Source organism: Methylobacterium bullatum, assembly GCF_014845095.1.
GTDB lineage: Bacteria > Pseudomonadota > Alphaproteobacteria > Rhizobiales > Beijerinckiaceae > Methylobacterium > Methylobacterium bullatum.
Map to the genome: position 1 here is coordinate 1 of NZ_NKUG01000111.1, position 51,777 is coordinate 51,777.

Annotated in this window: 46 protein-coding genes; 22 read left to right on the forward strand and 24 right to left on the reverse strand. The window is 67.7% G+C overall.

Translation table 11 applies throughout. The features are described from left to right. Positions 1 to 490 (forward strand): Smr/MutS family protein (locus tag MBTS_RS15975; protein ID WP_244973577.1); only part of this gene is annotated, 490 nt, incomplete at its 5' end. A gap of 267 nt (positions 491 to 757) precedes the next feature. After that, positions 758 to 2,101, forward strand: a complete 1,344-nt coding sequence (gene rho / locus MBTS_RS15980; protein WP_056148583.1) for a transcription termination factor Rho — start codon at positions 758 to 760, stop codon at positions 2,099 to 2,101. 135 nt (positions 2,102 to 2,236) lie between these two features. Here rho and MBTS_RS15985 read toward each other — a convergent pair whose 3' ends face one another. Beyond that, positions 2,237 to 2,419: a hypothetical protein gene (locus MBTS_RS15985; RefSeq protein WP_187273316.1), complete on the reverse strand. Its 183-nt coding sequence runs from the start codon at positions 2,417 to 2,419 to the stop codon at positions 2,237 to 2,239. Between MBTS_RS15985 and mnmE the strand changes: the two genes are divergently transcribed. Continuing rightward, positions 2,349 to 3,656 (forward strand): tRNA uridine-5-carboxymethylaminomethyl(34) synthesis GTPase MnmE, encoded by a 1,308-nt coding sequence (gene mnmE, locus MBTS_RS15990; RefSeq protein WP_187273315.1) that lies wholly within the window; start codon positions 2,349 to 2,351, stop codon positions 3,654 to 3,656. The genes MBTS_RS15985 and mnmE overlap by 71 nt on opposite strands. Positions 3,657 to 3,759: 103 nt before the next feature. On the opposite strand, the gene MBTS_RS15995 is transcribed toward mnmE, so the two are convergent. The 7 genes from MBTS_RS15995 to leuS all read right to left on the reverse strand — a co-directional run bounded on the left by MBTS_RS15995 (position 3,760) and on the right by leuS (position 12,605). Further along, the gene (locus MBTS_RS15995; protein ID WP_018045844.1) at positions 3,760 to 4,653 is read right to left on the reverse strand and encodes a ParB/RepB/Spo0J family partition protein; all 894 of its coding nucleotides are present in this window, start codon (positions 4,651 to 4,653) and stop codon (positions 3,760 to 3,762) included. 55 nt (positions 4,654 to 4,708) lie between these two features. Continuing rightward, a complete protein-coding gene (locus MBTS_RS16000) occupies positions 4,709 to 5,551 on the reverse strand; it encodes a ParA family protein (protein ID WP_018045845.1) in 843 nt (280 codons plus the stop codon). Beyond that, the gene (rsmG, locus tag MBTS_RS16005; RefSeq protein ID WP_147829631.1) at positions 5,548 to 6,189 is read right to left on the reverse strand and encodes a 16S rRNA (guanine(527)-N(7))-methyltransferase RsmG; all 642 of its coding nucleotides are present in this window, start codon (positions 6,187 to 6,189) and stop codon (positions 5,548 to 5,550) included. The genes MBTS_RS16000 and rsmG overlap by 4 nt, the downstream gene beginning before the upstream one ends. Beyond that, complete coding sequence (gene mnmG / locus MBTS_RS16010) at positions 6,179 to 8,068, reverse strand: tRNA uridine-5-carboxymethylaminomethyl(34) synthesis enzyme MnmG (protein WP_147829633.1); 1,890 nt, start codon at positions 8,066 to 8,068, stop codon at positions 6,179 to 6,181. The genes rsmG and mnmG overlap by 11 nt, the downstream gene beginning before the upstream one ends. Positions 8,069 to 8,228: 160 nt before the next feature. Beyond that, positions 8,229 to 9,260 carry a DNA polymerase III subunit delta gene (holA, locus tag MBTS_RS16015; protein WP_056148595.1) on the reverse strand — a complete coding sequence of 344 codons (1,032 nt, stop codon included), beginning with the start codon at positions 9,258 to 9,260 and terminating at the stop codon, positions 8,229 to 8,231. Beyond that, positions 9,257 to 9,808 (reverse strand): LPS assembly lipoprotein LptE, encoded by a 552-nt coding sequence (gene lptE / locus MBTS_RS16020; RefSeq protein ID WP_056148598.1) that lies wholly within the window; start codon positions 9,806 to 9,808, stop codon positions 9,257 to 9,259. Before lptE ends, holA begins: the two co-directional genes overlap by 4 nt. A 205-nt stretch (positions 9,809 to 10,013) precedes the next feature. After that, on the reverse strand, positions 10,014 to 12,605 hold the full coding sequence (gene leuS / locus MBTS_RS16025; protein WP_147829634.1) for a leucine--tRNA ligase: 2,592 nt from the start codon (positions 12,603 to 12,605) through the stop codon (positions 10,014 to 10,016). Positions 12,606 to 12,797: 192 nt separating this feature from the next. Between leuS and MBTS_RS16030 the strand changes: the two genes are divergently transcribed. Further along, complete coding sequence (locus MBTS_RS16030) at positions 12,798 to 13,517, forward strand: YggS family pyridoxal phosphate-dependent enzyme (RefSeq protein WP_056148602.1); 720 nt, start codon at positions 12,798 to 12,800, stop codon at positions 13,515 to 13,517. A 52-nt stretch (positions 13,518 to 13,569) separates the two neighbouring features. Here MBTS_RS16030 and MBTS_RS16035 read toward each other — a convergent pair whose 3' ends face one another. Then, positions 13,570 to 16,461, reverse strand: coding sequence for a phosphoenolpyruvate carboxylase (locus MBTS_RS16035; RefSeq protein ID WP_192216008.1), 2,892 nt, complete (start codon positions 16,459 to 16,461; stop codon positions 13,570 to 13,572). A 502-nt stretch (positions 16,462 to 16,963) separates the two neighbouring features. On the opposite strand from MBTS_RS16035, the gene MBTS_RS16040 reads away from it, so the two are divergent. Together MBTS_RS16040 and MBTS_RS16045 are read left to right on the forward strand one after the other, a co-directional pair. Further along, positions 16,964 to 17,632 carry a hypothetical protein gene (locus MBTS_RS16040; RefSeq protein WP_147829636.1) on the forward strand — a complete coding sequence of 223 codons (669 nt, stop codon included), beginning with the start codon at positions 16,964 to 16,966 and terminating at the stop codon, positions 17,630 to 17,632. A gap of 25 nt (positions 17,633 to 17,657) precedes the next feature. Further along, positions 17,658 to 18,086 (forward strand): cupin domain-containing protein, encoded by a 429-nt coding sequence (locus tag MBTS_RS16045; RefSeq protein WP_018045854.1) that lies wholly within the window; start codon positions 17,658 to 17,660, stop codon positions 18,084 to 18,086. A 137-nt stretch (positions 18,087 to 18,223) separates the two neighbouring features. Here MBTS_RS16045 and MBTS_RS16050 read toward each other — a convergent pair whose 3' ends face one another. The 3 genes from MBTS_RS16050 to MBTS_RS23830 form a co-directional block, all read right to left on the reverse strand. Then, complete coding sequence (locus MBTS_RS16050) at positions 18,224 to 19,528, reverse strand: HlyC/CorC family transporter (protein WP_056160451.1); 1,305 nt, start codon at positions 19,526 to 19,528, stop codon at positions 18,224 to 18,226. Between the two features lie 199 nt (positions 19,529 to 19,727). After that, a complete protein-coding gene (aroB, locus tag MBTS_RS23825; protein ID WP_147829637.1) occupies positions 19,728 to 20,846 on the reverse strand; it encodes a 3-dehydroquinate synthase in 1,119 nt (372 codons plus the stop codon). After that, complete coding sequence (locus MBTS_RS23830) at positions 20,843 to 21,466, reverse strand: shikimate kinase (RefSeq protein ID WP_018045857.1); 624 nt, start codon at positions 21,464 to 21,466, stop codon at positions 20,843 to 20,845. The genes aroB and MBTS_RS23830 overlap by 4 nt, the downstream gene beginning before the upstream one ends. Positions 21,467 to 21,787: 321 nt before the next feature. Between MBTS_RS23830 and MBTS_RS16065 the strand changes: the two genes are divergently transcribed. After that, positions 21,788 to 21,940 (forward strand): hypothetical protein, encoded by a 153-nt coding sequence (locus MBTS_RS16065; protein WP_018045858.1) that lies wholly within the window; start codon positions 21,788 to 21,790, stop codon positions 21,938 to 21,940. Positions 21,941 to 21,963: 23 nt separating this feature from the next. Further along, a complete protein-coding gene (locus tag MBTS_RS16070) occupies positions 21,964 to 22,932 on the forward strand; it encodes a site-specific tyrosine recombinase XerD (RefSeq protein WP_373321267.1) in 969 nt (322 codons plus the stop codon). A 29-nt stretch (positions 22,933 to 22,961) separates the two neighbouring features. On the opposite strand, the gene MBTS_RS16075 is transcribed toward MBTS_RS16070, so the two are convergent. The 3 genes from MBTS_RS16075 to MBTS_RS16085 all read right to left on the reverse strand — a co-directional run bounded on the left by MBTS_RS16075 (position 22,962) and on the right by MBTS_RS16085 (position 26,156). Further along, positions 22,962 to 23,993: a helix-turn-helix domain-containing protein gene (locus MBTS_RS16075; protein WP_056148622.1), complete on the reverse strand. Its 1,032-nt coding sequence runs from the start codon at positions 23,991 to 23,993 to the stop codon at positions 22,962 to 22,964. 368 nt (positions 23,994 to 24,361) lie between these two features. After that, positions 24,362 to 25,528: an AI-2E family transporter gene (locus MBTS_RS16080; protein WP_147829638.1), complete on the reverse strand. Its 1,167-nt coding sequence runs from the start codon at positions 25,526 to 25,528 to the stop codon at positions 24,362 to 24,364. 136 nt (positions 25,529 to 25,664) lie between these two features. After that, positions 25,665 to 26,156 carry a molybdenum cofactor biosynthesis protein MoaE gene (locus MBTS_RS16085; protein WP_018045862.1) on the reverse strand — a complete coding sequence of 164 codons (492 nt, stop codon included), beginning with the start codon at positions 26,154 to 26,156 and terminating at the stop codon, positions 25,665 to 25,667. Between the two features lie 225 nt (positions 26,157 to 26,381). Between MBTS_RS16085 and MBTS_RS16090 the strand changes: the two genes are divergently transcribed. Continuing rightward, complete coding sequence (locus tag MBTS_RS16090) at positions 26,382 to 27,401, forward strand: gamma carbonic anhydrase family protein (RefSeq protein WP_192216009.1); 1,020 nt, start codon at positions 26,382 to 26,384, stop codon at positions 27,399 to 27,401. A 124-nt stretch (positions 27,402 to 27,525) separates the two neighbouring features. After that, positions 27,526 to 28,398, forward strand: a complete 873-nt coding sequence (locus MBTS_RS16095; RefSeq protein ID WP_192216010.1) for a DUF3108 domain-containing protein — start codon at positions 27,526 to 27,528, stop codon at positions 28,396 to 28,398. Between the two features lie 10 nt (positions 28,399 to 28,408). On the opposite strand, the gene MBTS_RS16100 is transcribed toward MBTS_RS16095, so the two are convergent. Both MBTS_RS16100 and MBTS_RS16105 read right to left on the reverse strand, forming a co-directional pair. Then, a complete protein-coding gene (locus MBTS_RS16100; RefSeq protein ID WP_147829640.1) occupies positions 28,409 to 28,966 on the reverse strand; it encodes a pyridoxamine 5'-phosphate oxidase family protein in 558 nt (185 codons plus the stop codon). A gap of 102 nt (positions 28,967 to 29,068) precedes the next feature. Next, positions 29,069 to 29,683 (reverse strand): TetR/AcrR family transcriptional regulator, encoded by a 615-nt coding sequence (locus MBTS_RS16105; protein WP_056423157.1) that lies wholly within the window; start codon positions 29,681 to 29,683, stop codon positions 29,069 to 29,071. 184 nt (positions 29,684 to 29,867) lie between these two features. On the opposite strand from MBTS_RS16105, the gene MBTS_RS16110 reads away from it, so the two are divergent. Beyond that, positions 29,868 to 33,293 (forward strand): acyl-[ACP]--phospholipid O-acyltransferase, encoded by a 3,426-nt coding sequence (locus MBTS_RS16110; protein WP_147829641.1) that lies wholly within the window; start codon positions 29,868 to 29,870, stop codon positions 33,291 to 33,293. Here MBTS_RS16110 and MBTS_RS16115 read toward each other — a convergent pair. Together MBTS_RS16115 and MBTS_RS16120 are read right to left on the reverse strand one after the other, a co-directional pair. Beyond that, positions 33,230 to 34,465, reverse strand: coding sequence for an aminotransferase class I/II-fold pyridoxal phosphate-dependent enzyme (locus MBTS_RS16115; RefSeq protein ID WP_147829642.1), 1,236 nt, complete (start codon positions 34,463 to 34,465; stop codon positions 33,230 to 33,232). The two genes, MBTS_RS16110 and MBTS_RS16115, sit on opposite strands and share 64 nt — an antisense overlap. A 50-nt stretch (positions 34,466 to 34,515) precedes the next feature. Beyond that, positions 34,516 to 36,081 carry a hypothetical protein gene (locus MBTS_RS16120; RefSeq protein ID WP_238253837.1) on the reverse strand — a complete coding sequence of 522 codons (1,566 nt, stop codon included), beginning with the start codon at positions 36,079 to 36,081 and terminating at the stop codon, positions 34,516 to 34,518. A 145-nt stretch (positions 36,082 to 36,226) separates the two neighbouring features. Between MBTS_RS16120 and MBTS_RS16125 the strand changes: the two genes are divergently transcribed. The 3 genes from MBTS_RS16125 to MBTS_RS16135 all read left to right on the forward strand — a co-directional run bounded on the left by MBTS_RS16125 (position 36,227) and on the right by MBTS_RS16135 (position 38,878). After that, positions 36,227 to 37,495 (forward strand): adenosylmethionine--8-amino-7-oxononanoate transaminase, encoded by a 1,269-nt coding sequence (locus MBTS_RS16125; protein ID WP_192216011.1) that lies wholly within the window; start codon positions 36,227 to 36,229, stop codon positions 37,493 to 37,495. 81 nt (positions 37,496 to 37,576) lie between these two features. Then, positions 37,577 to 37,966, forward strand: a complete 390-nt coding sequence (locus tag MBTS_RS16130; RefSeq protein ID WP_026176290.1) for a response regulator — start codon at positions 37,577 to 37,579, stop codon at positions 37,964 to 37,966. 357 nt (positions 37,967 to 38,323) lie between these two features. Then, complete coding sequence (locus tag MBTS_RS16135) at positions 38,324 to 38,878, forward strand: MarR family winged helix-turn-helix transcriptional regulator (RefSeq protein WP_056148855.1); 555 nt, start codon at positions 38,324 to 38,326, stop codon at positions 38,876 to 38,878. Positions 38,879 to 38,944: 66 nt separating this feature from the next. On the opposite strand, the gene MBTS_RS16140 is transcribed toward MBTS_RS16135, so the two are convergent. Next, positions 38,945 to 39,193, reverse strand: coding sequence for a hypothetical protein (locus tag MBTS_RS16140; RefSeq protein WP_018045875.1), 249 nt, complete (start codon positions 39,191 to 39,193; stop codon positions 38,945 to 38,947). A gap of 133 nt (positions 39,194 to 39,326) precedes the next feature. Then, the gene (locus tag MBTS_RS16145; protein WP_018045876.1) at positions 39,327 to 39,593 is read right to left on the reverse strand and encodes a hypothetical protein; all 267 of its coding nucleotides are present in this window, start codon (positions 39,591 to 39,593) and stop codon (positions 39,327 to 39,329) included. 436 nt (positions 39,594 to 40,029) lie between these two features. Between MBTS_RS16145 and ileS the strand changes: the two genes are divergently transcribed. From ileS to MBTS_RS16170, 5 genes are all read left to right on the forward strand, one after another. After that, a complete protein-coding gene (gene ileS / locus MBTS_RS16150) occupies positions 40,030 to 43,014 on the forward strand; it encodes an isoleucine--tRNA ligase (RefSeq protein WP_192216013.1) in 2,985 nt (994 codons plus the stop codon). Positions 43,015 to 43,076: 62 nt separating this feature from the next. Next, positions 43,077 to 43,577: a signal peptidase II gene (gene lspA / locus MBTS_RS16155; RefSeq protein WP_056148673.1), complete on the forward strand. Its 501-nt coding sequence runs from the start codon at positions 43,077 to 43,079 to the stop codon at positions 43,575 to 43,577. Between the two features lie 215 nt (positions 43,578 to 43,792). Next, positions 43,793 to 44,422, forward strand: a complete 630-nt coding sequence (locus tag MBTS_RS16160; protein WP_018045879.1) for a hypothetical protein — start codon at positions 43,793 to 43,795, stop codon at positions 44,420 to 44,422. Between the two features lie 216 nt (positions 44,423 to 44,638). Then, positions 44,639 to 46,024 carry a M16 family metallopeptidase gene (locus tag MBTS_RS16165; RefSeq protein ID WP_018045880.1) on the forward strand — a complete coding sequence of 462 codons (1,386 nt, stop codon included), beginning with the start codon at positions 44,639 to 44,641 and terminating at the stop codon, positions 46,022 to 46,024. A gap of 64 nt (positions 46,025 to 46,088) precedes the next feature. Next, positions 46,089 to 47,390 carry a M16 family metallopeptidase gene (locus MBTS_RS16170; protein WP_056249858.1) on the forward strand — a complete coding sequence of 434 codons (1,302 nt, stop codon included), beginning with the start codon at positions 46,089 to 46,091 and terminating at the stop codon, positions 47,388 to 47,390. A gap of 36 nt (positions 47,391 to 47,426) precedes the next feature. On the opposite strand, the gene MBTS_RS16175 is transcribed toward MBTS_RS16170, so the two are convergent. Continuing rightward, positions 47,427 to 47,852: a MarR family winged helix-turn-helix transcriptional regulator gene (locus MBTS_RS16175; protein WP_192216014.1), complete on the reverse strand. Its 426-nt coding sequence runs from the start codon at positions 47,850 to 47,852 to the stop codon at positions 47,427 to 47,429. A gap of 157 nt (positions 47,853 to 48,009) precedes the next feature. On the opposite strand from MBTS_RS16175, the gene MBTS_RS16180 reads away from it, so the two are divergent. Next, positions 48,010 to 49,332 carry an MFS transporter gene (locus MBTS_RS16180; RefSeq protein ID WP_056148679.1) on the forward strand — a complete coding sequence of 441 codons (1,323 nt, stop codon included), beginning with the start codon at positions 48,010 to 48,012 and terminating at the stop codon, positions 49,330 to 49,332. Positions 49,333 to 49,343: 11 nt separating this feature from the next. On the opposite strand, the gene MBTS_RS16185 is transcribed toward MBTS_RS16180, so the two are convergent. Continuing rightward, on the reverse strand, positions 49,344 to 49,880 hold the full coding sequence (locus MBTS_RS16185; RefSeq protein ID WP_056148859.1) for a L,D-transpeptidase family protein: 537 nt from the start codon (positions 49,878 to 49,880) through the stop codon (positions 49,344 to 49,346). Between the two features lie 271 nt (positions 49,881 to 50,151). On the opposite strand from MBTS_RS16185, the gene MBTS_RS16190 reads away from it, so the two are divergent. After that, complete coding sequence (locus MBTS_RS16190; RefSeq protein ID WP_018045885.1) at positions 50,152 to 50,838, forward strand: response regulator transcription factor; 687 nt, start codon at positions 50,152 to 50,154, stop codon at positions 50,836 to 50,838. A 3-nt stretch (positions 50,839 to 50,841) separates the two neighbouring features. Here MBTS_RS16190 and MBTS_RS16195 read toward each other — a convergent pair whose 3' ends face one another. Next, on the reverse strand, positions 50,842 to 51,063 hold the full coding sequence (locus MBTS_RS16195; RefSeq protein WP_018045886.1) for a hypothetical protein: 222 nt from the start codon (positions 51,061 to 51,063) through the stop codon (positions 50,842 to 50,844). Between the two features lie 176 nt (positions 51,064 to 51,239). On the opposite strand from MBTS_RS16195, the gene MBTS_RS16200 reads away from it, so the two are divergent. Continuing rightward, on the forward strand, positions 51,240 to 51,692 hold the full coding sequence (locus MBTS_RS16200; protein ID WP_056148680.1) for a cyclic nucleotide-binding domain-containing protein: 453 nt from the start codon (positions 51,240 to 51,242) through the stop codon (positions 51,690 to 51,692). The last annotated feature ends 85 nt before the right edge of the window (positions 51,693 to 51,777 follow it).

Here is a 51,777-nt window from a genome sequence, read left to right on the forward strand (position 1 = left end):
GTTCGCCGCCAAACCCGTGACGAAGCCGGTCACGGAGAGGCCAGCCTTGCCCGGCGGCGTGAAGGCCCCGGTGAAACGCATCGTGAAGCCGATCCCCGCGCCCTCCCCCGTCGCGGCCCCGGCGACCGTCGTCACGGCGCCGCCTCTGCCCGGTCTCGAACGCAAGGCGCGCCTCGCCCTGCGGCGCGGATCGCTCAAGGTCGAGGCGCGGATCGACCTTCACGGAATGTATCAGGCCGAGGCTCACGGCGCCCTGGTCGGCTTCCTCATGCGCTGCCGCTCGGCGGGCCACGCCCATGTCCTCGTCGTCACCGGCAAGGGGGGCGGATCGGGCTTTGACGAGGCGTTCTCGGAGCGCGGCGTCCTGCGCCGTCAGGTTCCCCACTGGCTGCGCTCGCCGGAACTGCGCAGCATCGTCATCGGCTTCGAGGAGGCGGCACGCCACCACGGCGGCGCGGGCGCGCTCTATGTGCGTCTGAGGCGTCGCTGAGGCGTCTGTCCCCACCGCGTCCCGCCAAGGCCACGGCCGGCTCGCCCTGCGCTCGCGCGAGTGGGACTTGAGCCGGATGCGAAAACGCGATATGCGGAAAGTCCCTCCTTTTACGCCGTGTTGCATCCGAGAGCTACAGGCTCCCTCAAGACGATGCGCGGAGCCGGTCTTTACCGACGCTTCGACATAGGTGCCGACAAGGCATCCGGCGCTTTTCCGACTGTCCCGCCCGATCAACCCTCGTCCATCGTCGGTTCTCATTCTCCCATGACGTCACAGAACGACTCCCTCATTCCCGTTGATCCGCCGGCCGAAGTCGGGTTGGTCGCGGCCGATCTCAGTCAGCATCGCGAGGTCAAGCTTCAGGATCTGAAGTCGAAGACCCCCACCGACCTGATCGCCTTCGCGGAGGAGGTCGAGGTCGAGAACGCCTCCACCATGCGCAAGCAGGAGTTGATGTTCTCCATCCTGAAGCAGCTCGCTGCCAAGGAGGTCGAGATCATCGGCGCCGGCACGGTGGAAGTGCTGCAGGATGGGTTCGGCTTCCTTCGCTCTTCGGAATCGAACTACCTGCCGGGCCCCGACGACATCTATATTTCACCCACTCAGATCCGCCGTTTCGGCCTGCGGACCGGCGATACCGTCGAGGGACCGATCCGCGGTCCCAAGGACGGTGAACGCTACTTCGCCCTGCTCAAGGTGAACACGATCAACTTCGAGAACCCGGAGAAGATCAAGCACAAGGTCCATTTCGACAATCTGACGCCGCTGTTTCCGACCCAGCGCTTCAAGCTCGAACTCGATGCGCCGCCGAAGAAGGACTTCAGCCCGCGCATCATCGACATCGTGGCCCCCATCGGTAAGGGCCAGCGCGCCCTGATCGTGGCGCCGCCGCGCACCGGCAAGACCGTGCTGATGCAGAACATCGCGCAGTCCATCACCATCAACCATCCGGAATGCTACCTCATCGTGCTGCTCATCGACGAGCGCCCCGAGGAAGTCACCGACATGATTCGCTCGGTGAAGGGCGAGGTCATCGCCTCTACCTTCGACGAGCCCGCCACCCGCCACGTTCAGGTCGCCGAAATGGTGATCGAGAAGGCCAAGCGCCTCGTGGAGCATGGCCGCGACGTGGTCATCCTGCTCGATTCGATCACCCGCCTCGGCCGCGCCTACAACACCGTGGTGCCGTCTTCCGGCAAGGTGCTCACCGGCGGTGTCGACGCCAACGCGCTCCAGCGCCCCAAGCGCTTCTTCGGCGCGGCGCGCAACATCGAGGAAGGCGGTTCGCTCTCGATCATCGCCACCGCCCTCATCGACACCGGCTCGCGCATGGACGAGGTGATCTTCGAGGAGTTCAAGGGCACCGGCAACTCCGAGATCATTCTCGACCGCAAGGTCTCGGACAAGCGGATCTTCCCGGCCATCGACATCACCCGCTCGGGCACCCGCAAGGAAGAGCTTCTGGTCCCGCCGGATTCGCTCAAGAAGACCTACGTGCTGCGCCGCATCCTCAACCCGATGGGCGTCACCGACGCCATCGAGTTCCTCATGGACAAGCTGCGCCAGACCAAGAGCAACAACGACTTCTTCGATTCCATGAACACCTGAGAACGGTCTTCCCTCCAGCTCGAACGCCCGTCGATAGACGACGGGTGTTTCCTGGCGAGGGAGGATGCTTGTTCTAGACCTCGTGTCATCTCCTGCCGGGAGCGTGGAGAGAGGTCCATCGCGGAAAATACAACATCACGGGCGGCGAATGATGCTTTCCGCCGGAAAGCACTCGATTTGCCGGCTAATGTAGTCGTCGAGTGGGGACATTCGCCCCGCTTCATCGAGACTTGGCAGCATGTCGGCCATGAGCGACGGCACCACTATCTTCGCGCCGGCAAGCGGCTTCGGCAGGGCTGCTGTTGCCGTGATCCGCATCAGTGGTCCGGCTTCCCCGTTTCTCCTTGGGGCGATGGCCGGGCGCCTGCCGCCGCCCCGACGGTTGTCGCTCCGCACGCTGCGCGACCCTGCAAGCGGTGACGTACTCGACTCCGCCCTCATCGTTTGGATGCCAGGACCCGCCACGTTCACCGGCGAGGACATGGCCGAACTCCACCTCCATGGCGGACTCGCCGTTCGGTCCGCCGTCATGGCCGTCCTCGCCGCACAGGCCGGATGCCGTCTCGCCGAACCGGGGGCCTTCAGCCGCCGTGCAGTGGAGAACGGGCGGATGGATCTCACCGCCGCCGAGGGCGCAGCAGACCTGATCGACGCGGAAACCGATTCCCAACGGCGCCAGGCCCTGCGCCAACTCGACGGCGTCCTTGGTCGCAAGGTCGCCGATTGGCGGGACCGACTGATCGATCTCCTGGCCGGAGCCGAGGCCGCTCTCGATTTCTCCGATGAAGGCGATGTCGATGAAGCGGCGCTCGACGCTGCGCTGCATGTGAAGGCCCGCGCGATCCGCGACGAGATCGACGTGACTCTTGCCGATGCCCGGCGGGGAGAGCGCCTGAGGGAAGGTTTTGTGGTGGTGCTGTCCGGCCCGCCGAATGCCGGCAAATCGACCCTGCTCAACGCCCTGAGCCGACGCGATGCCGCGATCGTCTCGGCGATTCCCGGCACGACGCGCGATCTCATCGAAATCCGCTGCGATCTCGGCGGATTGCCGGTCATCATCGTCGATACGGCGGGACTGCGTGACACCGCCGATCCCGTGGAATCCGAAGGCATTCGCCGCACCCGCAAGCGGATGGAGCAGGCCGACCTCGTCCTCGCTCTCCGCGCCGGCGACTATTCGACCGATGAAGCGCTCCCCCTACCCGATCGCTGCATTCTCGTGAGCACGAAAGCGGATCTCGGAAGCGATGGGGGCGGCGACATAGCAGTCTCGGCGCTGACCGGCCAGGGTATCGAGCGCCTGCTCGACTTCATCGAGGCACGGGCGGAGGCTGCCCTCGGCGGTGGCGATGCCCTCGTCACCCGCGAACGCCACCGCGACGGGCTGACCCGCTGCCGCGATCACCTAGACAGGGTATTGTCGGGCCCTGCCCTTCCGGAACTTCTGGCCGAGGATCTACGCCTCGCCGTTCGCGCCCTGGGCGAGGTTACCGGCCGGGTTGGCGTCGAGGACATGCTCGACCGTCTGTTCTCAGGATTCTGTATCGGCAAATAAGGATGCAGACAGACCGAGCCGGGATTCCTTTCCCGTCCGAAATCGCCTTGCGCCGATGCGTCAAGCGTTCCGCGAAGGTGTGGATGACGGTGCCGAACGAGCTTCACGCTCCATCGGATACCTCGAACCGCTTGCATAGAGCATCGAGTTCCTCCGCCGTCTCATAGCGGATTCGGATCTCGCCACTGGCCTGACCCTTGGCCTTCAGGGAGACCGAGACGCCGAGCGCGCGAGCCATGGCCTGTTCGAGGCTGCGCACCTGAATATCGCGCTCGGGCTTGCGAGGGCGTCCTGGGCGGGGTGCGTCGCCCTCCGGCACTTCCGCCGAGGCGAGGGCCTCGACCTCACGCACGGACAGGCCCTCTGTGACGATGCGCCGGGCGACCCCTTCCGGGTCCCTCACCGCGAGCAAGGCGCGGGCATGACCGGCCGTGATCTCGCCCGCGACGACCCGGTCCTGGATCGCGCTGGATAATTGCAATAGCCGCAGGGTGTTGGCGAGATGGCTGCGGCTCTTGCCGATGATCTCGGCGAGCTCCGTCTGGCTATAGCGGAATTCGCTCATCAGCCGCTCGTAACCGGCCGCCTCTTCGATGGCGTTGAGGTCGCTGCGCTGGACGTTCTCGAGAATGGCGTATTCGAGGGACGTCCGGTCGTCGATTTCGACGACGACGATGGGGGCTTCGTGCAAACCGGCGCGCTGCGCCGCGCGCCAGCGGCGCTCACCAGCGACGATCTCGAAAGTATCCGGAACGCCCGCAAGCGCCCGCACGACGATGGGTTGGATGATGCCGCGCAGCTTGATGGACGCGGCGAGTTCGTCCAGTTCGGCGTCATGGAAGCGTCGGCGCGGGTTGCGTGGGTTGGGACGGAGAAACTCGACGGCGACCTTACGCTGTGCCTGCGGCTTACCCGCATCGCCGTTGTCGTCGCCGAAGTCACCGATCAGGGCCGCCAGCCCACGCCCGAGCCGGGGCCGCGCCACATCATCCGCCATCGCCACCTGCTTCCAACTCCGACACGCTACGCATTTACAGGAAAGAACGAGAGACCTAGGCCGCGACCGGCAGCCGGCCTTCGCGCTGGATCACCTCCGAAGCCAGGCGCAGATAGGCCTGCGAGCCGGCGCATTTCAGGTCGTAGAGCAATACCGGCTTGCCATGCGACGGGGCCTCCGACACACGCACGTTCCGGGGAATCGTGGTCTCGTAGACCTTATCGCCAAGAAAGCTCCGCACGTCGGCGGCGACCTGGTTCGAAAGGTTGTTGCGCGGATCCACCATGGTCAGCACCACACCCTGGATCGTCAGCCGGGGGTTCAACGCCGTACGTACCTGCTCCACGGTACGCAGAAGCTGGCTCAACCCTTCGAGGGCGAAGAACTCGCATTGCATCGGCACGAGCACCGCATCGGCGGCCGCGAGGGCATTGATCGTCAGCAAGTTCAGCGACGGCGGGCAATCGATCAGGACATAGGTGACGCCCTCCGTCGCACCGGCCTTGCCGATATCGCTCATGGCGTTGCGGAGGCGATGGGCGCGGTCCGATGAGCTCGCCATCTCGAGTTCGAGGCCTAGCAGATCCATCGTGGAGGGGGCGAGCAGCAGGCGAGGCACGGCGGTGGGCACCACGGCCTGAGCCAGGGACGAGTCCCCTGCGAGCACATGATAGGTCGAAACCTTGCGCGAGCGACGATCGATGCCGAGTCCTGTGGAGGCGTTGCCCTGCGGATCGAGGTCGATCACCAGCACGCGTTCGCCAATGGCAGCGAGGGCGGTACCAAGGTTGATGGCCGTCGTCGTCTTGCCGACGCCGCCCTTCTGGTTGGCCAAGGCTAGGATGCGTAGCGGCCGCTCGGGCACTGCCCTGGAGGCGGAAGAGGGTTCGATGGTCATGAATCCACGCGGGAGAGGGCGGTGACGCGGACGATCCGCGCTTCCGACTCAGTACGGCTCGTCACCAGATCGTAAACGAATCTCCACCGTTGCGCTGCAGCGGTCAATTCCGCTTGTGCATCACGGCCCTTCGGAAACAGGGCGGTGGTGCCGGTTGTCAACAGCGGTTCGGTCCAGTCGAGCAGCTGGTGAAGCGGGGCCAGGGCGCGGGCGCAGACGACATCGATTCCGACGTGGTCGGCAACCGCGTCTTCGATGCGAAGGTTGCGTACCCGCGCCGGGGCTTTCGTGAGGCGCGCAGCCTCAGTGAGGAAGGCACATTTGCGCGCATTGCTCTCGATCAGATCCACCTGAAAGCCAGGCCGTTCGCGCCCCGCGATGGCGAGGATGAGGCCGGGAATGCCCGCCCCCGAACCGAGATCGAGCCATGTGGTGGCGGTCGGAGCCAGATCGAGGAGTTGTAGTGCATCGGCGATATGTCGTGTCCAGACCTCCGCGAGAGTAGCCGGTCCGACGAGATTCTTGACGTTCTGCCACCGGCGCAATTGCTCGACATAGATGTCCAACGCCGCGGCTGTTTCACGTGAAACATTTGCCTGGGCGAGCACCCGAGCCCGGTCGTCCTGCTTAACGGCCATGGACGACGGCCAGGCCGGAGCGGTCGGCACGGCGAGCATGCGCCGCGAGGAGAGTGAGGGCAGCGGGGGTCACGCCCTCGATCCGCGCCGCCTGACCGAGCGTGCCGGGACGGACCGCTTCGAGCTTGGCCTGCATCTCATTGGACAGACCGGGAATCGCCCCATAGTCGAGCTTGATCGGCAAGGCCACGGCCTCGTCCCGTCGAAAGGCAGCGATATCGGCACTCTGCCGGTCGAGATAGACGGCATAGGTCGCGTCCGTTCGCAGGCGGTCCGCCACTCGGGGGGACACGCTCAGAAGTTCGGGCCAGACCTCGGTGAGACGGTCCCAACCGATCTCGGGATAGGACAGCAATTGGTAGGCACTGCGGCGGATGCCGTCCTGATTGAGGGCGATGCCGTGCCGAGCCGCTGCCGCCGGTGTCAGACTGAGGCCGTCGAGCCGTGCTCTCGCCGCTTCGAGTTCGCCCTGGGAGCGGGCAAAATGCTCGGCCCTCACCGAGCCGACACAGCCGAGGGCAGCGCCGCGTGGGGTCAGGCGCTCGTCGGCATTGTCCACGCGGAGAGACAACCGATATTCCGAGCGCGACGTGAACATGCGGTAGGGCTCACTGACCCCATGGGTCACGAGATCGTCGATCATCACGCCGAGATACGATTCCGCCCGGTCGAAACTGGCGAGAGGCGATCCACCCGCCAGACGGGCCGCATTGATCCCGGCCACCAGCCCCTGCCCTGCCGCTTCTTCGTAACCGGTGGTGCCGTTGATCTGCCCCGCGAGAAAAAGGCCGGGCAGGCGCTTGGCTTGAAGGCCGGTGTCGAGTTCGCGCGGGTCGACGTAATCGTATTCGATGGCGTAGCCCGGACGCACGATCGTTGCATGTTCGAGGCCGGGAATCAGGGCGATCAAATCGCGCTGCACGCTCTCCGGCAAGGCGGTCGAAATCCCGTTGGGATACACCGTCGGGTCGTCGAGCCCCTCCGGCTCCAGGAAGATCTGGTGCCCCTCACGATCTCCGAAACGCACCACCTTGTCCTCGATGGAGGGACAATAGCGCGGGCCACGGCTGCTGATCCCACCGGAATACATCGGGGAGCGGTGGAGATTGGCGCGGATGAGATCGTGCACGGCACGGGTGGTGCGGGTGATTCCGCATTGGATCTGGGGCGTGGTGATCCGGTCCGTAAGTGTCGAGAACGGCACAGGATCATCATCCGCCGACTGCATCTCGAGCCCGGACCAGTCGATGGTGCGGCCATCGAGGCGGGCAGGTGTACCGGTCTTGAGCCGCCCGAGGGCAAAACCCAGGCGGTCCAGGGTCTGAGCAAGCCCGACGGACGGCCCCTCCCCTACACGCCCGGCGGGGATCTGCACCTCGCCCATATGGATCAGTCCGCGCAAGAACGTGCCGGTGGTCAATACGACCGCCGGGCAGGCCAGGATTCCGCCGTCTGCCAGGATCACGCCTGCCACTCGTGTGGCGTCGACGAGGATATCCGCGACCTCCCCCTCCACCACCACGAGATTGGCGGTCTCGGCCACCGCCTCCTGCATCGCCCGAGCGTAGAGCTTACGGTCGGCCTGTGTGCGGGGGCCTCGCACGGCGGGACCCTTGCGCCGGTTGAGCAGACGAAACTGGATACCGGCCGCATCGGCGACCCGGCCCATCAATCCGTCGAGGGCGTCGACCTCACGGACGAGATGTCCCTTACCAAGACCGCCGATGGCCGGATTGCACGACATCGCGCCGATCGTGGAGGCCGAGTGAGTGACCAGGGCGGTGCGGGCTCCGGTGCGGGCGGCGGCGGCGGCCGCTTCCACGCCGGCATGGCCGCCGCCGACCACGACCACGTCGAAAGAAGAGCTCGTCTGGGACATAGGGTGATTAGGCGCGACCGGAGCGAGTCGTCAACGAGGAGAGCGACGACCATCGACGTTCCATCGCATCCGATTTTCGCGATGGACCTCCCGAAACTCGGATCCGCCTCTGACGAGCGATGGGACATGGGCGGGCAAGCGCGCGCAGGATGGCAGATTATCAGCCGCGCCGACGGGCGGCCTCCGTGGCGATGCGCAGAAGCGTCGCCGAAGCATGAGCATGGGCGAGGTCGGGCTGGGCGCGGCGGCAGGCGAGCACGGCCTCCTGGAGCAGCTGAACCGCATGGCGGAGGGCGACGGGAGACCAGCGCCCTAGCTGGGCCTCGACGATGGCCTTGCGGCGGAAGTGCAGGCCGCGCCAATTGCCCACCATCATGCTCGGACTTTGCCCCTCCCCCGTGATCCGCGTGGAGAGGAGTGTCAGGGCGTGGCGCAGGGCCGAGCCGAGCATCATCGACGGGTCCATACCCTCGTGGCGGAAGCGGCGATAATCCCGCTCGACCTCTTCACCGCGGCCGACGAAGGCGGCATCGATCAGCGTATTGAGGACGCTGCCAGCGACGTCGCTGATCACGGCCTCCACATCGTCCAGGGTGATTTCGGTCTGGCCCCTGGCATAGAGCGCCAGTTTCTCGATCTCGGACAGGCTCGCTCGCCGGTCGCCGCCCAGACTCATCGCCAGGATATCGCGCGCCTCACGGGCGATGCGCTGGCCATTCTCCTGGAGGGTGCGGTCGATGAGCTCGGCCAAGGCCCGTTCGTCATCGGCGTAGCAGGGCAGGGCAAGCGCCCGAGTCGACTTTTCGCAGAGCGTCCGTAGGGGCGCGCTCTTGGCGAGGTCTCCCGCCTCCACCACGATGCGTGCACCGGCGATCTCGGCCTTAAGCGCCGCGTCCACGGCCGGAGCGTAGTTGCGGCTTCCTGGCCTTACCCAAATGCTGCGCTGGCCGCCGAACAGGCCAACCGTGCCGGCTTCGTCCACGAGGCGTCCCGCATCGGACGCGAGGACATCGCCGTCGATCTTGACCAGGGCGAAGGGGTCGGACGGGTCAGTGACGAAACTCTCGGCCAGACGCTTGGCTCGTTCGAAAACGAGGCCGGTATCCGGCCCGTAGACGAGGATGACCGCGATCTGCGACGCCGGTCCGCGCCGCAGCAGCGCCTCGATATCGCCAGCCTTGACGGCGGTCAGGGCTTGGTCACCAGAACGGAAGCGATCCGCGTCTTGATCTGATCGGCCAGGGTCTTGGCCAGACGGATCTCCGCATCGCGGGCCGCACGCAGGGAGGCGAAGCGCTGGATCGAGCGATCGTAGGTGGTCGTGGCCACCGCCACACCCTCGGTGATGATCTTCGCTCCGTCCAGGGATTCGAGGGAGAAGCGGATGGTCCCCACCAGGGTGCCTGCTTCGGCACGTCCGGTCTGAGATGACACGATGGGGGTCTTCACCGACTCGCTGCCCTGCATCTTCAGGCGGTAGCGTTTCGGAGACGGCTGGCCCGAACCGTCGAGATCGAAGATGAGTTCACTGCGCAGGTAATGGCCGAGCCGCTCCTGGCCCGCGGCCGTGGAGACGTCGTCCACCTGTACCGAGGCAAGGAGGGCGGCCATGGGCTCGCCGGACGCGGTCGGTCCGTAGAGCGGACGAAAGCAGGCCGACAGGTTGACGGCCATGAGGGAGACCAACGCGACCTTCACCGCGCGGGACCGTACCGCCTGTCTCAGCCCATGCATCATCATCGCAGCAATGCTCTCCGTCCGGTCTCGCTCTTTACGGCGATCCCGCCCCTTGCGTCACCTGTATAAGCAGCAAGCTTTACGATTCCTCTGCGGCGGGACGATGGTCGTCGCTCCTCCTCCTACCATTCCCCCGCATCCTGAAATGCGGGGGCCGATGGGCCTCCTGACGATGGAACGCGGGGCCGGCAAGAGAGGCTCGATGCTCTCACACCACGAGATTCACGATTCGCCCGGGCACCACGATGACCTTGCGGGGGAGACGGCCTTCGAGTGCCTTCTGCACCGCCTCATCGGCGAGGACGAGAGCTTCCACTGTCGCGGTATCGGCCGTGCGCGGCACCGTGACATCCGCACGCTTCTTGCCGTTGAGCTGAACGGGGAGGGTGATCTCGTCCTCCACCAGTAGCGCACGATCGACCACCGGCCACGCGGCCTGAGCGACCAATCCCTGCCGTCCGAGGGCCGACCAGCATTCTTCGGCCAGATGCGGCATCATCGGCGCAACGAGCTGCGTGAGGATGCCCGCCGCTTCCGTCGCCGCGTCGCGCGATACGGTGGCCGTGCGGATCGCCTCATCGAGAGCGTTCGACAGCGTGTAGATATGGGCGACGCAACGGTTGAAGCGGAGGCGCTCCACATCCTCTTCCACCGCGGCGAGAGCCTTGTGGGCGGCCTTGCGAAGCGCAGCGTCCGACGCTCCGCTCGCTGCCGGCACGCCCACAGCGAGAGAGACCAGGCGCCAGACCCGCTGAACGAAGCGGGCCGCGCCCTGGACGCCATCCTCCGTCCAGATCACGTCACGCTCGGGCGGCGAATCGGACAGCATGAACCAGCGAGCCGTATCGGCGCCGTAGCTCGCGATGATGTCGTCCGGGTCCACCACGTTCTTCTTGGACTTCGACATCTTTTCGATGGAGCCGATCGAGATCGGTGCATCTGTTTTCACGTGAAACGCCTGACGCCCGCCGCCCTCGGCGGCGATGCGGATATCGGCGGGCTGAACCCATGCACCCGCTGCGTCCTTGTAGGTCTCGTGGACCACCATCCCCTGCGTGAAGAGCCCGGCAAAAGGCTCGGAAACCCCGGACCAGCCCGTCGCCTGCATCGCTCGCGTGAAGAAGCGGGCATAGAGCAGGTGCAGGATCGCGTGTTCGATACCGCCGATATACTGGTCCACGGCCAGCCAGTGATCCACCGCCGAACGGTCGGTCGGCGCGTCCTGCAGCCAGGGAGCGGTGAAGCGGGCGTAGTACCAGGACGAATCCACGAAGGTGTCCATCGTGTCGGTCTCACGCCGGGCCGCAGCGCCGCAACGCGGGCAGGGCACGTTGCGCCAGGCATGATCACGCTCCAGCGGATTGCCGGGGGTATCGAAGGAGACCTCGTCGGGCAGCTTCACCGGAAGGTCGGCGACCGGGACGGAGACCGGCCCGCAGGCATCGCAATGGATGATCGGGATCGGACAACCCCAGTAGCGCTGGCGCGAGACGCCCCAGTCTCGCAGGCGGAACTGGACCTTGCGCGCCGCCACCGCCTCCCCGTCCAGGATCTCGGCCTCGAGCCGGTTCGCCACGGCGTGGAAGGCCTCGTCCGTCGTCATGTCGTCGAGGAAGCGCGAATTGATCATGCGGCCATCGCCGTCATAGGCGGTGTCGGTGACGACGAAGCTCGCCGCGTCCTGCCCTTCCGGACAGACGACGGGCGTATTGCCGAGGCCGTACTTGTTGGAGAAGTCGAGGTCGCGCTGGTCGTGGGCGGGGCAGCCGAACACGGCGCCCGTGCCGTAATCCATCAGGACGAAATTCGCCACGTAGACGGGCAGCAGCCAGGACGGGTCGAGGGGGTGGCGCACCCGCAACCCCGTGTCGAAGCCGAGCTTCTCCGCCGTGTCGATCGCGGCCTGCGCCGTGCCGGTGCGACGGCATTCCTCGATGAAGGTCTGGAGTTCGGGACGCGTGACGGCCACGGACGCCGCGACCGGGTGGTCGGCCGCAATGGCCAGGAACTTCGCGCCGAACAGGGTGTCGGGACGGGTCGTGTAGACCTTGATCTCGCCGTCACGCGAATCGAAGGCGAAGCGGACCTCAAGCCCTTCCGAGCGGCCGATCCAGTTCTTCTGCATGACCCTGACCTTCTCCGGCCAACGCTCCAGGCCGTCGAGTGCGTCGTAGAGATCCTGCGCGAAATCGGTGATCTTGAAGAACCACTGGGTCAGCTCGCGCTGCTCCACCAGCGCGCCCGAGCGCCAGCCGCGCCCGTCGATGACCTGCTCGTTGGCCAGCACGGTATGGTCCACCGGGTCCCAGTTCACCTTGGCCGTGCGGCGGGTGACGAGTCCCTTGTCGAGGAAGTCGAGGAACATACGCTGCTGGTGCTTGTAGTAGTCGGGATCGCAGGTTGCGATCTCCCGGCTCCAGTCCAGTGACAGGCCCATGCTCTGCAACTGGCCGCGCATGGTGGCGATGTTGGCGTAGGTCCAGTCGCGCGGGTTGACCTTGCGCTCCATCGCCGCGTTCTCGGCCGGCAGGCCGAAGGCGTCCCAGCCCATAGGGTGCAGCACCGCGAAGCCCTTGGCGCGCTTGTAGCGGGCCACCACGTCGCCCATGGCGTAGTTGCGGACGTGGCCCATATGAATGCGCCCCGACGGGTAGGGGAACATCTCGAGCACGTAGTATTTCGGGCGCGGGTCGTCGTTCTTCGTGGCGTAGATACCCTGGGCGGCCCAGGCCTCCTGCCAGCGCGGCTCGGCATCCTTGGCGTTGTAGCGCTCTGGAACGGGCATGGGGGAGGAAGTCATGGTGCGGGCTCTGACTACGGCCAGGACGGCCTGGCGAGGCGCCTCACGCGGCGCCGGAACGGTTGGATGCCGGACTAACACGGCTTGTTTGCCGGTCAACAGAGCCGTCACCGGTGGAGCCCGGCGCTTGCGGCCGGCGTTGCGGATGATAGGTCAGGCGTAACCCGCCCCCTCCTTCGCCCGCGAGACATCATGCCCGACTCCACCACGCCGAGATACGCCCATCCTGACGCCGCCGCCGTCGTCGCCGGGCTTGAAGCCGTGCGCGATAAGATCGTCCAGGCGGCTCAGGATTCCGAGCGGGACCCGGCCACGATCTCGCTGGTGGCGGTCTCGAAGCTCATCGATGCGGACGGCATCGTCCCGGCTCTTGAGGCAGGGCATAGGGTTTTCGGCGAGAACTACGTTCAGGAATCGAAGGCGAAGTGGCCGGCTTTGCGCGAGCGCTTTCCCGATGTCGAGCTTCATCTCGTCGGGCCGCTCCAATCGAACAAGGCCCGCGAGGCGGTGGAATTGTTCGATGTGATCCATGCCCTCGACCGGCTGTCACTGGCGGCGGCCCTGGCCAAGGAGATCGAGCGCACGGGGCGCACGCCGAAGCTGCTCGTCCAGGTCAATACCGGTGACGAGCCGCAGAAGGCCGGGGTCTCGCCCTCGCAGGTGGACGTCCTCCTCAGCGAGTGTCGTGAGACCCATGGTCTGGCGATCAACGGGCTCATGTGCATCCCGCCGGCCGAAGCCCCGCCATCGGCGCATTTCGCCCTCCTGGCCCGCATCGCCGAGCGCCACAACCTGCCCATCCTTTCCATGGGCATGAGCGCGGATTACCCGGCGGCGATCCAGATGGGCGCCACCCATATCCGCGTCGGCACAGCGATCTTCGGGGAGCGCCCCCGCGCCGCAGGGGCCTGAGCGGCACCGCTCGTCCCGGGGCCGCGCAGCGGAACCCGGGATCCACGGTGCCCTACCCGAACGCTCCCACCTCGTGCTGGATCATGCCCGACAGCTCGCGGACGCGGGCGAAGGACTGGCGGATCGGGCCGAAGATCGTCTTGTGCTCCGATTCGTAGGTGCCGACATCGCGCGGTCCGGCGGGCTCGCCGAAATTGAGGCCGAGGGTCGGGTCCGGCGTGATCGGGAAGATCTCGTCGAGCATGGCGAGGCAGCCGTCGATGTCGAGGCGGAGGAAGCGCTCGATCAGCTGCTCGCGGGTGATGCCCGATTGCGGGCGGAAGCCGGGAATGTGCACGGCCAGGAACCAGATCCGGTGGATCAGGGCGAGGCGCAGGGCGTGGAGCATCGTCAGCCTCACCGACATCTTGCCGAGGTCCGGGGCGGCGGATTGCAAACTCAGCCAGTCGCTGGTGAGGCGACCGAACAGGCGGCGCAGGTCGGGGGCGAGGCGCAGACGGTCGAGGGCGGTGGCGATGACGAGAAGTTCGTCGCGCCGGTCGTCGCGCTGCGTGCGCCGTGCCCGTTCCAGCCACATGGCCGGGTCGAGCGTATCGATATAGGCGCGCAGCACATCGAGGTCGCCCACCGCCGAGGCATGCTGGGCGAGGCGGAACGCGCGGGAGAACCGGACCGAATCGCGGCGCATGTCGCGGAACAGATCCGGTGCGCGGCTCGCCGCCCGGCCGAGGCCGTGGAGCGAATTCGCGAGGTACCCCAGTTGGTGCAGGATCGCGTTGTTGGGAATCGCCCGCATCTGGCGGGGATGGGTGATCATGCTGGGGCCGCCGCTATCGGTCTGGCGGGCCACCGGACGCGAGCCGGTGCGGTCGAGGAGGCTAGGGCCGAACGTGCCCAGCAATGCGGCGTAGCCAGGGTCGTCCACCAGGGCTTCCATGTCCTGGCGGGCGACGGTGAAGAACTCGGCGGCGAAATCCGCCTCGCCATAGATCGGGTCGTCGGTCTCGTCGGCGCCCGGCGCGTCGGAAAGGACATAGTCGGCGAAGGAATCGTCGTCGGCGATGTCGAAGGCGAAGAGGTGCTCGGCGATCCGCTCCACCGTGGCGCGGGCGAGCGCTTGCGTGCCGAACATCAGGTAACCGTCCGAGCCCTGGAAGCTGGATTCCAGCCGCACCTTGATGCCGGCCTTGCGGTTCCGGTGCCGTGAATCCTCCGGCGCGAGATAGGCGAGGCGGTCCCGCAGGGAGGTCGGATGGGCGCCGCGGCCGATCGATTCGCCATGGGTATCGAAGATCGCGAGTTCGATGCCGGACAGGCCGTTCTGCGTCATCAGGTCGGTGATGCGCAGGCGCAGGCGCTCGATCCAGAAACTCGCGGCGAGCTGGCCGACATAGCGGCCCGAATCCGAGTAGCCGAACTGCACCGTCAGCCGGCCGATGCGCTTGAGATAGGCGCGCCAATGCGGGTTGCGCAGGGCATCGTCGAGGACGCGGATGCCCTGTTCCAGGGCACTCGCCGTCTCGAACAGCGGCGTGATCTCGACCTTGTCGCTGATCCCGTAATGCCGGGCGAGCCAGAGGGCGGCGAGAAGGGTGTAGCCGGTCTCCGTCTCGGCGATGAGGAAGCGCACCGGATGGGTGCCGTCCACGTGCTTCAGGATCTGCGCGATGGTCATCATCAGGCGCGCGGCCGAGGCACGCTCGGCGGCGAGCGCGCCGAAATCCACGGCCACCGGATGCACGTCGTTGAGGAGGGCGTGGATGGTCGAGAGGTGCGAGCGCCGCTGCGCCGCGTCCGTCGGCTCCCCTTCGAGGTCGATGACCCGGCGCACGGCGTTGTGGATCTGGCTGGCGTTGAGCCGGAAATGCGGCAGGGCGTTCGACAGGCCGTGTGTCGCGATGCCGGAGCGCAGGAGAGCGATGGCGCGCTTGTCCTCGTCGCTCTCGACGCCGCCCAGGGCTCCGGCGAGGCCCGCCAGGAGCGGCCCGGAATCGGTCTGGGCGCGCTCCCGCTCGATGATGAGCGCCAGAGCGAAGCGGTGCACCGCCTCCAGGGTAGGCTTGGTCCCGAGGCGCGGGGCGACGGCGAGTTGCCGGTTGACGGCCGCCAGCGCGCCCTGCGTCAGGTCCCGCACCACGTTGGTGGCCGGCACGTTCGGCAGGTGGCGCATCACCCGGTCGAGCTGCATGCGCTTCGATTCCAGGCGGTAGCGCAGGGTGTCCCACCAGCCGATATCGGTGCGCCCGTCCGTGTCGCAGCCAACCCAGGAGGCGAGGGCGAAGGGCTTGAGCACCAGTTCCGTCCAGCGGTCGGGCCAGCGCGAGCGGGCCGCATCGAGCAGGGCTGCGTTGAAGCTGTCCAGGGCCGCGCGGCCGTGATTGGCCGCGAGGCAGGCCTGTTCGAACTCGTCGTCCAGGCTGATCTTCGCATCCGGCCGGGTCGAGAGGGCGGCGGCCTTCTCCATCAGGGGCCGGCGCGCCGCCTCGCTGTCCTGGGACGCGGCCTCGGCGATGAGGGCCGCCACGGCCTTCGGCATGCCGAAGGTCGGGTGGGCGGTGAACACCACGGCGAATCCGGTACGGCCCACGAGATCGCGGAAGGTCTCGAAATCCCCTGTGCCTTTCGGGATCGCCGCCACGAGGCGCGCCGGCATCGTGCTGTCTGCCGATGCCTGCGCGTCCCGGTCCAGCCCGACATAGCCGCGCAGGCGCTCGGCCCGGGCTACCAGGGATTGTGTGCGTAACCGGGTGAACAGGCCGTCGAGGTCGTCCTCGTCGATCTCGTCGCGGTCTAAGCGGCGGGTGATCGCGAGCGTCACCGCCAGGACGGGATTACGGAACGGATCCTCGCTCGACCGTTCGCGAGAATCCTCGATGAGGGCGATGAGATCCTGTTCCAGCTTGCCGGGATCGGGCACCGTATTGGCTGGGCTGCGGTCAAGCATGCGCATCGATCGACCTTGTCTGGACAGAAGAAAGAGGACGGCCCCGAAGCCGAGTCGCCTTAGAACAGGTTGGGCGTCGCGCCGGCGACAATGCGTGCATGACGACCCGTCATCCACCGATGGATCGCTTTGCGAACCGGCGCCACCACCGTGCAAGGCCAATCCGTCCGCATGGTTTCGGCTCCGCGTTCCCTCGGCGCAAGGGGCCGAAACGAGACGCAAGGACCGTTCCGGCCAGGGCGACCCGGGCGGCAATGCCTGCCTCTGTGCGAAAGCACTCCTGTGGCGCGCCACAAGTGGATGCAAGCCGGCCCTCGCTGGGGTAACCCTCTCAGCCATGCAGATCTCTTCGATCCCGTCCTGTCCTTCCGGCAACCCGAACTCCGCGTTTCGGCCTTGGAGGATGCGGACTGGGAGTCGCCTGGCGCTGGTCTCCTGCGTTGCTCTTTTATGCGTGATGCTGGGAGTCTCCCCCGGTTTCACACAAGAGGACGCCGCGCCATTGGGCGAGGCCGAGGCTCCGGCCCCCAAGCCTAAGCCGAAACCAAAGCCCAAGCCCAAACCGAAACCCGTCGCCAAGCCAGCCGAGGCGTCCGATGCTCCTCAGGCCGCGCCCCTGCCGACGCCGGCGGCCAATCTCGCTCCCGTGAAACTGCCCGAGCTCATCGTGGTCTGCGACAACGGCCAGGGTGCGTTCTACGAGGGCCAAGGCGCCGTCTCGCTCTGGGTGACGCGGAGCGGCACGATCACCGTCGACAACCCGCTTCGCCCCCTGACGCCGGAGGCTACCCGCGTGCTGCAGGTCGTCCTCGGCAACAAGGCCGCCACCGCCTTCGGCCCCGATCTCCTGGCCCTGCGCCGGGGCGGCAGCCCCGCAGCCCTGGAGGCGACGATAGGCGGCCCGGTCCGCTGGGACGAGCAGCTGACGGTGCTGCCGGATTTCCTCAACATCGTCTCGGAGGCCGGCGAGGCTCTGGCACGCCTCGATTACCGCCGCTGCGGCGATGCCCCGGAGGTGAAGGCGGCGCCCGTCGCCAAGGCGAAGCCCAAGCCCGTCGCCAAATCACCGCGCCCGCCCAAGGCCTCCGCCGCCGAGGGAGCTGGGCGAGGGGAGGGCGCGGCTCCTCGCGGCCTTCAATTGCCTCAAGGCGCCATTCCGGCCGGCCAATAACGATCGCGAGACGAGGGAGGACGACATGAAGGCCGCCGAGGTGATCGCCAAGCTGGGGCTTCAACCCCACCCGGAGGGCGGCCATTATCGCGAAACGTTTCGCGATCCGACGGAGGTCGATGGCCGTTCGGTGGGCAGCGCGATCTACTACCTGCTCGATCTCGGCGAGACCTCGGAATGGCATCGGGTCGATGCCTCCGAGATCTGGTTCTGGCATGCCGGCGCACCGATGGTGATCACCACGAGTCCGAACGGTCACGATGCGACCGCCACCTATCTCGGTCCCGACCTAGCCCATGGCCAGCAGCCGCAGATCGTGGTGCCGGCGGGGCATTGGCAGACCGCCACGAGCCTCGGATCGTGGACATTGGTGAGTTGCACCGTCTCCCCGGCCTTCCGGTTCGAAGGGTTCGAGATGGCGCCTCCGGGCTGGCGGCCGGTGCCGCGCGGCTGAGAGAGGCGTGTTTCTCCGTTCGCCTTGCCGGGGGCCTAGAGCTGCGCCCGACCACGTTGGGTCGGGGCACATCTCCAGGCCTTTGTTGTGCCGCGCTCTTTTTCGCCGAACCGGCATCCACTTCGGCGGAGAGCGCTCTAGCCCTCGATCTCGTCCTTCTTCGCGATCATCGGCACGAGCGGGGTGATCCGCAGGGCGGTGATGCGGTTCTTCGCCTTGCGCAGGACCTGAAACCGGAAGCCGTGGAAGTTGAAGGCGGTGCCGGTATCGGGGATCGCGCGCGCCTCGTGGATGACGAGGCCGGCGATGGTCGTCGCCTCTTCGTCGGGCAGGTTCCAGTCCATGGCGCGGTTGAGATCGCGGATGGCGACGGAGCCGTCGGCATTCACCGAGCCGTCCCCCTGGGGACGCACCCCGGAGACCGCGACGTCGTGCTCGTCGGCGATGTCGCCGACGATCTCCTCCAGGATGTCCTCCAGGGTCACGAGCCCCATGACCTCGCCGTACTCGTCGACGACGAGGGCGAAATGGGTCTTCTTGGTGAGGAAGGCCTTGAGCTGGTCGCGCAGGCTGGTCGTGTCGGGCACGAACCAGGTCTCGAGGGCCAGGGCCTCGACCTTGAGACCGGAGGCGTCGCCTCCGGCGGCGTCGAGCGCGCGCAACAGGTCCTTGGCGTGGAGCACGCCGATGATGTTCTCGGAGGTGCCGCGCCAGAGCGGCATGCGGGTGTAGGGCGAGGACAGCACCTCCCGCACGATCTCCTCCGAGGGGAGATCGGCATTGATGGTGCGCATCTTTGTGCGGTGCACCATGACCTCGGAGACGGACAACTCGTGAAGGTCGAGCAGGCCGCCGAGCATGTCGCGCTCGGCCTTGGCGACGCCGCCCTCGCGGTGGAGCAGGGCGACCTGTCCGCGAATTTCCTCGGTGGGCGAGAGGATCGACTGGTGCTGCCCGATGCTGATGCCGAAGGGGCGCAGCATCAGTCGCACCACCTTCTCGATGGCGATGGCCGCCGGGCCGAGGAGCGCCACCGCGAAGGCGACGGGCCGCGCCATCACCAGGGCGGCCTGGTCCGGCTTGTTGATGGCGAGGGTTTTGGGCAGCACCTCGGCGAAGACGATGACGAGGACCGACATCACGCCGGTGGCGTAGAGCACCCCGCTCTTGCCGAAGATCGTGGTCAGCACGCTGGTGGTGAAGGCGGAGGCGCCGATGGCGACGATGTTGTAGCCGATCAGCATGGCGCCGATGAACCGCTCGCGCGAGGCGAGGATGCGGTTGACGACGCGTGCCCGCAGGTCGCCGCTATCTTCCAGGGAGAGCATCCGCGCCCGCGACGCCGCGGTGAAGGCGGTCTCGGCGCCTGCGAAGAAGGCCGAGAGCAGCAGCGACATCACCACGATGCTCGCGGCGAGCCAGAGGTCGGTATGCGTGTCCATCAGGCCGTCGTCGCATCAAGCCGTGCCACACCGGCACGGTGCCGGTCTTGGCGAGCCCCTCTCATATACCAACCCGCGACCGAAGCGATGCCGTGGCACCGGATCTGAGCCGAGAGGTCGGCATGGCCGCTCCCGATCCCAGCCGCCCGGAGACAGGTGGTGTCCCCGAAGCGAGGTCAGGGCAAGGGAGGCGATCCAGTCACGCCCCGCGTAACTCGTCTTGGAGAAAAGCCTTCACCTCGGCGCGGTCGATGCCCGGTGCGATGAAGCTCTGGCCGATCCCGCGGGCGAGGATGAAGGTCAGCGCGCCGTCGCGGACCTTCTTGTCCTGGGCCATGGCGTCGAGGATGGCGTCGGCGCCCCCGCATCCGCCGGGGACGGCCTGGAGCCGGGTGGGCAGGCCGGCGAGCGCCAGATGGTTGGCCACGCGGCCGGCATCCTGACCGGGGCAGAGGCCGAGGCGGGCCGAGAAGCGGAAGGCCAGCGCCAGGCCGATGGCGACGCCCTCGCCATGGACGAGGCGGGCGGATTCGTAGCCGGTGAGCCGTTCCAGGGCATGGCCGAAGGTGTGGCCTAGGTTGAGCAGGGCGCGCTCGCCATCCTCGCGCTCGTCGCGCACCACGACGCCGGCCTTGGCCCGGCAGCAGATCGCCACCGCCTCGTCACGCTCCGGACCACCGGAGAAGATGCCGGCCCAGTTGGCCTCGCACCAGTCGAAGAAGCCGGAATCGGCGATGAGGCCGTATTTCGCCACCTCGGCGTAGCCGGCGCGCATCTCGCGCTCGGACAGGGTGTCGAGGGTGGCGGTGTCGGCCAGGACCAGGCGCGGCTGATGGAAGGCGCCGATCAGGTTCTTGCCGAGGGCTGAGTTGATGCCGGTCTTGCCGCCCACCGACGAATCGACTTGGGAGAGCAGGGTCGTGGGAGCCTGGACGAAGCGGACGCCGCGCCGCAGCGTCGCCGCCGCGAAGCCCGCGAGATCGCCGACCACACCGCCTCCGAGCGCCACCACGAGGTCATTGCGCTCGATCCGGTGGGCGAGGAGTCCGTCGCAGACCTGGGCGTAGACCGCGTAGCTTTTTGAGGCCTCGCCCGGCGCGACGGTGACGAGGCCAGAGCGCAGGCCCGCCGCCTCCAGGCTCTCGCGCAGGCGTTCGCCATAGAGCGCCGACACCGTATCGTCGGTGACGATGGCGGCGGCTTTGGCGCCGAGGGCGGCCACGCGGACGCCTGCCTCGGCGAGGAGGCCGCGGCCGATATGGATGTCGTAGTCCCGGCCCTGGTCGAGGGGGACGTGGACCGTCTGTCCGTCACTCACTGCGCGGCGACGCCTTGGTTCGAGGGGCCGTTGAGATAGGCATCGAGAGCTTCCATCACGTCCTCCACCACGCGGTCGTGCGAGACGTCGCGCGAGGGGATCATCACGTCGGCACTGCCATAGACGGGATGCCGGATCTCCATCAATTGCCGCATCGTCTCCTCCGGGTCGTCGGTCTGGAGCAGGGGGCGATTGCCGCGCTTGCGGACGCGGCGCATCAGCACGTCGAGCTCCGCCTTCAGCCAGACCGAGACGCCGCCTTGCGCGATCCGCGCCCGGGTCGCCTCGCGCATGAAGGCGCCTCCGCCGGTGGCCAGCACCAGCGGCCCTTCGCGGATGAGCCGGGCGATGACGCGCTCCTCTCCCTCACGAAAGCTCGGCTCGCCGTAGATGGCGAAGATGTCCGGGATCGTAAGATGGGCCGCCGCTTCGATCTCGTTGTCGGCATCCTTGAACATCAGCCCGAGGCGCGTCGCCAAGCGCCGCCCCACTGTGCTCTTGCCGGCGCCCATGAGACCGACGAGCACGATCGAGCGCGCGCCGAGGGCACGGCGGAGCCTGACTTCGATGGGATCGGCGGCGATGTCGCCTCCCGATGGCTCGGTCTCGGTCTCGGTCATTGTTAAAATCTTGATACACGTCTTCACGCGATCCTAGCGCGTTTCATCCGCCGGGCGAAGCGAGGCCGTAAGGCGCGACGCGATTCTTCCCGGGTCGGGTTTCTTTCGGGCAGGTTTCCTCCTCCCGCGAAGCCTCCCGGACCGGTGAGGCCGATCGCCGCTCGGCGGCCATGAATCCCTTGCGGCGCTCCGTGTGGCTCCGAAGTCCTTGCCATCGCGCGCCCGGCATGGTGCAAACCCTTGGCTTGGCTGCTCAATGATCTGCTGGCCGACCGACGCCGTTCATTTTCGCAGAGTTCCCTCCGACCGAGGTTCGTCCGAGTGCCGACCCTGTTTCGTTTTCTCGCCACGCTCGCCATCCTCGGTGGACTGGTCTTCGCGGGCATGTTCTCGCTCGCCACCTTCGTTCAGCCCACGCCCCGGGAAATGAGCGTCAGCATTCCCTCTGCGAAGCTGCAGCCGCCCGGCCGGTGACGGGGTCGGAGAAGGCTGACGAGGTGACTGGTGACGTGGCGGGCGCCGAAGGTCCGGACCTCATCGTTGCCTATCTCGAAATGCTGTCAGCCGAGCGTGGCGCTGCCGCCAACACGCTCGCCGCCTATCGCCGCGACCTCGACCATTACCTCGCGGCCCTGTCCGCCTCGGGACGTGATCCGCTCGATACCGATGCGGGCGAGGTCCGCGCCTATCTGGCGGATCTCGAGACCCAGGGACTGAAGGCCTCGTCCGCCGCGCGCCGGCTGTCCTGCATTCGCGGCTTCCACAAGTTCCTGTACGCCGAAGGCCTCGCCGAGACCGATCCGAGCGCGCCGGTGGGCGGCCCGCGCAGGGGGCGCACCCTGCCCAAGGTGCTGTCGGTGACCGAGGTCGACGACCTTTTGCGCACCGCCCGCGAGCGGGCCGTGGCGACGCCGGCCGAGGAGACGCCGGGCGAGCGGCGACGCGCGGTCCGGATGCTGTGCCTGCTGGAAACCCTCTACGCCACCGGCCTGCGCGTCTCGGAACTCGTCGCCCTGCCGCGCGCGGCCGCCACCACGAAGCAGCGCTACCTCGTGGTGAAGGGCAAGGGCGGGCGCGAACGGCTGGTGCCGCTCACCGATCTGGCGCGCGCCGCCATGCGCGAGCACCTCACTCATCTCACCGGCGACGGTCCCTTCCTGTTCCCCTCCGACAGCGAGAGCGGTCACCTGACCCGGCAGGCTTTCGCCCGCGACCTCAAGATTGCGGCGGCGGCGGCCGGGATCCGCGAGGACCGCGTGAGTCCGCACGTGTTGCGCCACGCTTTCGCCAGCCATCTCCTGCAGAACGGGGCCGATCTCAGGATCGTGCAGGAACTCCTGGGCCATGCCGACATCTCGACGACCCAGATCTACACGCATGTCCTCGACGAGCGCCTGAAGAGCATGGTCCGCGATCTCCACCCCCTCATGGACGACCCGGCCGAATCCGGTACAGCGCCCGCCTGAACGGGCCACCGCGCCGTTCCGGCCATGTTTCATCCGGCGATCTGCCTCCCCTTGCTGACCGCGATCGTCGCCCCATCCATGAGCGAGAACACGATACCTGCGCTGCGCAGGGCGCCGATCACCTGATTGCGGTTGGCGACCGAGACGGAGGCAATGGAGCCTTCGAGCCGCCGGATCGTCGAAAGCGACACTCCCGAAGCTCCGCTCAGATCCGCCATCGACCAGTCGAGCAATGCGCGCGCCGCACGGACATGACCGGATTCGAGGTGCTGTTCGAGGCCGAGCCGAAGGCGTCCGGAGGGTCTGATCCGCAGCTGGATCGGACCGATCAGTTGAGTCCAGCTTTCGATATGCCCCGCATCGTTCAGCACGGGAACCAAGAGAAGGCGGTATCTCACGGTGTCGCCGTTCGCCAACCTGAGGTCCGGCAGGAGGTATGAGGCGTGATTGGACGCGTACATCCCCCCGATACGCGCCGACCATGGCACGCCCTCGGCCTTTACGAACGGTCGTGTGGGGTCCTGCAGGAGCTCGCTCTCGGGAAGGCCGACGAGGTCGAGCCATTTCTGCGAGAATTTTATGAATGGAAATGTGTACGCGGTCGACGTGAAGGCCCGGACGGAATCGAAGATCGCCTGGTCTCGCTGCCGCTGTGCTGCCTCGGCGCGGGCCAGCATGGCAGGATCGCTGATGTCGGCGAGGATGCCATGCGCGCTCAAGGGCCGGCCATTGGGCGTGGTCGTTACCTCCACGCGGCTCATGACAGTACAGATTCCGGAATCCGGCCGGACGATGCGGAAGATCGAGGGCGGTACCGTTTCCGATTGCCTGACCAGGTCGGGTTCCATGGTCGGAGGGCAATCGTCCGGATGAATGAGCCGGAACAGAAGCGTGTAATCGGGCCTGATGAGGCCATTGGGAAGCCCTAGGATCGGATAGAGTCCGGGCGACCAGAAATGAGTGTTGTCGACGAAATCCCAGTGCCAATGACCGACGTTGCCAAAATGTTTGATCTGGCTTGGAACGTCATACCAAAGGTTTCTCGGTATCCCACCATTCATTGTTAAACCGCGAGCTCACGACAATCGTCGGAGCTACGGCCCAGCCGAGGGGAACGACGACCTGAAACAACAGATATCTAACTTTTGATATGATCGCAATATTTCTCGAAGAACCATCCTCACCGCAACGTGAGATTGTAGGATGATCGTCGGTGTTATTGATCGGTGTTTCCAAGCCTCCCGGTGGAGACGCCTCGATCTCGATCACGGATCTCCGGCGCTGCTTTACGATTATTGAACGAGGGCGATCTTTTGAATGACGATGGCCATTTAAGACAGCAATGCGAATGCCATGGCGGACCGTTGTTCCATCCGCCCCGCGTCGACGTCTCGGCTGTTGTCGTCAGGCCGTTCCGACAGCGTCGCGCTTACACATCCGCCTCCTCGTCGAGCGTGTCCTCGATATAGACCTGTTCCAGCAAGACCTTGATCACCGCCATCAGCGGCAGCGCGAGGGCGATGCCCCAAAGGCCGAACAGCACACCGAGCACGAGCTGGCCGGCGAAGATGGTGGCCGGCGGGATGTCCAGAGCCCGCTTCTGGATGAAGGGCGTCAGCCCGTAGCTCTCCAGGCATTGCACCACGAGGTAGACACCGAAGGCGCCGAGCGCCGCATTGGTGCCGGAGGCGAGGCCCGCCAGCACGATGATGACACCGGCGATCAGCGGGCCGATGGTGGGGATGAAGGCGAGGAGCCCCGCCTGCAGGCCGAGGATGAGGGCGCCGCCGATACCGAGGAAGCTCAAGCCCGCCCAGATGCAGACGAAGATCACCGCCATGGTGATGAGCTGGCCGAACAGCCAATGCCGCAGGGTCTCGCCCATGCCGTCGAGGAGAGCGGTGGCGCGCGGGCGGTAGCGAGGCGGCACGAACCGGACGGCACCGTCGCGGTAGCTGGCGGGATCGGCCGCGCAGGCGAGGCCGAGGAACACGATCACCAGGACGTTGCCCAGCGCGCTGAACAGCCCGGTGACGACGGCGGCCGCCGGTCCCAGCATGCTGCCGGCATCCGAGAGGAGGGAACCGGGGCTTTTGATCGCCCCCGAGGCGAGGCCGCCGAGGCCCCCGGCCTTCTTGTCCTTGTCGGTCTCGTTGTCATTGGCTTTGTCGGGGCCCTGGTCGCTCGACGTCGGCTCCGGTGCCGAGAAGGCCGGCAGATCGATCCCGTATTCCTTCAGGCGGTCACGGACAGACCCCGCCTGTTTCGTGACGGTCTGGCCGAGCTCCCTGCCCTGCTGCACCACCGTCGCGCCACCGAAGGCGAGAAAGCCGAGGGTGAGCCCGCCGAGGACGAGGCTGACGATGGTGAGCCGGAGCCCGCGACCGAGCCCGATCACCTGGCCGAGCAGGCGCGTCAGCCCATCGAGGAAGACCCCGAGCAGGATTCCCCCGAAGATCAGGAGCAGGGTCGAGGCGGCGGTCCAGGCGACGATCAGCAGGGCGATGAACGCCACCACCGCGATTCCCGAGGCCGCCGGCGACCAGTTGGCGGGGTGCGGACCCGGCTCGTCCTTGATCGGCGTACCCTGCTGCATCTGCCCGTCCCCTCGCGCGGTCTACCGAAGCGCGGTGCGAACGGGCGCGCGAAACCCGTCACAGGCAAGGGGCGCACGGGCTGGGGCGCGCCCTCCTCTGTGGACGGACCGGAGGCGAATCGCCGCCGGTCCGCCCTCACGCCCAGCGTGACGCGGCCTCGTCGTCGGCGCCCGTGGCTTCGACCCAGCCCCCCATGGTGCCGTCGGCCAGATGCTCGCGCTTCCAGAACGGAGCCTTCGTCTTGAGGTAGTCCATGAGGAAGCTCGCCGCCTCGAAAGCGGCCACGCGGTGGCTTGCCGCCGTCACCACGAGGACGATGCCGTCGCCCGGCGCGACGAGGCCGTGCCGGTGGATCACCCGCACCGCCTGGAGCGGCCAGCGGTCCTGCGCCGCCTCCACCACCCGGCCGATCTCCGCCTCGGCCATGCCGGGATAGTGTTCGAGTTCGAGTCCGGTCAGGCGCCCGCCCTCGTCGCGGCACAGGCCGGTGAAGGTGACGATCGCCCCGGTCCTGCCTTGAAGCGTACCGCTCAGCGCGGCCATCTCCGCGGCCACGTCGAAGGGCGCGCTCTGGATGCTGATCGCGGCTGCGCCCCGATCGTTCGCCGTCGTCTCGCCTGCTGACATCCGTCGATTCCTTGACGCATCGGCGCGAAAGCCCTCGCGACCGGGTTTGATCCCCCTTAAGGGATGCGCGACATTGCAAAGTCCGCGCGGTGGTTTCACGCTGTTGCGCGTCGTTCAGGCAACAACATTCCGGCGTCCGGCCTTTACCACTCGACCGGCATGGGTTCCATGCCCCGCCGGTCCCATGGCCGGTCCACGCCATCGTCTTCGAAGGAACCCCCTCGCGTGACGCCTGAGTTGATCCTGCCCCATGACGGCGTCCTGCCGGTCTTCTCGGCCCGTCCGGTCTGGTGCGGGCGCGGAAGCACGGTCATTGGCGCCGCGGCGATCGGTGCCCAGGCCTGGCTCGGCGACGACAGCGTGATCCGTGCTGACGGCGAGGCGGTGACCGTCGGTGAGCGCTTCTGGCTCGGCCATCGCTCGACGCTCCACATCGCCACCGACTCGCACCCCACCCTCGTCGGTGACCGGGTGACGGTGGGCCGCAACGCCGTGGTCCATGCCTGCACGGTGGGGTCCGACGTGGTGATAGAGGACGACGTCATCGTCCTCGACGGCGCCACCGTGGAGGACGGAGTGCTCATCGAGGCCGGGGCCACCGTCTTCCCGCGCTCGCACCTCGCCGCGGGCTTCGCCTATGCCGGCAGCCCGGCGAAACCCCAGCGTCCCATCACCGCGGCCGAGATCGCCGAGCGGGCCGAGCGCGTGCGCGAGGCCACGGGGGATACCCCGTCGCCCGTCGCCGGCGACGAGATCGACGTCGATCCGAGTGTCTACGTCGCCAGCACCGCGCGCCTGCGCGGCCGCATCGCCCTCGGCGCTGGGTCGAGCGTATTGTTCTCCTGCGACCTGCATGCGGAGGTCGGCCCCATCCTCGTCGGCGCCGACACCAACATCCAGGACAACACCGTCATCCGCGCGCGGGCCGAGGGCGTCGTCATCGGGCGCGACACCACGATCGCGCACAACGTGCGGATGGCCGATTGCCGGATCGGCGCGCGCAGCCTCATCGGCATCGGCTGCGTGCTCGCCCCCGGCACCGTGGTGGCCGACGACGTGCTGCTCGCCGGCGGCTCCACCACCGATCCGGGCCAGCTCCTGGAGAGCGGCCATCTCTGGGGCGGCCGCCCCGCCCGCATCCTCGGCCCCCTCGACGCGGACAAGCGCGCGATGATGACCCGCATCGTCGCCGGCTATTGCGAGCATGGGCGGGTGTATCGGCAGATGGAGACGGGTGAGAACTGAAGGGAAGCGCAAAGCGCGCCTGCCGTCCGGTTCTCGAATGCGACGATCACCCGGCAGGTGCCGGTCCGCACCAGCACACGTGGCGGCATCTCTTAAGGGATGACGGCATGCAGGAGGGCAGCGCATGGTCGCCTCGTCCAATGATGCTTGGGAGACGCGCTCCATTGCGGTGATCGGCGCAGCGCTTCTGGCCCTCGCCGTGCCGGCCCCCGCTTCGGCCGCCCCCGAGCCTCAACGCTTCTCCATCACCTATCGCCTGTCGTTCCTCGACCTTCCCGTGGGCGAGGCCACCCTCGCCGTCGATCAGGCGGGTGGGCGCTATGCCTACGATCTGAAGGCGGGCCTGCGCGGCCTTGTCGGTGTCTTCTTCGAGGGATCGGGGACGGCGTCGGCATCGGGGGAGCGGTCGCGGAGCGGAGCGCTCACCGGCACGTTCCGATCCGAGAGTCTCTATGGACGAAAGCCGGTCCGGGTCTCCATGGTTCTGTCGGGCGGACGCGCGCATGGCGAGAGCGTGGAGCCGCCTCCGACTCCGACGCCCGACCGGATCCCGGTGGCGCCGCAGGACAAGGTGGGTGTCGTCGATCCCCTGACCATGCTGGCGATCCCCCTCGGCGCGGCGCCCCTCGACGTCGCCCTCTGCGAGCGCCGCATCCCGGTCTTCAACGGGGTGGCCCGGGCGGATATCGTCCTCTCGCGCGGGGTGCTGGTGACGGTCCAGGAAGGCCCCTATCGCGGACCGGCACTCGATTGCCGGGCGCGCTGGGTGCCGATTTCGGGCCACCGCCCCAATGGCAGCAGCGTGCGCCGCATGGCCGAGAACGACGACATCCGCGTACGGCTCGCCCCCGTTCCGGGCGGCGCGATGCTGTTGCCGCTCACGATCTCCCTGGCCACCGGCTGGGGGCAGGCGGGGATCGAGGCGACGCAATGGGGTGCGCCGCTCAAGGCCGGCGGACGCGGCGCGGTGAAGGTCCACCTGCCCAACGCACGGTAGGGCGTCCGCCCTATTCCTCCGCGAACAATCCCGTGGGCAGCCCGTCCATACTGCGCGCGTTCTTCTGGCGGCGATAGGCGTCGAGTTCGGCCTCCGTCTTGGCCTGGGCCCAGCGGTCGAGGGTGGGACGCTCCTCACGGTAATCGAACACGGGCACGCCGTAGCCGCAGGAGGTCTGCACGAGATCGATCGTGAGGCGCACCATCTGGCGCGCTCCGAGCGGCTCCTGCCCGTCGTACACTTCCGCCAGCAGGCCGGCATAGGCCTCGCCGCCCCGCGCCAGCACCTCCCCGCGCCCGTAGAGCCGCAGGATCGTCGGGGCGCCCTCGAAGGCGCAGAACATCACCGTCAGCCGTCCGTCCGCACGCAGATGAGCGGCGGTCTCGTTGCCGCTTCCGGTGCGGTCGAGATAGATCACGGTGTTCGGGTCGATGACCCGGAACGTATCGGTGCCGCGCGGTGACAGGTTGATCCGCGTGCCCTCCGCCGCCGATGCGGTGAAGACGATATGCTGCCGGGCGATGAAATCGAGGTGGCGCTCGTCGAGGGCCGGAAACTGCTTGGCCATGGGGCTTTCGGACGACAGGGGCGGGCTTTGAAACCTACAGCATCGTGCCGGATCTCGCATCCACGGCGATGCTGACGAACGCTTCCGAGAAGGAATGGCGGATCAGCGCAGGAACCGCCCGACCAGAAGTCGCGCCAGGTCGCGCGGCGGCTCGGGGGTGAGGACGGCGAGCTTGTTGGAGGTGGACAGGGAGGCGAGCCCGTGAAGGCCGGCCCAGAGGGTCGCCACGGCCTGTCGTCTCTCGCTCGCATCCGGGATCAGAGGTTCGAGCACCCCGTCGACGAGGTCGGTCGCCTGGGCGAGGGCGGCGGCGTACCAGTCGGGAAAGGTCGAGTCCGGTGCCAGGGAATGTTCGAAGACGAGGCTCCAGACCTGAGGGTCCGAGGCCACGAAGGCGAGATAGGCATCGGCGAGGGCAAGGGCGTTGTCGCGCGGACCGGCGTCGGGACGGATCGCGCCGGTGAGGGCCGCGTGCAGGCGCTCCAGGGTCCGGGCGTTGACCCGCATCACCACGGCGTCGAGATCGCCGACACCGTTGTAGATCGAGTTCGGGGCGTAGCCGATCACCGAGGCGAGCCGGCGCATGCCGAGGCCGCGCAGGCCCTCCCTGCGGACCAACCCCTCTGCCGCCTTGGTCACCAGGGCTTCGAATTCCTCGCGGTTATGCTCGCCTCGTGGGCCGGTGCCCCGCCGTGCCGGTTTCGTTGCCTTCGCCACGCCATCCCCGCCATCGCGTGCCGCCCGGCACCTCGCCGACGCATAGATTGCACGCCGTACAAAATCAACGTTGCCGCCTTCGCGAACGGCAGTTATTTTGCACAACGTTCAAAAATCGCGGCCGTGCCGGATTTGACGGTTCGTTACAGGGTGGGCAGTCATGGTCCGCCCCGAGGAGACCCTGATGTTTCGTACCTTGATGACGACCCGCCGGTTCGCGCCCCTGTTCTGGTGCCAATTCTTCTCGGCATTCAACGACAATTTCCTGAAGAACGCTCTGGTCTTCCTGATCCTGTTCAAGGTCGCGGGCGCCGGGGGAGAGGCCGCCCATCCGGGCATCCTGGTGACCCTGGCCGGCGCCGTCTTCATCGGCCCGTTCTTCATCCTGTCGGGTCTCGGGGGCGAACTCGCCGACCGCTACGACAAGGCACTCATCGCCAAACGCCTCAAATTCGCGGAGATCTTCGCCGCCGCCGCCGCCGCGATCGGCTTCTTCCTCCACTCGGTGCCGATCCTGTTCGTGGCGCTCGGCCTGTTCGGCACGGTGGCGGCCCTGTTCGGCCCGATCAAGTACGGCATCCTGCCCGACCACCTGAAGCGCAACGAGCTGACGGCGGGCAACGCGCTGGTCGAGGCGGCGACCTTCCTCGCCATCCTGCTCGGGACCATCGTGGCCGGCTTCGCCAGCGCGCTCGGCGGCGATGCCCTGGCCTTCAGCGCCCTGATCATGGTGTTCGCGATCCTGTGCTGGCTTTCGGCCCGACAGATCCCCTCCACCGGCGAGGCAGCGCCGACGCTCAGAATCGATCCCAACGTCGCCCGCTCCACCGTGGCCCTGCTGCGTGACCTCTATGCCGATACCCGGCTGTGGCGCGGCTCGCTCATCGTCAGCTGGTTCTGGCTGGTGGGTGCCGTGGTGCTCGCCCTACTGCCGGTGCTGGTGCGCGAGAGCCTGAACGGCTCGGAGACGGTGGTCACCCTGCTGCTCGCGATCTTCTCGGTGGGCATCGCCGTCGGTTCGGCCCTGGCCTCCTGGCTCGCCAGCGGACGCATCGTCCTGCTGCCGACGCCGATCGGCGCGCTGTTCATGGGTTTGTTCGCCCTCGACCTCGCCTGGACCGTCTCGCACCTGCCGCCGGTCTCCGGCGAGGTGATGGGGGCCGGCGCCTTCCTCTCCACCGGGACGGGCCTTCGCGTGGCGGCGTCCTTCGCCGGCCTCGCCATCGCGGGCGGCCTCTACATCGTGCCGTCCTTCGCAGCCGTGCAGGCCTGGACCGACAAGGACAAGCGCGCCCGCGTCATCGGCGCGGTGAATGTCCTCACCGCCGCCTTCATGGTCACCGGGGCGCTGGGGCTAGCCGCTCTGCAGGGCGCGGGCTGGTCGATGGCCTCGCTCCTCACCCTCATCGGCGTCGCCAACCTCGCCGCCGGCGTGATCGTGCTGAAGGTGATGCCCACGAGCGCCTTCCGCGACTTCCTCTCGATCTTGTTCCGCGCCTTCTACCGGCTCGAAGTGCGGGGTCTCGAGAATGTCGAGAAGGCCGGCCCCAACGCCATCATCGCCCTCAACCACGTCTCGTTTCTGGATGCACCGCTGGCCCTCTCGCTCCTCGACAAGGAGCCGGTCTTCGCCGTCGACCACGGCATCGCGCAGCGCTGGTGGGTGAAGCCCTTCCTGCGGGTGACCAAGGCGATGCCGCTGGACCCGACCCGGCCGCTGGCCACCCGCACGCTCATCAATGCCGTCAAGAACGGCGAAACGCTGATCATCTTCCCCGAAGGCCGCCTCACCGTCACGGGAAGCCTGATGAAGGTCTATGACGGCGCCGGCCTCATCGCCGAGAAATCCGGGGCCAAGGTGGTTCCGGTGAAGATCGAGGGGCTGGAGAAGACCGCCTTCTCGCGCCTCTCCCGCAATCAGGTCCGCCGCCGCTGGTGGCCGAAGGTCATCGTCACGGTGATGTCGCCGGTGGCGCTTACCGTCGACCCCGCGCTGAAGGGCAAGAACCGGCGGCGCGCGGCAGGAGCGGCGCTGTACGACATCATGTCCGATCTCGTCTTCGACACCGCCTTCATCGACCGCAGCGTGATGAGTGCCCTGATCCAGGCGGGCACCGACCATGGCTGGCGCCGCACCGCGCTGGAGGATCCGGTCACGGGCACGCTCAGCTATTCGCGCCTCGTCATGGGCGCCAACATCCTGGGCCGGAAGCTGATGCCGCTCGCCGCCGAGGGCAAGGCCATCGGGCTGATGCTGCCCAATGCCAACGGCGCGGCGGTGACGTTCTTCGCCCTGGCCAGCGCCGGGCGCGTGCCGGCGATGATCAACTTCTCGGCCGGCCCCGCCAATGTCCTCTCGGCCTGCACCGCGGCAGAGGTGGACACCATCCTCACCTCCCGCGCCTTCATCGAGAAGGGCCGCCTCGGCGGCCTGATCGAGGCCATCCAGGGCAAAGTGAAGCTCGTCTATCTGGAGGACGTGCGCGCCAGCGTCACCACCGGCGACAAGATCCGGGGCTTCCTCAGCCCCCGCAAACCCCTCGTGGCGCGACGAGGCGACGATCCGGCGGCGATCCTGTTCACCTCGGGCTCGGAGGGCACGCCCAAGGGCGTGGTGCTCGCCCATCGCTGCATGCTCGCCAACACCGCCCAGGTCGCGGCCCGCATCGATTTCGGGCCGAGCGACAAGGTGTTCAACGTCCTGCCGGTGTTCCACGCCTTCGGACTGACGGCGGGCCTGATCCTGCCCCTGGTCTCCGGCGTGCCGGTCTACCTCTACCCGTCGCCGCTGCATTACCGGATCGTGCCGGAACTCATCTACGGCTCGAACGCCACCGTCCTGTTCGGCACCGACACGTTCCTCTCCGGCTACGCCAAGACGGCCCATTCCTACGACCTGCGCTCGCTCCGCTACGTGGTGGCCGGCGCCGAGGCGGTGAAGCAGGCGACCCGCAAGACCTGGAGCGAGAAATTCGGCCTGCGCATCCTCGAAGGCTACGGCGTCACCGAATGCGGGCCGGTGGTCGCCCTCAACACGCCGATGTTCAACCGCTTCGGCACGGTCGGCCGGCTCCTGCCGGGGATCGAGTCCCGGCTCGAACCGGTACCCGGCATCGAGGAGGGCGGCCGTCTCTCGGTGAAGGGTCCGAACGTGATGCTCGGCTATCTCAGGGCGGAGAAGCCCGGCGTGCTCGAGGCACCGCCCGACGGCTGGCACGATACCGGCGACATCGTCGCCATCGACGCGGAAGGGTTCGTCACGATCAAGGGCCGCGCCAAGCGCTTCGCCAAGATCGCCGGCGAGATGGTGTCGCTGGCCGGCATCGAGGCCATCGCGGGCGAACTCTGGCCGGATACGCCGAGTGCGGTGGCGGCGGTGCCGGATGCGCGCAAGGGCGAGCGGCTGATCCTGTTCACGGAGCGCAAGGACGCCACCCGCCCCGCCTATCAGGCCTTCGCCAAGGCCAAGGGCGCCACCGAGATCGCCATCCCGGCCGAAGTGGTGGTCTTGGACAAGCTGCCGATGCTGGGCACAGGCAAGGTGGATCAGGTCGGCGTGGTCAAGCTGGCGCACGAGCGGGCCGGCGGCGAGTCGACCGCGGCGGCGTAGGTCTCGCGAACCCTCTCCCGCAAAGGGGGGAGGGTTCGTGGCCATTGTCCCATCACCGCCTCGGCCAACCCCTCCACCTGCGCCTCCGTATGCGCGGCGGAGAACGCCACACGCAGCCGCGCCGTCCCGGCCGGGACCGTGGGCGGGCGGATGGCGACCACGAGATAGCCCTGCTCCTCCAGAGCGGCCGAAAGGCCGAGCGCGGCGTCCGCTTCGCCCACGAGGATGGGGACGATGGGGCTCTGTGCCTCGGGGAGGCCGAGTTGCGCGGTGAAGCGGCGGGCGAGGGCGAGCGGACGCGCTGCGAAATCCGGCTCGGCCTCGACGATGTCGAGGGCGGCCAGGGCGGCCGCCGCCGAGGCCGGGGGAAGCCCGGTGGTGTAGACGAAGCTGCGGGCGCGGCTCGTCATCAGATCGACCACGGCGCGAGAGGCGCAGAGATAGCCGCCATAGGAGCCGAGCGTTTTCGACAGAGTGCCCATTTCGAGGGGCGCCCGCGCGTCCTTCCCGATGACGCCGAGGCCGTGGGCGTCGTCCACCAGGGTCCAGGCATCGTGCGCGTCGGCGAGATGCAGGATGTCGGCGATCGGCCCCCGGTCGCCGTCCATGCTGTAGACGCGTTCCGTGAGGATCAGCGCATGCTGGTGGCGGGAGCGGTGCTTGGTCAGGAGCGCTTCGAGATCACCGAGGTCGTTATGGGCGAACCGCAGCACCTTCGCGCCGGAGAGCCGCGCCCCGGCCCAGAGGCAGGAATGGCCGAGCGCGTCCACGAGGATCAGGTCGCGCGGGCCGGCGAGCCCGGAGACGATGCCGAGATTGGCGAGATAGCCGCTGCCGAAGACCAGGGCCGCTTCCGTCCCCTTATGGGTGGCGAGGCGCTCTTCCAGGGCGGCGAGGGGCGGGTGGCTGCCGGTGACGAGACGGGAGGCACCGGCCCCCGTCCCGTAAAGGGCGGTCGCGGCCTGAGCCGCCGCGATGACGCGCGGATCCTGCGACAGGCCGAGATAATCGTTGCAGGAGAACGAGACGAGGCTGCGCCCCTGTCGCGTCGCCGCCGCCTGCGGGCCGCGCATGGTGGGAACGAGGTGCCGGCGCAGGGAGGTCTCGTCGAGGCGGGCGAGATGGTCGCGGGCGAACGCTTCGAGGCTGGTGGTGCGGTCGGGGTCGGACATGGGAGCGGGAAGGAAGCCCGCGCCATCGCGATGTCAAGCACGCGCGATGGTCACTCGCCCGGCCGGCGCCTCTCGATGCGGTAGAGCGCGAAGCGCGCGGATGCCGCCAGGGGCACGAGCAGGCCCGGCATCGGGTTCGGAGCCGAGGGGCCGACGACGTAGAGGTAGTCGAAATCCTCGGTCCAGGTGCGGGTATAGCCCGGCGCGTCCGCGTTGGGCCGGCCCTCGGCGATGTCGCGCAGGATCACCATCGCCGTCGGGCCGCCATAGGGGACGGCCAGACGGCGGTAGCCATCGATCACTGTCACCGGCTGCTTGCCGATGGAGGTGAACAGCGTCGGCACGAACGCATCCGCATAGGCGACGGCCAGCGTCGCCGCGTTGTAGATCGGATAATCGGAGAGGTCGCCGAGGGGGGCGTCCTCTCCGCTGCCGCTATGGCCCACGAGCACGCGGGAACCCGGCTTCAACTGCCCGAAGGACGCGACGAGCGCCGCATACTCGCCCCGGTAGATCGCCGCGACAGTGAGGGCGGAAGCGAGGTTCACCAGGGTCACGCCCAGGACGGCCACAGCGGCAAGTCGTCCCCAGGCCCGGCTCGGTGGCGACACCACGATGAAGCCGGGAACGATGAGAAGTGCTGCCACCGTCACCCGGAGATCGACGAAGGACGTGTCGAACAGGCGCGTGGGCAGGACGACGAAGAGCGCCGCGAGGCCGGCCGCCAGCCAGCACCCGGATTGAATCGGCCGGACCGCGCCTCGCATCGCGGCGGACCCGATGAGGCCGACGAGGATCACCGTGCCGCCGGTGGAAAGCCAAAGATCGTAGCCGTTCAGGGTGGCGAACACCATCAAGAGCTTGGTCTGACCGTTCCAGGCGGTCCCCTCCTGGCCGACGGCGCCTCCGGTCGCCTTCATGACCCCGAAGGCGACGAGTGCCGGCAGGGCGAGGGTGAGGAAGCGCGCCATCGTCGTCGGCAGGGCGGGCTTTCGGGTCCGGGCACGCCAGAGCTCGTGAATGCCGAGGGTGAAACCGTAAAGGCCGAGCGCGAACAGATGGGCGCCGAACAGCAGGGTCACGAAGAGGGTGTGAAGCGCGAGCCGGAGCGGCCAGGCCCGGTCCTGCAGGACGATCCAGCAGGCGATCCCCCACAGCGCGATGCCGAGGGCGAACTGGAAGTTCACGAAACCCCAGGCGAAGGGAACGCTGTAGAGCACCAGCAACGCGAGGAACCCACTCACCTGAAAGCGGCGCTTCACGGCGAGCTCGATGGCGATGGCCCCTGTGATCGTGAGGATCTGGCTCGCCAGCAGGAACAGCCGGGTCGCGAGTTCGACGCTCGTGATCCGCGCGACGAGCGGGACGACGAGATCCATGGCGAGGTTGGGATAAAGCGCCCAGGTCACTCGGTAGAAGGGGTGCGCCTGTGGGGTTCCGTCCCGCACGAGGATGTACATGCGGGCGAGGTGGTTGGGATAATCCACCATCGCCGGGATCGGCATCGTCAGCACCGGGAGCAAGGCGATGACGAACAGGAGAGCGAACAGCGCCACGGTCGGCGGCGACGTGCCCCAAAGCCGGCCGGGGATGAGTTCGGGTCTCTCGGCAGGCACAGGACAGTCCCGGACAACGAGATCCCTCCGGAGGGCCGGTCGATGGCCTGGAGGGCAGGGTCGCAGACCATGCCTCCGACGGCTTTAAGATCGGGTTGCAGTTCGCTCCCTTGACCGTTCGGCCGCGCACGCTCATCCCGCACGAATGCCTACGGATGCGAAAAACTCTCTCTGGCGGCCCTATACGCAGATGCGGACCGCGGCGCCGCCCCTCGAGGCCGTGCGCACCTCGGGCTCGCGGATCGTGCTCGCCGACGGGCGCGAACTCATCGACGGCATCGCCTCGTGGTGGACCGCGGTCCATGGCTACAACCATCCGCATATCCGCACGGCGGTGGCGGCTCAGCTCGAGGCCATGCCCCATGTGATGTTCGGGGGGCTCACCCATGCGCCGGCCGAGCGCCTGGCGTCCCGCCTCGCCGCCCTGGCGCCGGGCGACCTCGACCACGTGTTCTTCACCGATTCCGGATCGGTGGCGGTGGAAGTGGCGCTCAAGATGGCCGCGCAGATGTGGCTCAACCGGGGCATCGCCGGACGCAGCCGGTTCCTCGCGTTCCGCGGCGGCTACCATGGCGACACGATGGGAGCGATGTCGGTCTGCGACCCGGAGGAGGGCATGCATCGGCGCTTCGGCGCCTACTTGCCGACTCAAGTCTTCTGCGATCTTCCGCGCGACGACGCCACTGCCGACGCCCTCGACCGTGCCTTGGCCGAGCATGGCGATACCCTCGCGGCGATCATCGTCGAACCCCTGGTCCAGGGGGCGGGAGGCATGGTGATGCACGCCCCCGAGACCCTGGCACGGGTGGCGCGGGCGGCCGAGCGGCACGGCCTGCCCCTCATCGCCGACGAGATCTTCACCGGTTTCGGCCGAACCGGCACCCTGTTCGCCTGCGAGCAGGCCGGAATCGTGCCCGACATCCTCTGCCTGTCGAAGGCACTCACCGGCGGCACCATGGCGCTGGCCGCGACGATCGCGCGGCGTCCGGTCTTCGAGGCCTTCTTGTCCGACGATCCCTCGGCGGCGCTGATGCACGGCCCGACTTTCATGGCCAATCCCCTCGCCTGCGCTGCCGCCAATGCCAGCCTCGACCTGTTCGAGACCGAGCCGCGTCTGGAACAGGCACGGGACATCGAGATCCGCTTGGCAGAGGGACTCTCCGGCCTGCGCGGTCTCCCCGGCATCGCCGACATCCGCGTTCTGGGCGCCATCGGCGTCGTGCAGTTCGCGCGCGCACCCGATCTCGCTGCGCTCAAGGCGCGCTTCGTGGAGCAGGGGGTCTGGGTCCGCCCCTTCGGCGACATCGTCTACCTGACGCCGGCCCTGACCATCGCGCCGGACGATCTCGACCGTTTATGCGAAGCCGTGGCCCACGTGGTTCGGACATCGGCCGACACCGAGGCAGCGCCCTGAAATCTGTCCGCTCCCGCCCTGCAACCTGAACGGATGTTTATCGTTGGATCAAGTTGGGTCAAACGGTGAAGGGTGGGCATCGTGGTGAATGAGACGACGCGCTCGGACGACGACAGGCCGGTGATCCTCCTCGTCGAGGATGAAGCCCTGACGATCATGGACCTCGGGGATGTCCTCGAGGACGGCGGCTACGAGACGGTGCAATGCGCATCCGCTGAGCGGGCGCTGGGTATCCTCCAGACCCGCACGGATATCCGCGGGCTGATCACGGACGTGGAACTGTCGGGCAAGGTCAACGGGTTCGATCTCGCCAACGCGGTGTCGGAGGCACGGCCGACCCTGCCGATCGTCATCGTCTCGGGCCGTGCCGCGCCCGACCCGGAGCGGATTCCCGCAGGTGCCCGCTTCATTTCCCGTCCCTGCACCGGAGAAGATATCCTCCAGCAGATCCAGAGCCTGATCCCCTGCTGAGACGCCGGACGACAGTCCAGAACCGGTCGTCGGCCTGGTTTCGGCCGGCGAAGATCGCTTTGCCTGGAGGAACATCTCTTCGCCGGCTGTTGGTTTCCTCGCGAATTTGAGCCGACTGTCATCTCAGCTTCACGAGCCGGACGCCATCTGCACGCACATGGTCCGCCTCCTTCGCCGGGATCTCAAACGGCGGCTCGGGAACGCGGCCTCCTGCGGGTGTGGAGTCGGGCGGCGATGGTTTCGGCTGAAGAGCGAGGGGCGGTATCGTCCGGCAAGGCCATATCATCGGGCAAGTCCGAGCTGGCCAAGTCCGAGTTGGGCAAGACCGACAAAGCCGGCAGGGACACCGAACAGACGATGGGCAAGTCCGACAAACGTATTCGCCCTCCCGGCTCGAAGAGCGTCGGGTGGGCCCTGGTCCAGGCGGCGCGGCTGCACCGCTCTCGGGTGGGGGATCGTCTCGCCGCCCTCGACCTGTTCGCCGGGCAGGAACAGGTGGTTCAGGCTTTGGCGGTTGCCGGCACGATGACCATGGGCGATCTCGCCGCCACTCTTCGGGTCCGGCCGCCCACGGCCTCGAAGACGATCTCGCGCCTTGCGGCCCTCGGCTTCGTCGAGCGGCGCGCAGAGGCCGGGGATGGCCGCATCGTCCGCGTGCGACTCACCGAGGCGGGCCTCGCCAAGGCGGAAGCCATCGAGCGCCTCTGGGACGAGGTCGAAGCGGAGATGCTCGATGGGTTCGACGGCAAGGAGCGACGCCGCCTGCGCAAGCTCCTGCGCAAGGCCGCCCGCAACCTCGCCGACGTCTCGGGTGTGACCGGCCACGAAGTCGATGGCGACGCCGATATCGAGAACGACGAGGACGAACCCGATGCGCTGGTCGTGCCGATCCAGAGCGATCGCCTCGACTGAGCCTCGGCGGCTCCTACCCTCGGCAGGCGAATCGGGGACATGTCCGCCGCGACGCAAGGTCAGCTGTCAGATCTTCCGGGCTATACCCGAATGGGCATGGACGCCCTGCTTGCGTTTGGGCGCGCGTCGTTGCTTCCGGCGCTCCAGCCGGAGAGCGAGGCGTCCGGCCAGCCGGTCGATCAAGATAAGGATGCCGCTGACGATAATGGCGAGGGCGCAGGCACTCCCGATCAGGATGCCGATCACGCCCGGCGTCGGGATCACCATGAGACAGACGAGCCCGAAAAGGGCCGTCAGGGGAACCCATTTTGCCATGACGCGGACGGCCCTTCGGTATCACAGGACCGAAGCTGTCACACTCGCATAAAGACAAACTTAAACTGATGAGCTTCGTTTCGAGCAGGACCGCCGGCCCTCCCGGTCGCGGGAGGGCCGGTCAGGGTTCGGCTCAGCGGTGGTGACGGTGGCGGTAATGGCGACGCGAGTTCATGCGCGTCCGATAGGCGCGACGGCCCGGATCGATCCCGAGAGCGCCGTTGACCGTCCCGACCGCGCCGCCGACGGCGCCGCCCACGATGCCGCCGATCGGTCCGCCGACCCGGTCACCCTCGGCCGCGCCGCGGCGGACGCCACCGGGCAGGCCCTGGGCTTCTGCCGCGCCCGACAGGGCGAAAGCGGACAGGACGAGGGTGGCGGCAAGCAATGCCTTCTTCATGACGGGATTTCCTCTTCGTCTTTTCGAATCCCGGCCGCGGTCTTGCGGCCGGATCGACCTTCAGCGTCCGGATCTGCACCGCTCCCGACCAGGATGGCGCGCCGTCACGCATAGGCTGATAACGGCCGAGCTTCCAAAAGGTGGCATCGAATCCCGATCGGCCCTGGCCGACACGTGACCGGCTGGACGATGCGGGAGGATGATCGCCTCGCGGCTGCTGGTTTCTGCCGTCCGGCACTGCTAGAAGCCGGAAATGCGCGTTCTCGACGTCCCGCGCGGCCTGAGCCGCCTTCGAATTACGAGCCCGGCCTCCGCCTGACGGCCGCTGCGGCGGCCCGAGCGGGAGCCGGGAGGGCGGCCGCGCCGCCACCGTTCGCCGACATCGGCCAGACGCCGACCGTCCTGAAGATCAGCGCACCGTTTCGCAGAAGACCCCATGACCGATTCGACAGCCCCCGACGCCGGCCTGCCCACCCGCGACTATTCGCAGACCCTGTTCCTGCCCAAGACCGAGTTCCCCATGCGGGCCGGCCTGCCGGTGCGCGAGCCCCTCCTCCTGGAGCGCTGGGCCGCCATCGACCTCTACGGCCGTATCAGGATGAAGGCCGCCGGACGCCCGAAATTCGTGCTCCACGATGGTCCGCCCTACGCCAACGGCAACATCCATATCGGCACGGCGCTCAACAAGATCCTGAAGGACGTCATCGTCCGCTCGCAGGGCGCGCTCGGCTACGACGCCAATTACGTGCCGGGCTGGGACTGCCACGGCCTGCCGATCGAGTGGAAGATCGAGGAGCAGTACCGCGCCAAGGGCCGCAACAAGGACGACGTACCGGTCCTCGAATTCCGCCAGGAGTGCAGGGCCTTCGCCGGTCAGTGGCTCGATACGCAGCGGACCGAGTTCAAGCGCCTCGGCGTCACCGGCGACTGGGACCACCCCTACGCGACCATGACCTTCCCGGCGGAGGCCACGATCGCGCGCGAACTCATGACCTTCTCCATGACCGGCCAGCTCTATCGCGGCTCGAAGCCGGTGATGTGGTCGGTGGTGGAGAAGACGGCGCTGGCGGAAGCCGAGGTCGAGTACGAGGACCATGTCAGCGATACGATTTTCGCGGCGTTCCGGCTCACCGCTGGGGCACCGGATGATCTGGCCGCTTCGCGCGTCGTGATCTGGACGACCACGCCCTGGACCATGCCGGGCAACCGCGCCGTGGCCTATTCGAAGCGGGTGGCCTACGGCCTCTACCGCGTCACCGCGGCGGCCGAGGACAACTGGGCCAAGACCGGCGACACCTACCTCCTCGCCGATACCCTGGCCGCCGGGGTCTTCGCCTCGGCCCGCGTGGAGGCGTTCGAGCGCGTCCGTGACGTGTCGGCCTCAGAGCTTGCCGGCCTGACCCTCTCGCATCCGCTCGCTGGCCACACCGCCGGCTACGACTTCCAGGTTCCGCTTCTCGAGGGCGACCACGTCACCGACGAGGCCGGCACCGGCTTCGTCCATACGGCGCCGGGCCATGGCCGCGAAGATTTCGAGGTGTGGATGGCCAATGGCCGCGCGCTCACCCAGCGCGGCATCGACACCCGCATCCCCTACACCGTCGATGCCGATGGGGCGCTCACCGAGGAGGCCCCCGGTTTCACGGGAAAACTCGTCCTGACGCCGAAGGGCGACAAGGGCGACGCCAACAAGGCGGTGATCGCCGCCCTGACGGAGGCCGGCACCCTGGTGGCGCGCGGCACGCTCAAGCACAGCTACCCGCACTCCTGGCGCTCGAAGAAGCCGGTGATCTTCCGCAACACGCCGCAATGGTTCATCGCGCTGGACAAGCCGGTGGAGTCCCTCGGTGAGAGGACGCTGCGCGAGGTGGCGCTCACATCCATCGACGAGACGCGGTGGGTACCATCACAGGGCAAGAACCGCATCAACGGTATGGTCGCCAATCGGCCCGACTGGGTGGTGTCGCGCCAGCGCGCCTGGGGCGTGCCGATCACCGTCTTCGTGAAGAAGGGCACCAGCGAGATCCTGCGCGACGAGGCCGTGAATGCCCGCATCGCCGAAGCCTTCCTGGCCGAAGGCGCCGACGCCTGGTTCACCGATCGGGACGGCGCCCGCTTCCTCGCGCCGGATCACGACCCGGCGGAGTATGAGAAAGTGACGGACGTCCTCGACGTCTGGTTCGATTCGGGCTCGACCCACGCTTTCGTTCTCGACGACCCGGACCAGTTCCCCGGCCTCTCCGGCGTGGTGCGTAAACGCGACGGCGGCCGGGACACGGTGATGTATCTCGAAGGCTCCGACCAGCATCGCGGCTGGTTCCAGTCGTCGCTTCTGGAATCCGCCGGCACACGGGGACGCGCGCCCTACGACATCGTCCTCACCCACGGGTTCGTCCTCGACCCCAAGGGTCTGAAGATGTCGAAGTCGAAGGGCAACGTCGTCGCGCCGCAGAGCGTCATCAAGGATTCGGGCGCCGACATCCTGCGCCTCTGGGTGGCGGCCTCCGATTACGCCGACGACCTGCGCATCGGCCCGGAGATCATCAAGACCTTCGCCGAGACCTACCGTAAGCTGCGCAATTCGCTGCGCTGGATGCTCGGCTCGCTGGCGCATTTCGAGGCGGGCGAACCCGTGCATCATGCCGACTTGCCCGAGCTGGAGCGGCTGATCCTGCATCGCCTCTGCGAACTCGACGGCGAGATCCGCGAGGCCTACGCCACTTTCGACACCAAGCGGGTGGTGGCGCTCCTCAACGGCTTCATGACCGGCGACCTCTCGGCTTTCTATTTCGACGTGAGGAAGGACGCGCTCTACTGCGACCCGATCTCGTCGCAGGTCCGCCGCGCCGCGCTGCAGGTCATCGACGAAACCTTCCGCCGGGTGACGATCTGGCTCGCCCCCGTCCTCGCCTTCACGGCGGAGGAAGCCTGGCTCGACCGTTACCCGTCGGATGTCGACTCCGTCCATCTCGAGACGCTGCCCGAGACTCCCGCCTCCTGGCGGAATGCCGCCCTCACGGAGCGCTGGCAGAAGATCCGCCGGGTGCGCCGCGTGGTCACCGGCGCCCTTGAGATCGAGCGCGCGGCCAAGCGCATCGGCGCCAGCCTCGAGGCGGCACCGACCGTCTTCGTCTCCGATTCCGATCTGCTCTCCGCCCTCGACGGGATCGATTTCTCGGAAGTCTGCATCACCTCCGGCATCACGATCGTCGACGGGGAGGGGCCGGAAGAGGCCTTCCGAATCGATGAGGTGCGCGGCGTGGCCGTGGTCTCCGGACCGGCCAAGGGCCGCAAATGTGCCCGGTCGTGGCGCGTCTCCGAGACGGTCGGCTCCGATCCCGATTACCCGGACGTGACACCCCGCGACGCCCAGGCGCTGCGGGAATGGGACGCGCTGCACGCCGCGTCGGGCGTGGCGTGAACGCTTCGCGATCCGACACGGGCCTTCCCTCCCCCCACTTGGGGGGAGGGGAAGGCGCCGGCATGCCCCCCTTCCGCCTCGGCCTCCTTATCCTTCTCGCCACCCTCGTCCTCGATCAGGCCTCCAAGCTCTGGCTCTATTTCGGCACCGATCTGGTGCTGACGCAGCCCTGGCATCTGACCGGCTTCGCGGATGTCGTCGTCGTCTGGAATCGGGGCATCTCCTACGGCCTGTTCCAGCAGGAGGGCGGCCTAGGCCGCTGGATCCTGGTGGCAGTCTCCGTGGCGGCCTCGATCGGGATGATCGCCTGGATGCGCCGTGCCTCGTCGGCGCTCCTGGCCGCCGCCCTCGGGCTCATCGCGGGCGGGGCGATCGGCAACGCCATCGACCGGGCAGCCTACGGTGCGGTGTTCGACTTCGTCCACCTCCATGCGGGCGCATGGTCCTGGTACGTGTTCAACATCGCCGACGCGGCCATCGTCGCCGGTGTCGTCGGCCTCCTCATCGACAGCCTGATCCCGGTCCGGCACCCTCGGGACGAAGCCCCTCCGGGCGGCCCCTGAAGATTCGTGCGGCTGTGATCCGTAAACCACATTGCGGATCGTTGTGGCCGGGAGGCTGGTGCGCTGCGGTCAAGGCGCCATACGTTCGCCTGAAACCGCCGTCAGGCCACGAGGGCAAGACCGGCATCGACCGACACCGACACGCGCCAGCACGTTCCGGGCAGGCACGCATTCGAGCTGGCGCACTCTGCGGGCCGGCGCAATTTGGGGGCAGCATGATCGGGCATCGCGGGTTCATTCTCGGCTTTACCGGACTTCTCGCGGCGAGCGGCGCCCAGGCGCAGCAGGGCGTGTTCATGCGCGACACCCTGAGCAGCATCGGCCTGATCGAGCCCGAGAAGCCGGCCATCACCTATCGTGAGCGGGCGCCCCTGGTGATGCCGCCCAAGCTCGACGGCAAGGCGCTGCCGCCGCCGCGTGCCGCCACTGCCACGCCGCAATGGCCCAAGGATCCCGAGATCGTCCAGCGCGACCGTGAACTCGCCGACGCGAAGAAGCCGATCTCCCGCGGAGCGCAGGGGCGGATGAACGACAACAACATGACGCTTTCGCTCGACGAGATGCGCGGCGGCCGACGCGCCGATGCCAGCGTGCGCACCGAGCCGGGCCGTCCCGAGAGCGACGGCGCCTCGTCGTCGATCTGGAGCCCCTTCGACATCTTCGGCAAGCGCGAGGACAAGGCCCAGCCCATTCTCGCTGAGCCCGATCGCGATACCCTCACCGACCCGCCGAACGGGTACCGCAAGGCCCCGAAGGCGGTCGCCCGCAACAACAGCGACCCCATCAATAATCCCTCGCGCGAGCGTGAGGAAGCCGATCCGGGTGCCTACATCCGGGGTCGCTAGCCGAGTTCCGCGAGGAGCCCGCGGACGGTCCCATCGCTCGTAGAGGAGATGGCCCCGTCCCGCTGGATCCCGCACCCACCCCCGGCGCCCGAAGGGTATCGGTACGGGATTTGCCCTGACCTCGGCCTGCGGATTCGTGGCATCCGAGGCGTGCGCTAAGGGGCATTGCGTTCATGACGGGCGGTCACGCATGGCCGACGTATCAAGGAAAAGACGATGCATCTGTTGCGGAAGGATACGCCCGGGTTCTCGCTCAACCGCCGCTACGGCCATGCCGGCCGGGCCGAGGCCGCGCCGTTCGGGCGGTCCGAGGCCGGTGGCCCCGAAGTCTCCGCCTTTGCCCTCGATAACGGCCTCGATGTCGTCGTGGTGCCCGATCACCGCGCGCCGGTGGTGACGCACATGGTGTGGTACCGCAACGGTTCGGCCGACGATCCGATCGGGCAGTCCGGCATCGCGCACTTTCTCGAACACCTGATGTTCAAGGGCACGGAGAAGCATCCGGTCGGCGCCTTCTCGCAGGCCGTGTCCGGCCTCGGCGGCCAGGAGAACGCCTTCACCTCCTACGATTACACCGCCTATTTCCAGCGCGTCGCCCGCGACCATCTCAAGACCATGATGGAGTTCGAGGCCGACCGCATGACCGGTCTCGTCCTCGAGGATGCCGTGGTGGCGCCGGAGCGCGACGTGGTGCTGGAAGAGCGCCGCATGCGGGTGGAGACCGACCCGTCGGCCCAGCTCTCCGAGGCCATGGCCGCCTCGCTGTTCGTGCATCACCCCTACGGCACGCCGATCATCGGCTGGATGCACGAAATCGAGGATCTCAACCGCACCCACGCCCTCGACTATTACAACCGCTTCTACACCCCTGAGAACGCCATCCTGGTCGTGGCCGGTGACGTGACGCCCGACGAGGTCCGGCGGCTCGCCGACGACACCTACGGGCTCGTGACGCCGCGCGGCGCCCGGCCGGTGCGGGTGCGCGCCAAGGAGCCCGAGCCCCGCGCGCTCCGCCGGCTCAGCGTCGTCGATCCGAAGGTGGAACAGCCGACCCTGCAGCGGCTCTATCTCACCCCCTCCTGCATGACCGCCCGCGACGGCGAGTGCCACGCCCTGGAACTGCTGGCCGAGGTGATGGGCGGCGGCTCCACGTCCTTCCTCTACCGCAAACTGGTGATGGAGCTCGGCGTCGCCGTGAATGCCGGCGCCTGGTACATGGGCTCGGCCATCGACGACACGCGCTTCTCGGTCTACGCCATCCCCGCCGAGGGCGTGAGCCTGGAGCGCCTGGAGGACGAGGTCGACCGCGTCCTGCGCCGCGTCCCCTCCGAGGCCCTGGGTCCGGAGGCCATCGAACGGGCCAAGACCAGGCTCGTCGCCGAAACGGTCTATTCCTCCGACAGCCAGTCGTCGCTGGCCCGTATCTACGGCTCGGCGCTCGCCATCGGCGAGAGCATCGAGGAGGTCCGCCGCTGGCCCTCCGACATCGAGGGCGTGACGCGGGATCGCCTCGCCGCCGTGGCCGAGCGCTACCTGATCCCCGCCCGCTCCGTCACCGGATACCTGACCAAGACGCGCGATCCCGACGCCGCCGTTGCGTGAGGCGACCCTCACGCACGATCCCGCTGATCCCGGCCCGGGCGCCCAGAAGAAGAATGAGGTTCTCATGAACTCGGTCGAAGCCAATCTGGTCGATACCACCGCCCGCAGCGCGAACGCCCCCACGCTGGCGCTTCCGGTGGCCGCCGCCGCCGGCATCGAGGCCTGGCACGTGGAATCGCCCGTGGTGCCGATGATCGCCCTCGCCTTCACCTTCGAGGGGGGGGCGGCTCAGGATCCCGAAGGCAAGGGCGGCGTGGCGCAGATGCTGGCGCGCCTCCTCGACGAGGGCGCCGGCGACCTCTCCTCCGACGCCTTCCAGGAGCGTCTGGCCGCGCGGGCCATCGAATTGTCGTTCCATGCCGGCGCCGACGCGGTGGGCGGCTCCCTCAAGATGCTGGTCAAGCACGCCGACGAGGCCATCGACCTCCTCGCCCTGGCGCTCGCCAAGCCGCGCTTCGATCCCGACGCCATCGAGCGCGTGCGCGCCCAGACGCTGGCCGGCCTGCGCTACCAGCAGAACGATCCGGGCGTGATGGCGTCACGTCGCTTCTTCGCCGAAGCCTATGCCGGCCATCCCTATGCCCGTCCCTCGTCCGGCACGCCGGAGAGCATCGCGGCCATCACCCGCGACGACCTCGTGGCGATGCACCGGAAGATCATCGGCCGCGGCGGTCTGAAAGTGGCGGCCGTCGGCGCCATCGATGCCGACCGTCTGGCCGATGCCCTCAACCGCGCCTTCGGTGTCCTCGACGAGGCCGGACCGCTGAACGCCGTGCCGCAGACCCAGGTCGGCCAACTCGGGCGCCGCGTCGTCGTCGATATCGACGTGCCGCAATCGGTCCTGCGCTTCGGCATGGGTGGCGTGCCGTGGAAGGACCCGGATTTCATCCCCGCCTACGTGCTCAACCACATCCTCGGCGGCGGCTCCTTCACCTCTCGCCTGTTCCAGGAAGTGCGCGAGAAGCGTGGGCTGGCCTATTCGGTCGGCACCTCCCTCGTCAGCCACCGCGCCAGCGCCATGACCTGGGGCTACACCGCCACCAAGAACGAGCGCGTGGGCGAAGCCCTGTCGGTGATCGGCGACGAGATCGGCCGCCTCATCAGCGACGGCCCATCCGACGAGGAGCTTCAGAAGGCCAAGGATTACCTCACCGGCTCCTATGCGCTCGGCTTCGACACCTCGACCAAGATCGCGCACCAGCTCGTGCAGATCTCCTTCGAGGGGCTGGGCATGGACTACTTCGCCCGCCGCAACGAGATGGTGACGAACGTGACCCAGGCGGACATCCGCCGCGCCGGTGCCCGCACCTTCGCCGATGGCAGGATGCTGGTGGTGGCCGCGGGGCGCCCCACGGATTTCCTGTAGGATTCGGACGCTTCGCGGGGTCCCAGCGACACCCAATCAGACAGACAGGGCGAGCCGCTCGGCCGCCCGGCGCAGGTCTCCGGCCGGCACCGCACCGTAGCGTTCCTCGAACGTCCGTTGCGCCTGCTCCCAAAAAGGCTGCGCCTCCTCGATGCGTTTTTGGCCGGCCTCCGTGAGGGTGAGGGAGCGCGTGCGGCCGTCCCGTCCCGGACCGGCGGCGATAAGACCGTCCCGGGTGAGCGGATGCAGGGCACGGCCCATCGTGGTGCGGTCCATCACCATGATGTCGGCAAAGCCGTTGATGGAGATCGGCCCGACACGGCCGAGACCGCGCAACAGACCGTACTGGCTGGTGCGCAGGCCGGTCGGCGCGAGATGCTGGTCGTAATGCTGAGTCAGCCGGCGCGACGCCTGGCGAAGGGCGAGGCAGTGGCACGGTGACACCGGTGCCGGACGGTCCATCGCGAAAAGTCCTCGAGGAATGGGTCACGGGGTCTGCGGACGACGCGCTTGTGTAAAGCGTGCATATGCGCCTAAGCAAGGGTCGACCGCGTCGCGGTGCCGGGCATGCCCGCCCGGTGATCCCACCGAACCAGCATGCGGAACCCGAAGAGGCCGTATGACCATCACCGCTCCCTTCGGGTCGTTGTCGAACGCCGTTGCCGCGCCGCTTGCCCGCCGCAACGTCCATTACGGCTGGGTCGTCGCCGGCGTCACCTTCCTCACCATGCTGGTGACGGCCGGCGCCGTTGGCGCACCGGGCGTGCTGATCCTGCCCTTGCAGAAGGAGTTCGGCTGGGACACGGCGACGATCTCCTCGGCGCTGGCCGTGCGCTTCGTCCTGTTCGGATTGATGGGGCCTTTCGCGGCCCAGCTGATGAACCGCTACGGCCCGCGCCGCATCGTGCTCCTGGCGCTTCTGCTCATCGTCGGGGGGCTCCTCACCTCCCTGTTCATGAGCGAGGTCTGGCAGCTGGTCATGCTCTGGGGCGTCGTCGTCGGCATCGGCACGGGGCTCACCGCCCTGGTGCTCGGCGCCACCATCGCGACCCGCTGGTTCTCGCGCTCGCGCGGCCTCGTGGTCGGTCTCCTCACCGCCAGTTCGGCCACCGGCCAGCTCATCGTGCTGCCGCTCCTCGCCGCCCTCACCGAACATCTCGGCTGGCGCGCCGCACTCCTGGTGATCTGCGGGCTGCTGCTCACGGCGGGGCTCGCCGTCACGGCGCTGTTGCGGGACCGGCCGGAGGACATGGATCTGGCCCCCTATGGCGAGACCGCAGTTACCGGTACCGCTCCGCCGCCGGTCGTGAGCGGCTCCGCCCTCGGAGCCCTGGCGGAGGCGTCGCGCACGGGTGTGTTCTGGGTGCTCTTCGCCACGTTCTTCATCTGCGGGGCCAGCACCAACGGGCTGATCCAGACCCACTTCATCCCCCTCTGCGCCGATTACGGCATCGGCCCGGTCCAGGGGGCGAGCGTGCTGGCGGCGATGGGCGTGTTCGACTTCATCGGCACGGTGGCGTCGGGCTGGCTCTCCGACCGCTACGACAACCGCTGGCTCCTGTTCTGGTATTACGGCCTGCGCGGCCTCTCGCTGATGTTCCTGCCGTTCTCCGACTTCTCCTTCGTCGGCCTGTCTGTCTTCGCCGCTTTCTATGGGCTCGACTGGATCGCCACGGTGCCGCCCACCGTGCGGCTCACCGCCGCCCGGTTCGGGCGCGAGAAGGCGAACCTCGTCTTCGGCTGGGTGTTCGCGGGTCACCAGCTCGGGGCCGCCACCATCGCCTACGGCGCCGGCCTGTCACGCACCGCCCTGTCGAGCTACCTGCCGGCCTTCTTCGCCGCCGGCGCCCTGTGCATCCTCGCCGCCATCCTGGTCCTGACCCTGTCCCGTCCGGGAGACCGGCCGGACGCATCGCCCGCCGCCCTGCCGGTCCGGGGGTAGGGATGCACGGGTCACAGGATCTGCAGCCGGGTGTGCGGCCCGAGGCGCCGCAGTAGCCGGACGAGGTCGCCTCGCTTCACCGCGACGCAGCCCTCCGTCGGCAGGTATCCCGCCCGTGCCACATGGAGGAAGATCGCCGAGCCGCGCCCCGGCCGGATCGGCTGGCGGTTGTAGTCGAGATCGACGACGAGGTCGTAGAGACCGTCCTCCCGCCACATCCGCTCCGCGCTGACACCGGGGGCGGGTAGGACGATCGGCCGGTTGTAGCGCCGGTCGCGCGGGTCGTCGCACCAGCCGTCGTTCTGTCGCGTCCGGCGCAGAGCCAGCGCGGTGCGGGGGCGGGCCCCGAAATGGTCCGGGCGATAGGCCCCGGCCCGCAGGCGGAAGACGCCCCGCGGGGACAGGCCGTCTCCTTCGCGCTTGACCTGACCGATGCCGGAGCGGCCGAGCGCGCAGGGAATGACCGCATTGGCGGCGAGAATCTGCCCGCGAGTGGGATCACTCACCAGCCGGCGGACGCGGATGCGAGAGAGGGTCAAACGGATCATGTCGGCCTTATCGACCGGACAGACCGGCCCGAGCCAGTCCATTCCTGAGGCGGCGATGCGCGACGACGGCACCCATGCGAAACTTTTTCGGGGGTCGAACCGTCACGGACGTGCATACTCCGCCTCCGGCGCGCCCTCGTTCAAGGTTCTGACATAAACCCGCCATCACTCTGCTGTGTAGGCTCGCGGCCGACGAAGCGGTCGTCTCTCAAGTTTTCGGGATCGGCCCGTTCGGGCACATCCCTGTTGCGTGTGAAAGTATCCCCGGCCGATGTCGACCACCCATCGCCTTCTCGTCTGCGACGACGACGAGTCCCTGCGCGAAACCTTGATCGAACAACTCGACCTGTACGAGGAGTTCGTCACCGTCAGCGCGGAGGACGGGAAATCCGCCCTCGCCCGCGTGGCCGAGGATCGGATCGATCTCGCGATCATGGATGTCGGCCTGCCGGACATGGATGGGCGCGAAGCGGTGCGGACCATGCGCCGCAACGGTTATCGCGGCCCGGTCATCATGCTGAGCGCGCAGGATTCGGAAGAAGACACGGTGGAGGGCCTGGAAGCGGGCGCCAACGATTATGTCGCCAAGCCGTTCAAGTTCGCGGTGCTCCTCGCGCGCATCCGCGCGCATCTGCGCAGCCACGAGGCCAGCGAGGACGCCGTCTTCCAGATTGGCCCCTACACCTTCCGCCCCGGCGCCAAGCTCCTCATCTGTGAGCGTGGCTCGAAGCTGAAGCTCACCGAGAAGGAGACGGCGATCCTGCGCTTCCTCTACCGCGCCGGCCGCGAGGTGGTGGGCCGCGACACGTTGCTGGCCGAGGTCTGGGGCTACAACGCGCAGGTCACCACGCATACGCTGGAGACCCACATCTACCGCCTGCGCCAGAAGATCGAGCCGAACCCGGCCGTCACCGCCATCCTCGTGACGGAAGGCGGTGGCTACAAGTTGCTGCCCTGAGGATCAGGCGGCCGCATTCGGCGCATCACCGCCGGATGTGTGGAAGGCGGCGATTTCCCGAATCAGGTCGCGTTGCTGCTCGATGACGAGATCGGACAAGATTTCGTCGTCGTTCCCATCGATGACCGACAGCAGGCGGATATCCGGATATCGGCCCTCGAAGAAGACGAGGACCTCGGATTGCGCATAGGGATCGTTCGGATCCAGGCAGAAGTGATTGGACACCGGAATTTCCGTCTTCGTCGCCCTCGGGAGACGCGTCTATCCACCGGTTTCATGACATCCGTTTGATCGACGCTCCGTCCCTGCGCGGGCGCGGCGCCGGATTTCCCCCCTCGCCCGCCTTCGGCTAAGGCTAGCTCCTCCGGAGGGACGCCTCCGTCTTGAGGGAGCGGACGGCATTGGGGCTCGACGACGACATCGCGATCCTGGCGGCGGCCCCCCTGTTCAGCTTCATGGCGCGGGACGCCCTGAGGCTGCTCTCCTTTGCCGCTGAGCGTCGCAGCCTGACGCCGGGGGACGTGCTGTTCGCCCGCAACGAGCGCAGCGATGGCGGATACGTCGTCATGTCCGGAACGGTCGAACTGGCGCCGCGTGGCGCCGGTGCCGAGCCCGTCAGGGTCGGCCGCTCCGCCCTGATCGGGCAGATGGCGCTGTTCCTGCGCGGCGAGCGCCCCACCGATGCCCATGCCGTCACGGCGGCGGAGGTCGTCCGCATCACGCCCACGCTGATGCGCCGGGTGCTCGAAGAATTTCCCGATGCGGCCGAGGCGATCCATGCCGCCCTTCATGACGACCTCGGTACGTTGATCGAGGATCTCGACGGCGTGCGCGCCAGGATCGACGCCATCTGACATCGTATCGTCCTCTCGCCGGACGCACGATCTGGCAAAACCTGCCGGGACGGGCCAAAAGTCTTCCGTCCCTCAACACTCTTCC

Coding starts and splice junctions, on each gene's coding strand:
- rho (WP_056148583.1), top strand. CDS start 758: ATGACGTCACAGAACGACTCCCTCATTCCCGTTGATCCGCCGGCCGAA.
- mnmE (WP_187273315.1), top strand. CDS start 2,349: ATGAGCGACGGCACCACTATCTTCGCGCCGGCAAGCGGCTTCGGCAGG.
- MBTS_RS15985 (WP_187273316.1), bottom strand. CDS start 2,419: ATGCGGATCACGGCAACAGCAGCCCTGCCGAAGCCGCTTGCCGGCGCG.
- MBTS_RS15995 (WP_018045844.1), bottom strand. CDS start 4,653: ATGGCGGATGATGTGGCGCGGCCCCGGCTCGGGCGTGGGCTGGCGGCC.
- MBTS_RS16000 (WP_018045845.1), bottom strand. CDS start 5,551: ATGACCATCGAACCCTCTTCCGCCTCCAGGGCAGTGCCCGAGCGGCCG.
- rsmG (WP_147829631.1), bottom strand. CDS start 6,189: ATGGCCGTTAAGCAGGACGACCGGGCTCGGGTGCTCGCCCAGGCAAAT.
- mnmG (WP_147829633.1), bottom strand. CDS start 8,068: ATGTCCCAGACGAGCTCTTCTTTCGACGTGGTCGTGGTCGGCGGCGGC.
- lptE (WP_056148598.1), bottom strand. CDS start 9,808: ATGATGATGCATGGGCTGAGACAGGCGGTACGGTCCCGCGCGGTGAAG.
- leuS (WP_147829634.1), bottom strand. CDS start 12,605: ATGACTTCCTCCCCCATGCCCGTTCCAGAGCGCTACAACGCCAAGGAT.
- MBTS_RS16030 (WP_056148602.1), top strand. CDS start 12,798: ATGCCCGACTCCACCACGCCGAGATACGCCCATCCTGACGCCGCCGCC.
- MBTS_RS16035 (WP_192216008.1), bottom strand. CDS start 16,461: ATGCTTGACCGCAGCCCAGCCAATACGGTGCCCGATCCCGGCAAGCTG.
- MBTS_RS16045 (WP_018045854.1), top strand. CDS start 17,658: ATGAAGGCCGCCGAGGTGATCGCCAAGCTGGGGCTTCAACCCCACCCG.
- MBTS_RS16050 (WP_056160451.1), bottom strand. CDS start 19,528: ATGGACACGCATACCGACCTCTGGCTCGCCGCGAGCATCGTGGTGATG.
- MBTS_RS23830 (WP_018045857.1), bottom strand. CDS start 21,466: ATGACCGAGACCGAGACCGAGCCATCGGGAGGCGACATCGCCGCCGAT.
- MBTS_RS16075 (WP_056148622.1), bottom strand. CDS start 23,993: ATGAATGGTGGGATACCGAGAAACCTTTGGTATGACGTTCCAAGCCAG.
- MBTS_RS16080 (WP_147829638.1), bottom strand. CDS start 25,528: ATGCAGCAGGGTACGCCGATCAAGGACGAGCCGGGTCCGCACCCCGCC.
- MBTS_RS16085 (WP_018045862.1), bottom strand. CDS start 26,156: ATGTCAGCAGGCGAGACGACGGCGAACGATCGGGGCGCAGCCGCGATC.
- MBTS_RS16095 (WP_192216010.1), top strand. CDS start 27,526: ATGGTCGCCTCGTCCAATGATGCTTGGGAGACGCGCTCCATTGCGGTG.
- MBTS_RS16100 (WP_147829640.1), bottom strand. CDS start 28,966: ATGGCCAAGCAGTTTCCGGCCCTCGACGAGCGCCACCTCGATTTCATC.
- MBTS_RS16110 (WP_147829641.1), top strand. CDS start 29,868: ATGTTTCGTACCTTGATGACGACCCGCCGGTTCGCGCCCCTGTTCTGG.
- MBTS_RS16115 (WP_147829642.1), bottom strand. CDS start 34,465: ATGTCCGACCCCGACCGCACCACCAGCCTCGAAGCGTTCGCCCGCGAC.
- MBTS_RS16125 (WP_192216011.1), top strand. CDS start 36,227: ATGCCTACGGATGCGAAAAACTCTCTCTGGCGGCCCTATACGCAGATG.
- MBTS_RS16135 (WP_056148855.1), top strand. CDS start 38,324: ATGGGCAAGTCCGACAAACGTATTCGCCCTCCCGGCTCGAAGAGCGTC.
- MBTS_RS16140 (WP_018045875.1), bottom strand. CDS start 39,193: ATGGCAAAATGGGTTCCCCTGACGGCCCTTTTCGGGCTCGTCTGTCTC.
- MBTS_RS16145 (WP_018045876.1), bottom strand. CDS start 39,593: ATGAAGAAGGCATTGCTTGCCGCCACCCTCGTCCTGTCCGCTTTCGCC.
- ileS (WP_192216013.1), top strand. CDS start 40,030: ATGACCGATTCGACAGCCCCCGACGCCGGCCTGCCCACCCGCGACTAT.
- lspA (WP_056148673.1), top strand. CDS start 43,077: ATGCCCCCCTTCCGCCTCGGCCTCCTTATCCTTCTCGCCACCCTCGTC.
- MBTS_RS16160 (WP_018045879.1), top strand. CDS start 43,793: ATGATCGGGCATCGCGGGTTCATTCTCGGCTTTACCGGACTTCTCGCG.
- MBTS_RS16165 (WP_018045880.1), top strand. CDS start 44,639: ATGCATCTGTTGCGGAAGGATACGCCCGGGTTCTCGCTCAACCGCCGC.
- MBTS_RS16170 (WP_056249858.1), top strand. CDS start 46,089: ATGAACTCGGTCGAAGCCAATCTGGTCGATACCACCGCCCGCAGCGCG.
- MBTS_RS16175 (WP_192216014.1), bottom strand. CDS start 47,852: ATGGACCGTCCGGCACCGGTGTCACCGTGCCACTGCCTCGCCCTTCGC.
- MBTS_RS16180 (WP_056148679.1), top strand. CDS start 48,010: ATGACCATCACCGCTCCCTTCGGGTCGTTGTCGAACGCCGTTGCCGCG.
- MBTS_RS16185 (WP_056148859.1), bottom strand. CDS start 49,880: ATGATCCGTTTGACCCTCTCTCGCATCCGCGTCCGCCGGCTGGTGAGT.
- MBTS_RS16190 (WP_018045885.1), top strand. CDS start 50,152: ATGTCGACCACCCATCGCCTTCTCGTCTGCGACGACGACGAGTCCCTG.